The 56,928-nt window shown below is 71.8% G+C and carries 48 protein-coding genes and 2 pseudogenes (1 of these 50 only partly in view); 22 read left to right on the top strand and 28 right to left on the bottom strand.

Translation table 11 applies throughout. From position 1 onward, the window contains the following. Both panC and ACWD68_RS24190 read right to left on the bottom strand, forming a co-directional pair. Window positions 1-983, bottom strand: the 5' portion of a protein-coding gene (gene panC / locus ACWD68_RS24195) for a pantoate--beta-alanine ligase (RefSeq protein ID WP_451808522.1). It extends 10 nt beyond the left edge of the window; only the first 983 of its 993 coding nucleotides appear in the window; its start codon is at window positions 981-983; the stop codon falls past the left edge of the window. Next, window positions 980-1,918: a Rossmann-like and DUF2520 domain-containing protein gene (locus ACWD68_RS24190; protein ID WP_451808521.1), complete on the bottom strand. Its 939-nt coding sequence runs from the start codon at window positions 1,916-1,918 to the stop codon at window positions 980-982. Before ACWD68_RS24190 ends, panC begins: the two co-directional genes overlap by 4 nt. Before the next feature lie 219 nt (window positions 1,919-2,137). Between ACWD68_RS24190 and ACWD68_RS24185 the strand changes: the two genes are divergently transcribed. Continuing rightward, window positions 2,138-3,349, top strand: a complete 1,212-nt coding sequence (locus tag ACWD68_RS24185) for a threonine aldolase family protein (RefSeq protein WP_451808520.1) — start codon at window positions 2,138-2,140, stop codon at window positions 3,347-3,349. A 215-nt stretch (window positions 3,350-3,564) separates the two neighbouring features. Here the strand turns inward: ACWD68_RS24185 and ACWD68_RS24180 are convergent, their stop codons facing one another. Next, window positions 3,565-3,783: a hypothetical protein gene (locus ACWD68_RS24180; protein WP_451808519.1), complete on the bottom strand. Its 219-nt coding sequence runs from the start codon at window positions 3,781-3,783 to the stop codon at window positions 3,565-3,567. Between the two features lie 159 nt (window positions 3,784-3,942). Between ACWD68_RS24180 and ACWD68_RS24175 the strand changes: the two genes are divergently transcribed. After that, on the top strand, window positions 3,943-5,049 hold the full coding sequence (locus ACWD68_RS24175; protein ID WP_451808518.1) for a DUF5937 family protein: 1,107 nt from the start codon (window positions 3,943-3,945) through the stop codon (window positions 5,047-5,049). Between the two features lie 107 nt (window positions 5,050-5,156). On the opposite strand, the gene ACWD68_RS24170 is transcribed toward ACWD68_RS24175, so the two are convergent. From ACWD68_RS24170 to ACWD68_RS24160, 3 genes are all read right to left on the bottom strand, one after another. After that, on the bottom strand, window positions 5,157-5,789 hold the full coding sequence (locus ACWD68_RS24170; RefSeq protein WP_451808517.1) for an AAA family ATPase: 633 nt from the start codon (window positions 5,787-5,789) through the stop codon (window positions 5,157-5,159). Window positions 5,790-5,858: 69 nt separating this feature from the next. After that, a complete protein-coding gene (locus ACWD68_RS24165; protein WP_451808516.1) occupies window positions 5,859-6,530 on the bottom strand; it encodes a response regulator in 672 nt (223 codons plus the stop codon). A gap of 41 nt (window positions 6,531-6,571) precedes the next feature. Next, the gene (locus ACWD68_RS24160) at window positions 6,572-7,777 is read right to left on the bottom strand and encodes a sensor histidine kinase (RefSeq protein ID WP_451808515.1); all 1,206 of its coding nucleotides are present in this window, start codon (window positions 7,775-7,777) and stop codon (window positions 6,572-6,574) included. A 234-nt stretch (window positions 7,778-8,011) separates the two neighbouring features. Between ACWD68_RS24160 and ACWD68_RS24155 the strand changes: the two genes are divergently transcribed. Next, the gene (locus ACWD68_RS24155) at window positions 8,012-9,181 is read left to right on the top strand and encodes an SAM-dependent methyltransferase (RefSeq protein WP_451808514.1); all 1,170 of its coding nucleotides are present in this window, start codon (window positions 8,012-8,014) and stop codon (window positions 9,179-9,181) included. On the opposite strand, the gene ACWD68_RS24150 is transcribed toward ACWD68_RS24155, so the two are convergent. Continuing rightward, window positions 9,146-10,297, bottom strand: a complete 1,152-nt coding sequence (locus ACWD68_RS24150) for an NADH-quinone oxidoreductase subunit D (RefSeq protein WP_451808513.1) — start codon at window positions 10,295-10,297, stop codon at window positions 9,146-9,148. The genes ACWD68_RS24155 and ACWD68_RS24150 overlap by 36 nt on opposite strands. A gap of 31 nt (window positions 10,298-10,328) precedes the next feature. Here ACWD68_RS24150 and ACWD68_RS24145 point away from each other — a divergent pair, with 31 nt between their 5' ends. Together ACWD68_RS24145 and ACWD68_RS24140 are read left to right on the top strand one after the other, a co-directional pair. Beyond that, window positions 10,329-10,832 carry a PH domain-containing protein gene (locus tag ACWD68_RS24145; protein WP_451808512.1) on the top strand — a complete coding sequence of 168 codons (504 nt, stop codon included), beginning with the start codon at window positions 10,329-10,331 and terminating at the stop codon, window positions 10,830-10,832. A 101-nt stretch (window positions 10,833-10,933) separates the two neighbouring features. Next, window positions 10,934-12,256, top strand: a complete 1,323-nt coding sequence (locus tag ACWD68_RS24140) for a PH domain-containing protein (RefSeq protein ID WP_451808555.1) — start codon at window positions 10,934-10,936, stop codon at window positions 12,254-12,256. A 160-nt stretch (window positions 12,257-12,416) separates the two neighbouring features. On the opposite strand, the gene ACWD68_RS24135 is transcribed toward ACWD68_RS24140, so the two are convergent. Both ACWD68_RS24135 and ACWD68_RS24130 read right to left on the bottom strand, forming a co-directional pair. Further along, entirely contained in the window at window positions 12,417-14,132 is a 1,716-nt protein-coding gene (locus ACWD68_RS24135; protein ID WP_451808511.1) for a hypothetical protein, read from the bottom strand. 385 nt (window positions 14,133-14,517) lie between these two features. Further along, entirely contained in the window at window positions 14,518-15,648 is a 1,131-nt protein-coding gene (locus ACWD68_RS24130) for an alpha/beta hydrolase (RefSeq protein WP_451808510.1), read from the bottom strand. Between the two features lie 223 nt (window positions 15,649-15,871). Here ACWD68_RS24130 and ACWD68_RS24125 point away from each other — a divergent pair, with 223 nt between their 5' ends. The 6 genes from ACWD68_RS24125 (at window position 15,872) to ACWD68_RS24100 (ending at window position 21,042) form a co-directional block, all read left to right on the top strand. Continuing rightward, entirely contained in the window at window positions 15,872-17,677 is a 1,806-nt protein-coding gene (locus tag ACWD68_RS24125) for a phosphatidylglycerol lysyltransferase domain-containing protein (protein WP_451808509.1), read from the top strand. A 186-nt stretch (window positions 17,678-17,863) separates the two neighbouring features. Continuing rightward, window positions 17,864-18,775, top strand: a complete 912-nt coding sequence (gene folP / locus ACWD68_RS24120; RefSeq protein ID WP_451808508.1) for a dihydropteroate synthase — start codon at window positions 17,864-17,866, stop codon at window positions 18,773-18,775. Further along, the gene (locus ACWD68_RS24115; protein WP_451808507.1) at window positions 18,772-19,266 is read left to right on the top strand and encodes a nuclear transport factor 2 family protein; all 495 of its coding nucleotides are present in this window, start codon (window positions 18,772-18,774) and stop codon (window positions 19,264-19,266) included. Before folP ends, ACWD68_RS24115 begins: the two co-directional genes overlap by 4 nt. Window positions 19,267-19,512: 246 nt before the next feature. Further along, a complete protein-coding gene (gene folB / locus ACWD68_RS24110; protein ID WP_451808506.1) occupies window positions 19,513-19,872 on the top strand; it encodes a dihydroneopterin aldolase in 360 nt (119 codons plus the stop codon). Further along, window positions 19,869-20,477, top strand: coding sequence for a 2-amino-4-hydroxy-6-hydroxymethyldihydropteridine diphosphokinase (folK, locus tag ACWD68_RS24105; protein WP_451808505.1), 609 nt, complete (start codon window positions 19,869-19,871; stop codon window positions 20,475-20,477). The genes folB and folK overlap by 4 nt, the downstream gene beginning before the upstream one ends. Window positions 20,478-20,553: 76 nt before the next feature. Continuing rightward, complete coding sequence (locus ACWD68_RS24100) at window positions 20,554-21,042, top strand: DUF3180 domain-containing protein (RefSeq protein WP_451808504.1); 489 nt, start codon at window positions 20,554-20,556, stop codon at window positions 21,040-21,042. 92 nt (window positions 21,043-21,134) lie between these two features. Here the strand turns inward: ACWD68_RS24100 and folE are convergent, their stop codons facing one another. From folE to dacB, 6 genes are all read right to left on the bottom strand, one after another. Further along, entirely contained in the window at window positions 21,135-21,740 is a 606-nt protein-coding gene (gene folE / locus ACWD68_RS24095; protein ID WP_451808503.1) for a GTP cyclohydrolase I FolE, read from the bottom strand. 145 nt (window positions 21,741-21,885) lie between these two features. Next, complete coding sequence (gene ftsH, locus ACWD68_RS24090; RefSeq protein ID WP_451808502.1) at window positions 21,886-23,913, bottom strand: ATP-dependent zinc metalloprotease FtsH; 2,028 nt, start codon at window positions 23,911-23,913, stop codon at window positions 21,886-21,888. A gap of 199 nt (window positions 23,914-24,112) precedes the next feature. Then, window positions 24,113-24,673, bottom strand: coding sequence for a hypoxanthine phosphoribosyltransferase (hpt, locus tag ACWD68_RS24085; RefSeq protein ID WP_261704688.1), 561 nt, complete (start codon window positions 24,671-24,673; stop codon window positions 24,113-24,115). Window positions 24,674-24,839: 166 nt separating this feature from the next. Continuing rightward, window positions 24,840-26,003 (bottom strand): tRNA lysidine(34) synthetase TilS, encoded by a 1,164-nt coding sequence (tilS, locus tag ACWD68_RS24080; RefSeq protein WP_451808501.1) that lies wholly within the window; start codon window positions 26,001-26,003, stop codon window positions 24,840-24,842. A 192-nt stretch (window positions 26,004-26,195) separates the two neighbouring features. After that, entirely contained in the window at window positions 26,196-27,344 is a 1,149-nt protein-coding gene (locus ACWD68_RS24075) for a zinc-dependent metalloprotease (protein WP_451808500.1), read from the bottom strand. A gap of 125 nt (window positions 27,345-27,469) precedes the next feature. Beyond that, window positions 27,470-29,026: a D-alanyl-D-alanine carboxypeptidase/D-alanyl-D-alanine endopeptidase gene (gene dacB / locus ACWD68_RS24070; RefSeq protein ID WP_451808499.1), complete on the bottom strand. Its 1,557-nt coding sequence runs from the start codon at window positions 29,024-29,026 to the stop codon at window positions 27,470-27,472. Between the two features lie 79 nt (window positions 29,027-29,105). Between dacB and ACWD68_RS24065 the strand changes: the two genes are divergently transcribed. Both ACWD68_RS24065 and ACWD68_RS24060 read left to right on the top strand, forming a co-directional pair. Further along, window positions 29,106-29,597 (top strand): inorganic diphosphatase, encoded by a 492-nt coding sequence (locus ACWD68_RS24065; RefSeq protein WP_266761211.1) that lies wholly within the window; start codon window positions 29,106-29,108, stop codon window positions 29,595-29,597. 158 nt (window positions 29,598-29,755) lie between these two features. After that, window positions 29,756-31,414 carry a threonine/serine ThrE exporter family protein gene (locus ACWD68_RS24060; RefSeq protein WP_451808498.1) on the top strand — a complete coding sequence of 553 codons (1,659 nt, stop codon included), beginning with the start codon at window positions 29,756-29,758 and terminating at the stop codon, window positions 31,412-31,414. 55 nt (window positions 31,415-31,469) lie between these two features. On the opposite strand, the gene ACWD68_RS24055 is transcribed toward ACWD68_RS24060, so the two are convergent. Then, the gene (locus ACWD68_RS24055; protein ID WP_451808497.1) at window positions 31,470-32,597 is read right to left on the bottom strand and encodes a DedA family protein; all 1,128 of its coding nucleotides are present in this window, start codon (window positions 32,595-32,597) and stop codon (window positions 31,470-31,472) included. 140 nt (window positions 32,598-32,737) lie between these two features. Here ACWD68_RS24055 and ACWD68_RS24050 point away from each other — a divergent pair, with 140 nt between their 5' ends. Next, entirely contained in the window at window positions 32,738-33,103 is a 366-nt protein-coding gene (locus ACWD68_RS24050; protein WP_385694675.1) for a YbjQ family protein, read from the top strand. A gap of 176 nt (window positions 33,104-33,279) precedes the next feature. On the opposite strand, the pseudogene ACWD68_RS24045 reads toward ACWD68_RS24050, so the two are convergent. Continuing rightward, window positions 33,280-34,046 (bottom strand): annotated as a pseudogene (locus ACWD68_RS24045) (MerR family transcriptional regulator). 128 nt (window positions 34,047-34,174) lie between these two features. Between ACWD68_RS24045 and ACWD68_RS24040 the strand changes: the two are divergent. Continuing rightward, window positions 34,175-35,461, top strand: coding sequence for an ion channel protein (locus tag ACWD68_RS24040; RefSeq protein ID WP_451808496.1), 1,287 nt, complete (start codon window positions 34,175-34,177; stop codon window positions 35,459-35,461). A 68-nt stretch (window positions 35,462-35,529) separates the two neighbouring features. Further along, entirely contained in the window at window positions 35,530-36,936 is a 1,407-nt protein-coding gene (locus ACWD68_RS24035; protein WP_451808495.1) for a glutamate decarboxylase, read from the top strand. Window positions 36,937-37,022: 86 nt separating this feature from the next. Here ACWD68_RS24035 and ACWD68_RS24030 read toward each other — a convergent pair whose 3' ends face one another. From ACWD68_RS24030 to ACWD68_RS24005, 6 genes are all read right to left on the bottom strand, one after another. Beyond that, the gene (locus ACWD68_RS24030; RefSeq protein WP_451808554.1) at window positions 37,023-37,751 is read right to left on the bottom strand and encodes an ABC transporter permease; all 729 of its coding nucleotides are present in this window, start codon (window positions 37,749-37,751) and stop codon (window positions 37,023-37,025) included. Between the two features lie 104 nt (window positions 37,752-37,855). Continuing rightward, entirely contained in the window at window positions 37,856-38,809 is a 954-nt protein-coding gene (locus ACWD68_RS24025) for an ATP-binding cassette domain-containing protein (protein WP_451808494.1), read from the bottom strand. A 138-nt stretch (window positions 38,810-38,947) separates the two neighbouring features. Beyond that, window positions 38,948-39,589 (bottom strand): PadR family transcriptional regulator, encoded by a 642-nt coding sequence (locus ACWD68_RS24020; RefSeq protein WP_451808493.1) that lies wholly within the window; start codon window positions 39,587-39,589, stop codon window positions 38,948-38,950. 41 nt (window positions 39,590-39,630) lie between these two features. Beyond that, complete coding sequence (locus ACWD68_RS24015) at window positions 39,631-40,179, bottom strand: DinB family protein (RefSeq protein WP_266761193.1); 549 nt, start codon at window positions 40,177-40,179, stop codon at window positions 39,631-39,633. A gap of 125 nt (window positions 40,180-40,304) precedes the next feature. After that, the gene (locus tag ACWD68_RS24010; RefSeq protein ID WP_451808492.1) at window positions 40,305-41,765 is read right to left on the bottom strand and encodes an aldehyde dehydrogenase family protein; all 1,461 of its coding nucleotides are present in this window, start codon (window positions 41,763-41,765) and stop codon (window positions 40,305-40,307) included. 134 nt (window positions 41,766-41,899) lie between these two features. After that, the gene (locus ACWD68_RS24005; protein WP_266765787.1) at window positions 41,900-42,724 is read right to left on the bottom strand and encodes a helix-turn-helix domain-containing protein; all 825 of its coding nucleotides are present in this window, start codon (window positions 42,722-42,724) and stop codon (window positions 41,900-41,902) included. Window positions 42,725-43,062: 338 nt separating this feature from the next. Between ACWD68_RS24005 and ACWD68_RS24000 the strand changes: the two genes are divergently transcribed. Beyond that, window positions 43,063-43,581, top strand: a complete 519-nt coding sequence (locus ACWD68_RS24000; protein WP_451808491.1) for an ATP-binding protein — start codon at window positions 43,063-43,065, stop codon at window positions 43,579-43,581. Between the two features lie 167 nt (window positions 43,582-43,748). Here ACWD68_RS24000 and ACWD68_RS23995 read toward each other — a convergent pair whose 3' ends face one another. Then, window positions 43,749-44,033 carry a DUF397 domain-containing protein gene (locus ACWD68_RS23995; RefSeq protein WP_406365887.1) on the bottom strand — a complete coding sequence of 95 codons (285 nt, stop codon included), beginning with the start codon at window positions 44,031-44,033 and terminating at the stop codon, window positions 43,749-43,751. A 205-nt stretch (window positions 44,034-44,238) separates the two neighbouring features. After that, window positions 44,239-44,472 (bottom strand): annotated as a pseudogene (locus ACWD68_RS23990) (SRPBCC family protein); the annotation flags it as partial. 66 nt (window positions 44,473-44,538) lie between these two features. Here ACWD68_RS23990 and ACWD68_RS23985 point away from each other — a divergent pair. Both ACWD68_RS23985 and ACWD68_RS23980 read left to right on the top strand, forming a co-directional pair. After that, window positions 44,539-45,045, top strand: a complete 507-nt coding sequence (locus ACWD68_RS23985) for a hypothetical protein (protein ID WP_451808490.1) — start codon at window positions 44,539-44,541, stop codon at window positions 45,043-45,045. A gap of 272 nt (window positions 45,046-45,317) precedes the next feature. Further along, window positions 45,318-45,866, top strand: a complete 549-nt coding sequence (locus ACWD68_RS23980) for a DUF4232 domain-containing protein (protein WP_451808489.1) — start codon at window positions 45,318-45,320, stop codon at window positions 45,864-45,866. A gap of 25 nt (window positions 45,867-45,891) precedes the next feature. Here ACWD68_RS23980 and ACWD68_RS23975 read toward each other — a convergent pair whose 3' ends face one another. Next, window positions 45,892-47,019, bottom strand: a complete 1,128-nt coding sequence (locus tag ACWD68_RS23975) for a DUF2786 domain-containing protein (protein WP_451808488.1) — start codon at window positions 47,017-47,019, stop codon at window positions 45,892-45,894. A gap of 357 nt (window positions 47,020-47,376) precedes the next feature. Between ACWD68_RS23975 and ACWD68_RS23970 the strand changes: the two genes are divergently transcribed. The 3 genes from ACWD68_RS23970 (at window position 47,377) to ACWD68_RS23960 (ending at window position 52,393) form a co-directional block, all read left to right on the top strand. Further along, the gene (locus tag ACWD68_RS23970) at window positions 47,377-49,500 is read left to right on the top strand and encodes an FtsX-like permease family protein (protein WP_451808487.1); all 2,124 of its coding nucleotides are present in this window, start codon (window positions 47,377-47,379) and stop codon (window positions 49,498-49,500) included. 330 nt (window positions 49,501-49,830) lie between these two features. After that, window positions 49,831-50,571: a Clp protease N-terminal domain-containing protein gene (locus ACWD68_RS23965; protein WP_451808486.1), complete on the top strand. Its 741-nt coding sequence runs from the start codon at window positions 49,831-49,833 to the stop codon at window positions 50,569-50,571. Window positions 50,572-50,701: 130 nt separating this feature from the next. Continuing rightward, window positions 50,702-52,393 carry a bifunctional 3'-5' exonuclease/DNA polymerase gene (locus ACWD68_RS23960; protein ID WP_451808485.1) on the top strand — a complete coding sequence of 564 codons (1,692 nt, stop codon included), beginning with the start codon at window positions 50,702-50,704 and terminating at the stop codon, window positions 52,391-52,393. A 186-nt stretch (window positions 52,394-52,579) separates the two neighbouring features. Here ACWD68_RS23960 and ACWD68_RS23955 read toward each other — a convergent pair whose 3' ends face one another. Beyond that, entirely contained in the window at window positions 52,580-55,921 is a 3,342-nt protein-coding gene (locus ACWD68_RS23955; protein ID WP_451808484.1) for a BTAD domain-containing putative transcriptional regulator, read from the bottom strand. Window positions 55,922-56,260: 339 nt separating this feature from the next. Further along, on the bottom strand, window positions 56,261-56,928 hold a 668-nt coding region (locus ACWD68_RS23950; protein WP_451808483.1), incomplete at its 5' end, for a glycosyltransferase family 2 protein.

Below are 56,928 nucleotides of genomic sequence, written 5' to 3'. Positions count from 1 at the left end.
GCTCCGAAGGTGAGGGGGATGTTGTCGATCAGCCGGGTCGTCCCGACCCGGGCGGCGACGGCGAGGACCGCCTCGCCGGTGAAGTCGTCCGGGATCTCCGTGAAGTCGGAGGGGTCGACGAGCGCCAGATAGTCCAGGACCAGCGGCGGTCGCATCCGGACCGCCTCGTCGAGGACCAGCCGGGCGGCAGCGCGGACACCGGCGGGACCGCCGGGGACGGCCTTGGCGACGGCGTGCGCGTCGGCCGCGGCCCGGGACTCGCCGATGGCGCTGAGGGCTTCGGCACGCGCGCGCGTGGCGGGCACCTCGAGGGCCCGCGCGCGCAGCGCCTCCTGCGCGGCGTGCCGGTCGCGGCCCGCGAACAGGGCCTGCGAGAGGGCGAGCGCGGTGCGCCGCTCCTCGGCCGAGAGGAAGCGGTTGCGGCTGGAGAGGGCGAGCCCGTCCTCCTCGCGCACGGTGGGGACGCCGGTGATCTCGACCCCGAAGTTCAGGTCGCGCGCCATGCGCCGGATCAGGGCCAGCTGCTGGGCGTCCTTCTGGCCGAAGAGGGCCACGTCGGGCCGGGTGAGGTGCAGCAGCTTGCCGACGACAGTGAGCATGCCGTCGAAGTGGCCGGGCCGCACGGAGCCTTCCAGGCGCCCGCCCATCGGCCCCGCGGAGATCCGGACCTGGGGTTCGCCGCCGGGGTAGACCTCGTCGACGGAGGGGGCGAACACGACGTCCGCTCCCGCCTGTTCGGCGACCTTCAGGTCGGCGTCGAGAGTGCGCGGGTAGCGGTCGAGGTCCTCGCCCTGGCCGAACTGGAGGGGGTTCACGAAGACGGTCACGACCACTTCGCCTCCGTCGCCCGCGACCTCGCGGGCGGTGCGGATCAAGGTGGCGTGGCCCTCGTGGAGGGCGCCCATGGTCATCACGACGGCGCGGCGGCCCGCGCGGGTACGCGCGTGCAGTTCGTCGGCGGTGCGCAGCAGGACGGTGGTCATCGGGCGTCTCCCTCGGTCCCCTGGGTCCCGTCCGTCCCGTTGGCGAGTACCCCCAGGAGGTCCTCGGCCAGTTCCGGCTTGAGCAGTCCGTGGGCGAGCGCGCGGTCGGCGGTCGCCCGGGCCATCGCGAGGTAGCCCGCGACGGTCCCAGGGGCGTGCTCGCGCAGCTCGGCGATGTGCGCGGCGACCGTGCCCGCGTCTCCGCGCGCGACCGGTCCGGTCAGGGCGGCGTCGCCCGACCTGAGCGCGTTGTCCAGAGCGGCGCCGAGCAGCGGGCCCAGCATCCGGTCGGGGGCTTCCACGCCGGCGGTGCGCAGCAGTTCCATCGACTCGGCGACCAGGGTCACCAGGTGGTTGGCCCCGAGCGCGAGGGCCGCGTGGTAGAGCGGCCGGGACTCCTCGGCGATCCACTCGGGCTCGCCGCCCATCTCGATCACCAGGGCCTCGGCGGCCAGCCGCAGCTGTTCGGGCGCGGTGACCCCGAAAGAGCATCCGGCGAGCCGCTGGACGTCCACGGGGGTGCCCGTGAACGTCATCGCGGGGTGCAGCGCGAGCGGCAGCGCGCCCGCCCTGAGCGCCGGGTCGAGCACCCGCGTGCCGTACCGCCCGGAGGTGTGCACCAGCAGCTGGCCGGGCCGGACGGACCCCGTGTCGGCGAGCCCCTCGACGAGCGCGGGCAGGGCGTCGTCCGGGACGGTCAGCAGCACGAGGTCGGCACGCTCCAGGACCTGTGCCGGGGAAACCAGCGGCACGTCGGGCAGAAGCTGCGCGGCACGCCGCCTGGAGGCGTCGGAGACGCCGGAGACGGCCACCGGGCGATGTCCGGCGAGCTGGAGTGCCGCGGCGAGCGCGGGGCCGACACGGCCGGCGCCGACAACGCCGACGGTGAGCCGCGCGGGGCGGTCCTTGGGGTCTGGCTGGGGGAATGTACTCACTCGACGGCGGCCTTCCGTTCCAGTCCGCTCGGGGTACCGGACGATTTCTCGTCATGTTAACGCGATTGGTTCGAGGGCCGTTCGGCCATCCACAGGCTGTGGGTTTCCGCCGACCTCGGAGACCGGCCGTGCGCCGACCGCGTGAACGGGATTTCCGCAGGTCACCGGCGCGCGGAAATCGGGGTGACCGGCCGGGCGGGCTCGGGACATCATCCTGGGATGAGCGATACGGCGGCAGAGAGCGGTACGGAGCCTGCGGAGCGGGCCGGGGAGGAGACGGCGGAGCCGTCTCCCAAGGAACGATTCGAGCGGCGCGCCGCGGCCTGGAAGGCGGCGGAGCGCGTGCTGTGGCGGCCCAGCCACCAGCAGACGCTCCGCGAGCGCCTGACCTGGCTGAGCGAGGCCGCCGAGAGCGTGTGCGACCTCGACGAGCGGGTCGACATGTACGGCGACGGCCTCGTCGAGACCCTGGAGGAGCGGGTCGCCGAGCTGCTGGGCATGGAGGCGGCCGCGTTCTTCCCGACCGGCACCATGGCCCAGCAGGTCGCCCTGCGCTGCTGGGCGGGCCGCACCGGCGACGCGACCGTGGCCCTGCACGCCCTCAATCACCCCGAAGTCCATGAGCGGCAGGCCTTCAGCCAGGTCAGCGGCCTGCGCCCGGTGCATGTGACGGACGCGCCCCGGCTGCCGACCGCCGAGGAGGTACGGGACTTCCCCGAACCGTTCGGAGCGCTCCTGCTGGAGCTGCCCCTTCGCGACGCCGGTTTCGTCCTGCCGTCCTGGGAGGAGCTCACCGAGGTCGTGGAGGCCGCCCGGGAGCGCGACGCGGTGGTCCACTTCGACGGGGCCCGGCTGTGGGAGTGCACCCCGTACTTCGACCGCCCCCTGGAGGAGATCGCGGGCCTCGCGGACAGCGTGTACGTGTCCTTCTACAAGTCGCTCGGCGGCTTCGGCGGTGCGGCGATCGCGGGCCCCAGGACGCTCGTCGACGAGGCGAAGACCTGGCGGCACCGGTACGGCGGCATGATCATCCAGCAGTTCCCGACCATCCTGTCCGCGCTGATCGGACTGGAGCGGGAGCTGCCCCGGCTGCCCGAGTACGTCGCCCACGCGCGCGTGGTGGCCGGCGCCCTCCGCGAGGGCTTCACGGAGGCCGGTGTCCCCTGGGTCCGCGTCCATCCGGAGGAGCCGCACACCCACCAGTTCCAGATCTGGCTGCCGTACGACCCGGACGTCCTCGGGGACGCGGGGCTGCGGCAGACCGAGGAGACGAGGACGGGCCTCTTCGCCCAGGGCTGGGCCCGGGGCGGCCCCGGACTCGCGTACACCGAGATCACGGTGGCCGGGCCGGGCCTGGAGTGGACGGCGGACGACGTGAAGGCGGCGGTCCGGGCGTTCGTGGAGCGGCTGCCGGGCGAGAGCACCGAGTAGCCCGGCGGAGCGAGGCGGCGGCATGGTCGGCGTAGCGACGGCGGAGCACACCGGCCGGGGCGACCGGTCGCGCGACGGGTGGCGCGACCAGTGGCGACGGGTCCGCAGCGGGCCGCGCACTGGAGCCTCACCGGACCGGGGGCGGGGCCTCGGCGGACCGGGGGCGGGGCCTCGGCGGACCGGGGGCGGGGCCTCGGCGGGCCGGATGCGGGACCTCAGCGGGCCGGGTGCCGACGCGGTCCGTGCAGCCACCGGCCCAGAGCGCCGCGTATCCGGCCGTGGGCCGGATGCCCGGTCACGACGGCCCGGAACCGCCGGTAGTCGCGCAGCCCCCGCACGACCTCCCGGTCGTGGGTGCCGGGGGCCGGAGGGGCCGCTTCCCCGTGCTGAGAGGCCCGGTAGGTGTCCAGGAGGTACTGCTGGGTGATGCTCATGACGGATCGCCTCTCGGGACGAGGAATGGGATCCGAAGGCCCCGCGCGGACTGCCCCGGTGGTCCCACATTGCGCCTGATCACAACGGCTGTCGCCTCGATTGACGGCCGCGGTCAATCGACGGCGGGCGTTGTCGGTGGCGGGGTGCACCATGGGGGCATGAGCGTGCACATCGACATCAGCGGTCTGCGGCCGGAGCGGATCGCCGTCGTGCCGTCGCCGCTGGCCGAGCTGGGGATGGCGCTGCACGCGCTGGCGGAGCCGGGACACCACCCCGGGCTCCAGGGCTGGGTGACGGGCGTGACCGCCCGGCTCGACCCCCATCTCGCGGACCGGATGTGCGAGGCGGACTTCCTGTGGCGTACGACGTTCTCGGACCTGTTCCTGCCGTGTGCGGGCATCCCGGGCGTGGCCGCGCTGCCGGGGGCGACGCTCGCCGAGGACCTGGATCTGCTGGACAAGCTCACGGACGAGCAGTTCGTGGACGCGGCCCTGGAGTTCACCTGCGCGCTCGCCTACGGCACCGAGGGGCCGCACGCCCTCTCCGATCCGGAGGTGCAGCGGCGTGCCGTGGATCTGGCCGCCTCACGCGGGCCGCAGCAGACGCGGTTCACCGAGCGGCTGCTGGCGGACCCGCCGGGCGTGCGGGCCTGGCTGAGGCAGTTCCTGGAGGACTGCGACGAGGCCTTCTTCGCCGAGACCTGGTCCCGGCTGCGCCACCCGCTCGCCGCAGAGGCCCGTCACAAGACGGATCTGCTCCGGCACAAGGGCCTGCCCGAGGCGCTGGCCTCCGTCTCCTCCGCCCTGTCCCTCGACGAGACGGCGCGGCGCATCACCGTCGACAAGCTCACCGAGGGGCTCACGGTCACGGCGGACGGCGGCCTGCTCCTCGTCCCCACCAGCCTCGGCCGCCCGCACCTGATGGTGCTGCACCGGTACCGGTGGCAGCCGGTGCTGCACTACCCCGTCAGCTCCCCCGACCTCGCCACCCCGCCCTCGGTCGAGCAGCTCACCCTGCGGATGACCGCGCTGTCCCACCCGGTCCGGATGCGTATCTGCCGCCATCTGGCCAGGAGCGCGTACACGACCGGGGAGCTGGCCCAGGTGCACGGCATGACCGCACCGGAGATATCCCGGCACCTGGGTGTGCTCAAGAAGGCGGGCCTGATCACCACACGGCGCCGCGGGCGGTATGTGCTGCACCAGCTCGACGTCAGCGTGGTGGCCCGGCTGGGCAGCGATTTCCTTGAGGGCATCCTGCGCTGAGGGCTCCCGACGAGGTGCCGTCGGCTTCCGACGAGGTGCCCCGGGCTCCCAAGAGCTGCCGTGGTGGAGGTCGCTGACCCTGCGTGGTCCGGACGACACCCGCCGGTTCAGTCGAAGCGGATGTGGCGCGCGCTCGTCCACGCCCGCCGCAGGCGTCCGCGTACGGCCCCGTCGCGGTTCGGCGTGAGGGTCAGCCCCGCGAGGACGGCGATGCGGTCGGCGGTCTTGGCGACCGTCGTGTGGTCGGTCCACAAATGCTCGGCGAACTCCGGCTCGCGCAGCCGCTCCAGACAGTGGTCGAGCTGCCCCACGGCCCAGCTCTCGCGCCGCAGCGGGGCGTCCTTGCGGGCGACGTACCGCAGGAGCCGCCCGAAGCCGCGCTCGCGCAGCCGCCCCAGTACGGTCTCGCGCTGGGCCAGCAGCGTGAAGTGCCGTACGTCGTGGCCCAGTTCGCCCAGCCGTCCGACCGTCTCCGCGAAGTACCGGGGGTCCGTGACCGTCATCGGAGCGATGACCACGCCCCCGTGCTCGGCCAGCGCGAGGTCGAGCACCTCGACCACGCCCTGCCGCCAGGACACCAAGTCCTGGAAGTCGCCGCGGAGTTCGGGCGGAAGCATGCGGCGCAGACCGAAGCCGGCGTGTTCCGGATCGCAGATGACGCTGCCGGGCAGCCGTCGCTGGATCTCGTGTGCGGTCTGTGTCTTGCCGCCCCCGAAGGGGCCGTTGATCCACAGGAGCATGCGCAGACCCTAGTGGGCGCCGGTCACGCCCCGGTCACGCCCCCTCCGCCGGCCGCGCCTCGGAGCGCGTCAGCCGTGGCCGCCCGCCCGGACGATCCCCGTCTCGTAGGCGAGCACGACCACCTGGACCCGGTCACGCAGCCCCAGCTTGGTGAGAATGCGCCCGACGTGGGTCTTCACGGTGGCCTCGGAGAGGACGAGCCGGGCCGCGATCTCGCCGTTGGACAGTCCCTGCGCGACGAGGATCATGACCTCGCGCTCACGCTCGGTGAGCCGTTCCAGCCCCTTGTGCCGGGGCTCCTTGCCCGCGTTGGGCAGCAGCGGCGCGAAACGGTCGAGCAGGCGCCGGGTGGTGGACGGCGCGACCACGGCGTCGCCGCTGTGCACGGAACGGATGGCGGCGAGCAGCTCGCCCGGGGGCACGTCCTTGAGCATGAAGCCGGAGGCGCCCGCCTTCAGCCCGGAGAACGCGTACTCGTCGAGGTCGAAGGTGGTGAGGATCAGCACCTTCGGCGGGTTCGGGTCCGAACAGATGCGGCGGGTGGTCTCCACGCCGTCCAGCTTCGGCATGCGTACGTCCATCAGGACCACGTCGACCGCGGTGGCGCGCAGCACCTGGAGTGCCTCGACGCCGTCGCCCGCCTCGGCCACGACCTCCATGTCCGGCTGGGCGGCGAGCACCATCCGGAAGCCGGTGCGCAGCAGCACCTGGTCGTCGACGAGCATCACGCGGATCGCCATCGGGGTCCTTTCACTTCGTACGGATCACGTATGTACAGGTGTCAGTGGGCCGGTTTGAGCGGCAGCAGGGCGCTGATGCGGAAGCCTCCACCAGGCCGCGGCCCCGCGTCCAGCGTGCCGCCGACCATGCCGACGCGCTCACGCATGCCGATCAGGCCGTGGCCCTGCCCGTCGGCGCCGCCGTCCTCGTACAGCTCGTGGGGGGCGCCCTTGCCGTCGTCCTCGACGAGCAGCCCGAGGCCGTCGTCGAAGTAGACCAGACGGACGCTCGCACCCGCGTTCGGGCCCCCGTGCTTGCGGGTGTTGGTGAGCGCCTCCTGCACGATGCGGTACGCCGTGAGTTCCACGCCGCTGGGCAGGGGACGCGGGGTGCCCTCCACCTTGAAGTCGACGGGGAGGCCGGAGGTACGGCACTGCGCGATGAGGTCGTCGAGCTGCTCGACGTCGGGCTGCGGCACGTACTCGCCGCCCTCCTGGTGCTCGCCGGTGCGCAGGACCCCGAGCAGGCGGCGCATCTCGGCGAGGGCCTGCCGGCCGGTCCCCGAAATGGTCTCCAGGGCCTTCTTGGCCTGGTCCGGGGCGGTGTCCATGACGTACGCGGCGCCGTCGGCCTGGACCACCATCACCGAGACGTTGTGCGCGACGACGTCGTGCAGTTCGCGCGCGATCCGGGCACGCTCGGCGGCAACCGCGACCTTGGCCTGCGCCTCGCGCTCCTTCTCCAGGCGGGCGGCGCGCTCCTCCAGCTGCGCGAGGTAGGCGCGGCGGGTGCGGATCGAGTCGCCGAGCACCCAGGCGAGCGCGAACGGAACCGTCTGGAAGATCGCTATGAGGACGCCGCCCAGTCCGCCGGACTCGTTCGCGGGCCAGCGGAGCTGCGCGAGCGTGCCCGCGCACAGGCCGCCGATCAGCGCGAACCGGGAGGCCCAGCGGGCGCCGTCCGCGGCGACGGTGTAGATGATCACCAGCATCGCGAAGTCCGCGGTCAGCACCTCCACGTCGAGAACCAGCTGGAGGAAGCCCAGGGCCGCGGCAAGGATCAGCATCTTCTCCGGCATACGGCGGCGCAGCGCGACGACCAGGCACAGGAAGGAGGCGATCGTCAGGGACTCGGCGAACGACCCGTGGTGGTCCTCGGCCCCGTCGACAGTCGCGATGTTCACGCCGGTGACGCCGAGCAGGGCGACGGCCCAGAAGCTGTCGACCCATGTCGGGTACCTGCGGAGAAAGTCATAGAGGCGCTGCACGTAACCCAGAGTAGGGAAGCGTGCAGTGTGCAGGGGTCAGCCGGAGGATCGATCCGGGACCGCCCCTCGTACTCCCCAAGGTGGATGCCCACCGCTCCGCGGCGCTCGGGGACGGTCGTGCGGACCCCGCCGCGGACGCGGGTCCGGCCCGCGTGTCCCCCCGAAGATCCCCGCCGGCGAGGCACCGTCCGCACCCTGCGACCCGATCCGGACGACAGCCCCTAGCCTGGCCCGGTGAGACGTGAGGCGGCGGGCGAGTGGCGAGGGTGGCGCGAGGCGACGGAGGAGGCGCTGTACGGCCCCTCCGGCTTCTATCGCAGGCCCGAGGGGCCCGCCGGGCACTTCCGGACCTCGGTGCACGCGTCCCCGCTGTTCGCCGACGCCGTGGCGCGGCTGCTGTGCCGCGTCGACGCGGCGCTCGGCCGGCCGGACGCGCTGGCCTTCGTCGACATGGCTGCGGGCCGCGGCGAGCTGGTGACCGGCGTCCTCGCCGCCCTCCCGGCCGAGGTGGCCTCCCGCGCGCGCGGGTACGCGGTCGAGCGCGCCGACCGCCCGGCCGGCCTCGACGACCGGATCGCCTGGCTCACCGAGCCCCCGAAGGGGATCACCGGGCTGTTGTTCGCCAACGAGTGGCTGGACAACGTGCCCGTGGACGTCGCCGAGGCCGGCCCGGACGGAGTGCCGCGTCTCGTCCTCGTCCGCGGCGACGGGGCCGAACGCCTCGGGGAGGCCGTCACCGGGGCGGAGGCGGAGTGGCTGGAGCGCTGGTGGTGGCCCGGCGCGCGGCGCGCCCGCACGCCCGCACCGGGAGCGCGGCAGGTCCGCACGCCCCCACGAGAAGCTCCGTTTCCACAGGGAGCGCACGCGGCTGCCGGGGAGCCCCCCGCGCCCGCCGAAGGCGCCCGTGCCGAGATCGGGCTGCCCCGGGACATCGCCTGGGCCTCCGCCGTGTCCGCGCTCGACCGGGGTCTCGCCGTCGCCGTCGACTACGCGCACTTCGCGGGCGTACGGCCGCCCTTCGGGACGCTCACCGGTTTCCGGGAAGGACGCGAGACGGTTCCGGTGCCGGACGGGTCGTGCGACATCACCGCGCACGTGGCGCTCGACGCGTGCGCGCTGCCCGGGGGTCACGTGACGACCCAGCGGGCGGCGCTGCGTGAGCTGGGCGTGAGCGGCGCGCGCCCGTCGCTCACCCTGGCGTCCACGGACCCCTCCGCCTATGTGCGCGCCCTCGCGGGCGCCGGCGAGGCCGCGGAACTCACCGCGTCGGGCGGCCTGGGCGACTTCGGCTGGCTGCTCCAGCCCGTGGGCTTCCCGGACGCGCTCCCGGACGGCCCTGCCGACGAGAGCGCCCTCCTCCGCGGCGCCCTACTTGTCGATGTCCCCGACCACGAAGAACAGTGACCCCAGGATCGCCACCATGTCCGCGACCAGCGTCCCCGGCAGCAGTACGGCGAGCGCCTGGATGTTGTTGTACGAGGCGGAGCGCAGCTTCAGCCGGTACGGGGTCTTCTCGCCCTTGCTGACCAGGTAGTAGCCGTTGATGCCGAGGGGGTTCTCGGTCCAGGCGTACGTGTGCCCCTCGGGCGCCTTCAGGACCTTGGGCAGGCGCTGATTGATCGGCCCGGGCGGCAGCTCGGCGAGCCGGTCGAGGCACGCGTCCGCGAGATCCAGGGAGACGTGCGTCTGCTCCAGGAGGCACTCGAAGCGGGCCAGGCAGTCGCCCTCCTGGCGGGTGACGACCTTCAGGGTGTCCTGGAGCTCGCCGTAGGCGAGGTAGGGCTCGTCGCGGCGCAGGTCGAAGTCGACGCCGGAGGCACGCGCGATGGGGCCGCTCACGCCGTACGCGTGCACGGCCTCCGGCGCGAGGACGCCCACATCGCGCGTACGCCCCCGGAAGATCTCGTTGCCGAGCACCAGGTCGTCGTACACGCCCATGCGCGAGCGCAGCGCGGCGACGCAGGCACGCGCGCGTGCGGCCCATCCGGCCGGGAGGTCCTCCTTGAGGCCGCCGACGCGGTTGAACATGTAGTGCATGCGCCCGCCGGAGATCTCCTCCATGACGTGCTGGAGTTCCTCGCGCTCCGTGAAGGCGTAGAAGATCGGGGTGATCCCGCCCAGCTCCAGGGGATAGGAGCCGAGGAACATCAGGTGGTTGAGGACGCGGTTGAGCTCCGCGAGGAGCGTGCGCGTCCACACCGCGCGCGCGGGGACCTCCATGCCGAGCATCCGCTCCACGGCGAGGACGACGCCCAGCTCGTTCGAGAACGCGGACAGCCAGTCGTGGCGGTTGGCGAGCATGATGATCTGGCGGTAGTCGCGCGCCTCGAAGAGCCTCTCCGCGCCGCGGTGCATATAGCCGATGACCGGCTCCGCGTGCTGGATCCGCTCGCCGTCGAGCACGAGCCGCAGCCTCAGCACACCATGGGTCGAGGGGTGCTGGGGGCCGATGTTGAGCACCATGTCGGTGCTCTCGGCAGCGCCGCCGATACCGACCATGGTCTCCGTCGTGGGAGTCATGGGCACAGTCTCTCGTACGTACGCTTGCCCCATGGAGACGGGGAGCAAGCAGACCGCCGAGAACGCGATGCCGGAGCCGGTCTGGACCGGGCTGCCTCCGGGGCTGCTGCGGATGCGGCGGCTGCTGCTGGTGGTGTGGCTGGGACTCCTGACGATCGCCGTCGGGCTGCTCCTCGGCCTGTTCGCCGGTCCGGGCTGGGCGGCCTTCGCCCTGCTGCCGCTCGCCCTGATCGGATGGGGCTGGCCCATGCTCGGGCGCAACTGGCGCTCCTGGCGGTACGCGGAACGCGCGGACGACCTGCTGATCAGCCGGGGTGTGCTGTGGCGTGAGGAGACCGTGGTGCCGTACGGGCGCATGCAGCTGGTCGAGGTGACCTCCGGGCCCGTCGAACGGCACTTCGGGCTCGCCAGCGTGCAGCTGCACACGGCCGCCGCGGCGACCGACGCGTGCATCCCGGGCCTCGACCCGGCCGAGGCCGAGCGGCTGCGGGACCGGCTGACCGAACTGGGCGAGGCACGATCGGCGGGACTGTGAGCACGGCCTCCCCGGGCTCCTCGGACTCCCTGGGGAACACCCCTGCCGCCTCCCTGGAGAACACCCCTGCCGCGCCCCTCGGTCCGCCCGGTACGACGGCCCTGCCGGGCGACGACGGTTCCGTACGGGAGGAAAAGGCGCTGTCCGAGCGCCGGTTGCACCCCGTGACCCCGCTCCGGCGCGCCTGGGCGCCGGTCACGGTGATCGCCGGCTGGGCCGTCCACGACCCCAACCAGGCGCAGGAGCAACTGGCCAGACACACCACGACCGCGCTGCTCGTCGGACTCGCCGTGATCGTCCCGGGCGCCGCCCTCTACGGCTTTCTGAGCTGGTGGTTCACCCACTTCGCGGTGACCGACACCGAACTGCGCATCCGCACCGGCCTGTTGTTCCGCCGCACCGCGCACATCCGGCTCGAAAGGCTCCAGGCCGTCGACGTCACCCAGCCGCTGCTGGCCCGCGTCGCGGGCGTCGCCAAGCTCAAGCTCGATGTCGTCGGGGCGGACAAGAAGGACGAGCTGGCGTACCTGGGTGAGGGCGAGGCCCGGATGCTGCGCGCCGAACTCCTCGCCCGGGCCGCCGGTTTCGCGCCCGAGTCCGCCCACGAGGTCGGCGAGGCGCCGGTGCGGCGGCTGCTGCACGTCCCGCCCGGTGTCCTCGCCGTCTCCCTGGTGCTCACCGGCGCCACCTGGGGCTCCCTCGCCGCCGCTGTCGTCGTCCCCACGTTCCTGTGGCTCCTCACGCACAGCGTGTGGACGGTCCTCGCGACCGGACTGCCGCTGCTCGGCGCGGCGGGCGCGAGCAGCGTGGGACGGTTCGTCGGCGAGTACGACTGGACGGTGGGCGAGTCGCCCGACGGACTCCGCATCGACCACGGGCTCCTGGACCGCACGCACGAGACGGTGCCGCCCGGCCGCGTGCAGACCGTGCGGATCGTCGAACCCCTGCTGTGGCGGCGCCGCGGGTGGGTGCGCGTCGAACTGGACGTCGCCGGGTCCTCGAACTCGGTCCTCGTGCCCGTCGCTCCGCGCGAGGTCGCCGCGACCGTGATCGCCGCGGTGCTGCCCGGGGTGACCGTTCCGGTGTCCCTGGTCCGGCCGCCACGGCGGGCCGGCTGGTGCGTGCCGTTCTGGTGGCGCGGGTACGGACTCACCGTCACCGACACCGTCTTCGCGGCGCGCCACGGGCTGCTGCGGCGCAGCCTCTCCCTCGTCCCGCACGCGAAGGCGCAGAGCGTACGGCTGACGCAGGGGCCGTGGCAGCGCCTCAAGGGGCTCGCCGACGTCCACATCGACACCGGCGCCGACCAGACGGTCACGGCACGGCTGCGGGACGCCGCGGAGGCGGCGGAGCTCCTCCAGGCACAGGCGGACCGGTCCCGCACGGGGCGGCGGGAGGCCCGGCCGGACCGCTGGATGGCCTGAGGACGCACATGGCTGGACGGCCTGAGGACGCGCACGGCCGCGCGCCCATGAGCGGGCCGAGGCGGCGGACCGAAGGCCTGCGCCCGAAACGGAGTGAGGGCAGTGGCGTGATGCCACTGCCCTCACTCCGTCACGTCTGTCCGCCCGGGACACGGGCGGCTCAGGAAGCCGCGCTCCGCAGCCCCGTCAGGTCGATGTGCTCCGTCTCGTCGTGCGCGGTCAGGTCGATGACCTGGCGGCCGACTTCGCGGGAACCCTCGCTCGCGGGCTTGAACCCGGACTCGGCCTCGGCCTTGTGCAGGGCGAGCGCCTCCTGGCCGACCACGTCGGCCAGGTCCTCGTTCTGTACGGCTTCCATCGCGGCGGCGTCGGACGACTCCTTCTGCGTACCGAAGAAGTCGAACCCGCCCTCGACCGAGGGCCGTCGCACCGGCGCGGTGGGCGGCACGACGGCCACCGCCGTCGGCACGGTGAAGTGCCCGGACCGCTGGGCGGGCTTGGCGGAATGCGACGCCCTGGCCGGTTGCACCGCCTCGGCCTGGGCCGACCGGGCGGTTTCGGCGGCTGCGGCGGGCAGCGAAGGCTCGGCCTCGGCGGCCGCGCGCTGATGCTCGCCGGCCGCCTCGGGCTTCCCCTGCGCCCCACCCGCTTCCGCGACGGTGTCCGGGGGCGGACCCGCCTCGCCCGCCGAAGCACGCCTCGGGGGCTCACCGTTCACGGCCGCGTCCTTGGTCGCGGCCGCGTCCTTGGTCGCGACCGCACCCTTCCTCGCCGCCGCGTCCCTCTTCGCCGCCGCGTCCCTCTTCGCCGCCGCGTCCCTCTTGACGGCCGCGTCCAGCGCGGACTCGCCGCGCGCGGGCACATCGCTCAGGGGCTCGGCCGTCGCGGAGTCGGCGTCAGCATCGGAAACGGCATCGGAGTCCGGCTCCGGGTCCGAGTCCGAGTCGGGCAGCGCCAGGGCCACGGACCCCGGGGCCGTGTAGGCCTCGGCACCCTTCGCCTCCCGAGTGCCGCCGGCTATCCGGCTCAGCGCCGCACCGGCCCGCAGGAAGAGCGCCGACCCGGACGGAGAGAAGACCTCCGGAGACTCTTCGGCTTCGGCTTCGGCCTCCGCCTCGGCGCCGACCTCGGCCTCCGCCTTCGCGTCCGTGTCCGTGGAAGCCGTGTCGTCATCGGCCGTCGTGAAGGCCGCGATGGCGTCCGCTCCGCTCCCGGACACCGCGCCCTCGGAGTCACCCGACTCCTCGGACCCCTCGGACTCCTCCGGCTCCACGGACGCCTCGACGGCCTCGGGCGCGTCCGGCGAATCCACCGCGTCGGCGGAGCCCTCCGCGCCAGGGGATTCCGGCGTCTCCGAGGGATCCGGCGTCTCCTGCGCCTCCGGAGCCGTCCGAGCGGCCGGCAGGGCGCGCGTCGGCACCGCAGCCTCTATGGCGAGCTGCCTGCGGCCCTCCAGAGCGGTCGCCCGCTCCGTCTCCGCCGTCGCGTACCGCCGCAGCAGCGCCGCGTGTTCGTTGCGCAGGCCGGCCAGCTCGGTGCGCTTGGCGCGCAGCTTCTGCTCCAGCTTGACGCGCAGCTCCCGCGACTCGTCGAGGTCGGTCTCCAGTTCGGCGACACGCTCCTCATGGCGCCACTCGTCGCTCGCCCGCGCGCGCGTGAGGTCGGCGACGCGTTTACCCGCCGAGGTGTCCCAGCGGCGCATGACAACCGCACCGGCGACCGCCGTCGCCGCGGCACCCGCGGCCAGCACACGGAGCACGAACGCCTCCGTGAACAGCCAGGGCCCTACGGCGCAGACGAGCGACACGCCGGCGATCGCCGAAGGAGGCAGCACCCTGTGCAAGGGCGGGGAATGGCGGTGGCGTCCACGTGGCATGGCCAGAAACTTACCGCGCGTAGGCGAATCTTGGTGCCCCGCCCGGTAAAAACACAGTCACCCCGGAACGTTTGTCCCGTACCAGCCGTCGACAGGGCACACGTCTTGTCCCACAAGGCCCGTCACGACCCCCGGTCACTCCCGCTCCTCGATCAATTCCGCCGGCTCCGGACGGATCGCCGAATCGGAATCCTCGGGGCGCGGCATTGTCCCGAGGGGCGACATTTCTCCGTGCCCGGACGCCGAATTCGTCCGGCCCCCCGGCACGACACCACCCGCGACGCCGCCCACCCCCGCCCGGACCGCAACGGCCCGGCAGAACAGCGCAGGAGAGGCAGGTGAGGCGGGTGGCAGGTGAGGCAGGACAGGATCGGCAGGGCACGCGTCAGCGGTCGCTCAGCCGCCCGCTGATCCACTGGAGCGCCGCGGGGATCTCCCGCCGCCACGTGTTGAAGTTGTGACCGCCGCTGTCGAGGATGATCGACGAGATCCTGGTACGCCCGTTGGACTTCACGAGGTCTATGAAGTCCAGCGTTTCCTTGTAGTTGGATTCACCCGCCTTGCTGCTGCTGACGAGCAGTGAGGTGTCGGGTGCGGGCTTGTTCTTGAGATACCAGCGCAGGTCGGCGCTGTCGCGCAGTGCCTTGTCGCCGTGGAAGAGATCGCCCGTCGTCCGGTCGACCGCGGCCTTGTAATACGGCGACAGGCCCGCGCCGGCGGCGTACACCTCGGGGTGGTGGACGGCGAGCTTCAGCGCGCAGTACCCGCCCGTCGAGTCGCCGATGACGCCCCAGCTCCCGGGCTTCCGGCCCACCCTGTAGTGGGCCGATACGGCGTCGGGGAGGTCCTTGGCGAAGAAGGACTCGGTCTGCGGACCTCCGGGGACGTCCACGCACTCGGTGTCCCTCGGGGGCGCCACGGTCGGCCGCAGCATGACCAGGATCATCGGCTGGATCCTGCCGTCCTTGGCCAGCCGGTTCGCCGTCTGAGGGAAGTGCAGGGCCTTGATGAGCGCTTCAGCGGTGCCGGGATAGCCGGTCAGCACGGTAGTGGCCGGGAAGGTCCGGGTGCGGTACCGCGGCTGGAAGTACTCCGGCGGCAGATAGATGTACGCCGGTGTGGCGATATGGGTCGTACGGCCGATGATGTCGATCTTCTGGATCTGACCGCCGATCTGCGGCCGGGCCCCGCCCGAGACGCTCACCCGCCGGGTGTCCACCACACGGAGGGGACCGCCGCCCGGACCGCCCGCGCCGTTGTGGTCGACGACCACGCCCTCACCCCGCTCCCTGCCGAGGAGATCCGCCCAGCTGGCGTAGAACCCGAACGCCTGGTTGGCGCACAGCCCGACCGAGGCGAACAACGCCACCTGGGTGGCCAGCAGCAGGCCAACACGTCCGCCGACGGACCGCCAGGTGCGCCGGGCGAGCCGGGGCCACAACCACACCGTGCCGACGAACAGCAGCACGGCGAGCAGAACCGCCAGAACCAGCACCTTGTTGCTCGTGAGACCCATCGCCTGTTCCCGCCTGCGCTTTCCGTCCGGGCCCGTCCCGCTCTTCGCGAGTCCTTGCCCTGGACTTTCCTTGCCTTTTGAACCGGCTTTCCGGAGAGGAGTGAACCTGTCTCCCCAAGACACCGTCCTAGAGGGCGCAATGTCGCCGGATGCCGGATTGGCACCGGGTTCAAGGTCTCTCGCAGAACCACGGGATGCGATGTCTGTCAGGATAGATGGGGAATTGTCGGGCGAGGTTCCGGGCCGAACAGGCCGGACGCGGCGCATACTCCGCGGTCCGAGCCCCGAGGCCGTCCCCGCCCTGGTCGCCAGGGCCTGCTCACTCGTGGGTCTCCTGGACATCGCCGCGGGCGTGTTCCCGCGCTTCCGTCACAGCCGTATGCACGCCCTGGCCGAGGTGCTGCCCGGCTCGTTCGGCCCGTTCGCCGCGGCGCTCTCGCTCAGCGCCGGGGTGCTCCTGCTGCTGCTCGCCCATGGGCTGCGGCGCCGCAAACGGCGGGCGTGGCGCGCCGCGGTCGCGCTGCTCCCGGCAGGCGCCGTCGCGCAGTTCGCGTACCGCCACTCGGTGATCGGCGTCGTCATCTCGGCCGCGCTGCTCGCACCGCTGCTGCGCCACCGCGATGAGTTCACGGCCCTGCCCGATCCACGCAGCCGCTGGCGCGCGCTCGCCAACTTCGTTCTCATGGGCGCCGGTTCCCTGGCTCTCGGACTCGTCATCGTCAGCGTCCACGAGAACCGCATGATCGGCGACCCGAGCCTGGCCGACCGCATCAGCCACGTCCTGTACGGCCTGGTCGGCTTCGAAGGCCCCGTCGACTACGCCGGACCCACCTCCTGGACGGTCGCCTTCTCCCTGGGCGCCCTCGGCTGGCTGACCGCCGTCACCACCGTCTACTTCGCCTTCCGTCCCGAACACCCCGCCGCCCGCCTCACGGAGGACGACGAGACCCGGCTGCGCGTCCTTCTGGACAAGCACGGCGGCCGCGACTCCCTCGGCCACTTCGCGCTCCGCCGCGACAAGGCCGTCGTCTTCTCGCCCAGCGGCAAGGCCGCGGTGACCTACCGGGTCGTCTCCGGGGTGATGCTCGCCAGCGGCGACCCCATCGGCGACGTGGAGGCCTGGCCCGGTGCGATCGAACGCTTCATGGACGAGGCCAGGGCGCACTCCTGGACGCCCGCCGTCATGGGCTGCTCCGAGACGGGCGGCGAGGTGTGGACCCGCGAGACCGGCCTCGACGCCCTCGAACTGGGGGACGAGGCGGTGGTGGATGTCGCGGATTTCTCCCTCTGCGGACGCGCGATGCGAAACGTCCGCCAGATGGTGAAGCGCATCGAGCGGGCTGGTTACGAGACACGGGTACGGCGCATCCGTGACCTCGGAGAGGGAGAACTGGACCGGATACGGCGCGCCGCGGAGGACTGGCGCGGCACCGACACCGAACGCGGCTTCTCCATGGCGCTCGGCCGCATCGGCGACCCGTCCGACGGGAACTGCCTGGTCGCCACGGCGCACAAGACGGACGACCCGCCCGGCCCGTACGGCGACCTCAAGGCCGTCCTGCACTTCGTCCCGTGGGGCACGGACGGTGTGTCGCTCGACCTCATGCGGCGCGACCGCGCGGCCGACCCCGGCATGAACGAACTGCTCATCGTGGCGGCGCTCCAGGCGTCACCCCGCCTCGGCATCAACCGGATCTCGCTCAACTTCGCGATGTTCCGCGCGGCGCTCGCCCGCGGCGAGAAGATCGGCGCCGGGCCCGTGCTGCGCGCCTGGCGCGGACTGCTGGTCTTCCTGTCCCGCTGGTTCCAGATCGAGTCGCTGTACAAGTTCAACGCCAAGTTCCGCCCGCGCTGGGAGCCGCGCTTCGTCGTCTACGGCTCCTCCCGCGACCTCCCCCGCATCGGCTTCGCCGCCATGCAGGCGGAGGGCTTCGTGAACCTCGCCCTGCCGCGGGTGCTGCGCCGCCGCACACCGGCTCCGCGGCCGTGCTCGCACGCGGTGGCGGAGCGGGGGGTCAGAGCGGCGTAGCCGGCGTGCCGGGCGACGCCCCCGCCGAGGGGCCCGCTCGGACGGCCGGGACGGGTGGTGGGGCGGGAAACGGGCCGCGAAGCGGCCGAAGGCCCCAGCGGGCGGGCGACCCTCACCCGCGTACCGGGGACCGCTGAGACCGGCAGGGGGCGATTCCGCCCCTCGCAGGAGGCCTAGGCTGGACGTATGAGTATCGAGCGCGGGCGCGGCCGAGTCGCGGGACTGCCGACGTGGGACCGCTGCGCGGTCATGGGGGTCGTGAACGTCACCCCCGATTCCTTCTCCGACGGCGGCCACTGGTTCGACACGACGGCCGCGGTCAAGCACGGCCTGGAGCTCGTCGCCGAGGGCGCCGACCTCGTGGACGTGGGCGGCGAGTCCACCCGCCCCGGCGCCACCCGCGTCGACGAGGCGGAGGAGCTCAAGCGCGTCATCCCCGTCGTCCGCGGCCTCGCCTCCGAGGGCGTCACCGTCTCCGTGGACACCATGCGCGCCTCCGTCGCCGAGCAGTCCCTCGCCGCGGGCGCGGCCCTCGTCAACGACGTCAGCGGCGGCCTCGCGGACCCTGCGATGATCCCGGCCGTCGCGGCCGCGGGCGCCCCCTTCGTGGTCATGCACTGGCGCGGCTTCCTGGCGGGCGGGAACGTCCAGGGGGCGTACGCGGACGTGGTCTCCGAAGTCCTCGGCGAGCTGCACGCACGCGTGGAGGCCGTTCTGGCGGGCGGCATCGCCCCCGACCGCGTCGTCGTCGACCCCGGGCTCGGCTTCTCCAAGGACCCCGAGCACGACCTGGCCCTCCTGGCCCACCTCGACCGCCTCCGCGCCCTCGGCCACCCCCTGCTGGTCGCCGCCTCCCGCAAGCGTTTCCTCGGCCGCGTACTGGCCGGTCCCGAGGGCGCCCCGCCACCCGCGCGCGAGCGCGACGCCGCCACGGCCGCCGTCTCGGCGATCGCCGCCCAGCAGGGCGCCTGGGCGGTCCGCGTGCACGAGGTACGGGCCACCGCCGACGCCGTACGGGTCGCACGCGCCGTCGAGGGTGCCCGGACCGGCGGGGCATCGGGCTCCGCCGGCGGTCAGGCCGCAGAGGGAGCCCGGTGAGCACACCGCGTACCGACGTCGAGCAGGTCGAACTCGCCAACACCGCGTTCTACGAGGCACTGGAGCGGGGTGACTTCGAGGAACTGTCCTCGCTGTGGCTGGCCCCGCTGGACACGTCCGACGACGACTTCGAGGGCGAGGGCGCGGTCGTCTCCTGCGTCCACCCCGGCTGGCCCGTGCTCAACGGCCGCGGCGAAGTGCTCCGCTCGTACGCGCTGATCATGGCGAACACGGAGTACATCCAGTTCTTCCTCACCGACGTGCGCGTCTCCGTCTCCGGCGACACGGCCATGGTCACCTGCACCGAGAACATCCTCAGCGGCGGCCCGGCCCCCGACGACAGCGACGAGCTCGGCCCGCTCGTCGGCCAGCTGGTCGTCGCCACGAACGTGTTCCGCCGTACCGCCGACGGCTGGAAACTCTGGTCCCACCACGCCTCCCCCGTGCTGGCCGAATCCGGCGAGGAAGAGGACGAGGACACCGCCGGTTGAGTGGGGATACGGCCCGCAGGGACCAAAAGGTGGTTGGAATCACCAGCCCGGGGTAGGGGCGGCTACCAACCCGTGAGCCGCCGTGTTCCCCAGGGGAAACGCCCGGTGAAGCCTCGTTCCTTCGCCCGGGCGCCCGCCTCCGCGGGCGAACGTTGTCAGTGCCCGCAGGTAGATTCGTTCGAGGCCGGTGTGCCGACCGCATTCGGCGCATGACGGCCGTTACCGACGATTGCAGGAGTGATTCGCGTGGATCGTGTCGCGCTGCGCGGCCTCAAGGCCCGTGGGCACCATGGCGTCTTCCAGAAGGAACGCGAGGAGGGCCAGACCTTCATCGTGGATCTGACGCTGGGCCTGGACACCCGGCCGGCCGCGGCCGACGACGACCTGGCGAAGACCGTGCACTACGGCATCGTGGCGGAAGAGGTCGTCGCCGTCGTCGAGGGCGAGCCCGTCGATCTCATCGAGACGCTCGCCGAACGCATCGCCCAGACGTGTCTCAAGCACGACGGGGTCCTGGAGGTCGAGGTCTGCGTGCACAAACCGGACGCGCCGATCACGGTCCCGTTCGACGACGTGACCGTCACCATCATCCGGAGCCGGGTATGACCGCGTTCACCGAGGGTCAGAGCGACCCGACCGTACAGCCGGTGCCCGCCTCCGTGGTCGAGCAGGTGGACGCCGCGGACACGACCCTGTCCAACCCCAGGCGCGCGGTGATCTCCCTCGGTTCGAACCTGGGCAACCGCCTGGAGACGCTCCAGGGCGCCATCGACGCCCTGGAGGACACCCCCGGCGTCCGGGTCAAAGCGGTCTCCCCCGTCTACGAGACGGAGCCGTGGGGCGTCGAACCGGGCAGCCAGCCGTCGTACTTCAACGCGGTCGTGGTGCTCAGGACCACCCTCCCCCCGTCCTCGCTCCTGGAGCGGGCGCACGCGGTCGAGGAGGCCTTCCACCGCGTACGGGACGAGCGCTGGGGCCCGCGCACGATCGACGTGGACATCGTCGCGTACGCCGATGTCGTCTCCGACGACCCGGTGCTGACCCTCCCTCACCCGCGCGCCCACGAGCGGGCCTTCGTGCTCGCCCCCTGGCACGACGTGGATCCCGAGGCACAGCTCCCCGGCCGCGGTGCCGTCGCCCAGCTCCTCGCCGCGGTCACCCAGGACGGTGTCACGGCCCGCCCCGACCTGGAACTCCGGCTGCCCGAGTAGTCGTTAAGGTCAAGACGACCACACGCCGGCCGGCCCGACAGGGACCCGGCCACAGGCGGGCTACCGAAGGGGCAACGTGAAAGAGCTGCGCATCAGGACACTGGCCGCCGTGTTCGTGGTGGCCGGAGTGCTGTCCTGGGCGGGCGCCCGCCTGTGGAACGCGGTGGGCACGCTGCCCCGGGTCCCGCTGGCCGCCCCCATCGTCCTCGCCCTGATCGCGATCGTCCTTCTCGCGACGGCGCTCTCGCTGCGCGCCCGTCTCAAGGCGCAGCGCGAGCGCCGCCCCGGCGCCAAGGGCGTCGATCCGCTGATGGCCGCCCGCGCGGTCGTCTTCGGCCAGGCGAGCGCCCTGGTGGCCGCCCTGGTGGCGGGCATGTACGGCGGCGCGGGCGTCTTCCTCCTGGAATCCCTGGAGGTCCCCGCCCGCCGCGACCAGGCCATCTACGCCGGCCTCTCCGTCGTCGCCGGAATCGGCGTGATAGCGGCGGCCTTCTTCCTGGAGCGTGTCTGCAAGCTCCCGGAGGACGACGACGAGCACCACGGCGGCGCCGCTCCGGTGGCCTAGCCCCGAAGCAGGCGCGTCGACCCGTCCGCACCCGACCGGCGGCCCGTGTCCGGCGAGTGGACCGTGTGGGCCTGCCCGGCGTCCGTCCCCGGCTAGCGGGCCATGATGAGGCTCATCGCCTCGTTGCGCGTCGCGGCGTCCCGCAGTTGTCCGCGCACCGCCGACGTGATGGTCTTCGCGCCCGGCTTGCGGATGCCGCGCATGGACATGCACATGTGCTCGCACTCGACGACCACGATCACACCGCGCGGTTCCAGGATCTCCATCAGGGAGTCGGCGATCTGCGTCGTCAGCCGCTCCTGCACCTGGGGGCGCCGGGCGTAGACGTCGACCAGGCGGGCCAGTTTGGACAGGCCGGTGATCTTGCCGCTGGTGGCCGGGATGTAGCCCACGTGCGCGACACCCCTGAACGGCACCAGATGATGTTCGCAGGTACTGAAGACTTCGATGTCCTTCACCAGGACCATCTCGTCGTGTCCCAGGTCGAACGTCGTCGTCAGCACGTCCTCCGGCTGCTGCCACAGGCCCGCGAATATCTCCTTGTACGCCCGCGCCACCCGCCCCGGCGTCTCCCTCAGTCCCTCGCGGTCCGGGTCCTCGCCGACCGCGATCAGGAGCTCCCGTACGGCGTTCTCGGCACGCTTCTCGTCGAACTCACCGACAACTCCCTCGCCGTCCAGCGTCACGGGGTCGGTCATCTGGTCCTCGTTCCTGTGGATCCTGCGCGTGCCTCGACGCGTCCAAGATGTGCGGGCGCATGAAAATGCCGCGCCCCCCAGGCTAGAACCTGGGGGGCGCGGCATCCATTCCGGGCCTGGTGAGGCCGCCGGGAGCCGAACTATGTCAGCTCTCGGTACGGTCCTCCGGGGCCGCCTCCGTCGCCGGGACGGACTCCGTCGCGGTGGCGATGGCCGCCGTCGAGCCGTTCGCCCCGTTCGTCAGTGACAGCTCCTTGGGGGAGAGCACCGGCGGGCGGGTGGACGGCGTGCGACGGGAGGAGCCGGTCCACGCGGGACGGGCCGGGCGCTTCACGATGGGAGCGAAGACCTCGGCGATCTGCTCCTTGCTCAGCGTCTCCTTCTCCAGCAGCTGGAGCACGAGAGCGTCGAGGACGTCGCGGTTCTCGACCAGGATTTCCCAGGCCTCGTTGTGCGCGTTCTCGATGAGCTTCTTGACCTCTTCGTCGACGAGCGCGGCGACCTCTTCCGAGTAGTCGCGCGGGTGCGACATCTCCCGGCCCAGGAAGGGCTCGGTGTTGTCGCCGCCGAACTTGATCGCGCCGAGACGCTCGGTCATGCCGTACTGCGTGACCATCGCGCGAGCGGTGGTCGTGGCCTTCTCGATGTCGTTCGCGGCACCGGTGGTCGGGTCGTGGAAGACAAGCTCCTCGGCCGCGCGCCCGCCCAGCATGTATGCCAGCTGGTCGAGCATTTCGTTGCGGGTCGTGGAGTACCTGTCCTCGTCCGGCAGGACCATCGTGTAGCCGAGGGCACGGCCGCGCGAGAGGATCGTGATCTTGTGGACCGGGTCGGAGTTCGGGGAAGCCGCCGCGACGAGGGCGTGGCCGCCCTCGTGGTACGCGGTGATCTTCTTCTCCTTGTCCGACATGATCCGGGTCCGCTTCTGCGGGCCCGCGACCACACGGTCGATCGCCTCGTCCAGCATGTTGTTGTCGATCAGCTTCCCGTTGGCGCGCGCGGTGAGCAGCGCCGCCTCGTTCAGCACGTTCGACAGGTCGGCACCCGTGAAACCGGGGGTCCGACGCGCCACTGCGGACAGGTCGACGTCCGGAGCGACCGGCTTGCCCTTCTGGTGAACCTTGAGGATCTCCAGACGGCCCTGCATGTCCGGGCGGTCGACCGCGATCTGGCGGTCGAAGCGGCCGGGGCGCAGGAGGGCCGGGTCGAGGATGTCGGGCCGGTTGGTGGCGGCGATCAGGATGACGCCGCCCTTCACGTCGAAGCCGTCCATCTCGACGAGCAGCTGGTTGAGGGTCTGCTCGCGCTCGTCGTGACCGCCGCCGAGGCCGGCACCGCGATGGCGGCCGACCGCGTCGATCTCGTCGACGAAGACGATCGCCGGGGCGTTCGCCTTGGCCTGCTCGAACAGGTCACGGACCCGGGAGGCACCGACACCGACGAACATCTCGACGAAGTCGGAACCGGAGATGGAGTAGAAGGGAACGCCGGCCTCACCCGCGACAGCGCGTGCGAGCAGCGTCTTGCCCGTACCAGGAGGCCCGTAGAGCAGGACGCCCTTGGGGATCTTCGCTCCGACGGCCTGGAACTTCGCCGGCTCCTGGAGGAACTCCTTGATCTCGTGGAGCTCTTCGACAGCCTCGTCCGAGCCCGCGACGTCCGCGAACGTCGTCTTGGGGGTGTCCTTGGTGATGAGCTTCGCCTTGGACTTCCCGAAGTTCATGACCCGGGAGCCGCCACCCTGCATCTGATTCATCAGGAACAGGAAGACGACGACGATGAGGACGAAGGGAAGCAGAGACAGCAGGATGCCCACGAAGGGGTTCTGCTTGGACGGAGCGACGGTGTAGCCGTCCGGGATCTGCTTGTTCTCGTACTTGTTCTGGAGTGTGTTGGCCAGGGTCACGCCCTGGTCGCCGATGTAGCTCGCCTGGATCTTCGAGCTGTCGTCAACCTTCTCGCCGTCCTTCAGCGAGACCTTGATGACCTGCTCGTCGCCAGTGGTGATCTTGGCCGACTCGACCTGGTTGTCATTGATCGCCTTGACGACCTGGCCGGTGTCCACCGTCTTGTAGCCGCCGGACGAACCGACGACCTGCATCAACACGACCACGGCAAGGACGGCCAGCACGATCCACATGACCGGCCCACGGAAGTATCGCTTCACGTCCATCCATACGGAGCGGTGTCGCCCCGTCCCTCCTGCCATAGTGAGTTTGATAAAGACTGTTCTTCGGACGGTACCCCAGCATTGTCACCCGAAGCCGCAGGGGACTGCTGGCAATCCCCTCCATGCATGCTCCAACGGCGCGAACCCCGCTGGGGTTCCCGAACGTCCTACAAGGACTGAGCCGCCCTCAGAAAGGGGGCGCTCAGCCGCCGTAGACGTGAGGCGCGAGCGTACCGACGAACGGGAGGTTGCGGTACTTCTCGGCGTAGTCGAGGCCGTACCCGATGACGAACTCGTTCGGGATGTCGAAGCCGACCCACTCCACGTCGATCGCGACCTTGGCCGCGTCCGGCTTGCGCAGCAGCGTGCACACCTTGAGCGAGGCGGGCTCGCGGGAGCCGAGGTTGGAGATCAGCCAGGACAGGGTCAGCCCGGAGTCGATGATGTCCTCGACGATCAGGACGTGCTTGCCCTTGATGTCGGTGTCGAGGTCCTTGAGGATCCGCACCACGCCGGAGGACTGGGTGCCCGCGCCGTACGACGACACGGCCATCCAGTCCATGGTGACGGGGGTGGACAGCGCACGCGCGAGGTCCGCCATGACCATCACGGCGCCCTTGAGCACTCCGACGATCAGCAGGTCCTTGCCCGCGTACTCCGCGTCGATCTTCGCGGCCAGCTCAACCAGCTTCGCGTCGATCTCTTCCTTGGTGATGAGCACCGACTTGAGGTCGGTGCCCATGTCTTTCGCGTCCACCCGCATCACTTTCGGTCGTCCGTCCCACTTTTTTGGGCTCGTTCACCTACGGGGCGCCTCTGCAACTGGCGGTCCCCTTCGGCTCACCCGCGCACGGCCGCTCGGACCGCCCGCGACCCGAGTGAAGGGGTCCCGGGGAGCCGCGTGAGCGGCCCCGGTGCAGGGTCCGGTTTCAGCCTTGCCGAATCACCAGTCTGCCACCCTGGCGCTGAGCGACGACTTTGCCCGGGAGATTGATGGCCCCCTGACCGCGCCATCCGGTGATCAGCCGGTCGATTTCCTCGATGTGGCGGGCGAACAGCGAACCGGCCGGAGCGCCCGCCTCGATGGCCGCGCGGCGCAGGATCCGGCGGCGTACGGCGGGCGGCAGGGCGTAGAGCTTGGCGCACTCCAGGAGGCCGGCGGCGTCGCGCACGGACGCCTCCGCCTGGCTGGCCCACGCGTCGAGGGCGTCGGCATCGTCCCGGGAGAGCTGGGCCGTACGGGCGAGTGCCTCGACGACTCCCTTGCCGAGCGCCTTCTCCAGGGCGGGCAGGCCCTCGTGGCGGAGCCGGGAGCGGGTGTAGGCCGGATCGGCGTTGTGCGGGTCGTCCCAGACGGGCAGCGACTGGACCATGCACGCCTTGCGGGCGGTCTGCCGGTCCAGGTGCAGGAAGGGACGGCGGTAGCGGCCGTCGGCCCCCGAGACCGCGGCCATTCCGGACAGGGAGCGGATGCCGGAGCCGCGGGCGAGGCCCAGCAGGACCGTCTCTGCCTGATCGTCGCGGGTGTGGCCGAGGAGGACCGCGGTGGCGCCATGGCGCTCGGCGGCGGAGTCCAGGGCGGCGTACCGGGCGTCGCGGGCGGCGGCCTCGGGGCCTCCGTCGCGGCCGACGGTGACGGCGATGGACTCGGCCGGGGCGAGCCCCAGCTCGGTGAGGCGCAGCACGACTTCGTCGGCGCGCAGGTCGGAGCCGGGCTGCAGACCGTGGTCGACGGTGATGCCACCGGCGCGGATGCCGACTTTGGGGGCTTCGAAGGCGAGGGCGGAGGCGAGCGCCATGGAGTCGGCGCCGCCGGAGCACGCGACGAGCACGAGCGGCGCGGGGGGCGCCTCCCCGCCCGGTCGCGGCAGGGAGCTCGCGACAGGTTCGCCGTGCGGGGGCCTGGCGGGCGCGGGCATGCTGCGTCGTGTTCCGGGCGCGGGTACACGCTCCGCGTCGGGCGCGCAGGGGCGCGCGGCACCGCGTGCGGGCGTGCGCCGGGTGTCGGGGGTGGGCGGTTGCTCGGTGAGGATGTCGTGGAGTACGCGGCGGACCGCCAGGCGTATCGCCGCGACCGCAGGATGGGGACCCATGTCCGGTTCCCTTCATGAAGTTTTCGGGGGGTTAGCCCGGGATCGGTCACTCAGAGTGTGTCGATGGTGACAGAACCGGGGCGTTCCCCGAGCATTGCACGCCTACCCATGCCCCACGGTCCCTCGGACGGGTGATTGGAGGGGCGTTTGCCTGCCATCGGCCGGATTCGTTTCACGACCGTCCCGTAAGGTTCACGACTCCGCCTTGCGGTGCACCCGCGCGACCCAGTCCGCCGGTTTGGCGATCTCCGCCTTCGTCGGGAGCGTGTTCGGAGAGGTCCACACACGGTTGAAGCCGTCCATGCCGACCTCGTCGACGACCGCCCGTACGAACCGCTCGCCGTCCCTGTACTGCCGGAGTTTGGCGTCCAGGCCGAGCAGCTTGCGCAGGGCGAGGTCCAGGCGGGAGGCGCCCCTGGCGCGGCGCTGCTGGAATTTCTCGCGGATCTCGGCGACGGAGGGCACCACGGCGGGTCCGACGCCGTCCATCACGAAGTCGGCGTGGCCCTCGAGGAGGGACATGACGGCGGTGAGCCTGCCGAGGATCTCCCGCTGCGCGGGCGTCTGGACGATTTCCACAAGGGAACGGCCTCCGTCGTCCTCCTCGGTGTCCGGGCGGGAGCCGGCGAGCGACTGGGCGGCTTCCCGGATGCGTTCCAGGACGGTCATCGGGTCGACTTCGGTCTCCCCCAAGAAAGACTGGATTTCGCCCTCCAGGTGGTCGCGCAGCCAGGGCACGGCCGTGAACTGGGTGCGGTGCGTCTCTTCGTGGAGGCACACCCACAGGCGGAAGTCATGTGGCTGGACGTCGAGTTCGCGCTCCACGTGCACGATGTTCGGGGCGACCAGCAGGAGCCTGCCGCCGCCGTTGCCCGAGCCGGTGGGGCCTCCGGCGGGCAGGTCCCGGGTCGCGGGGGCGAACGTCTCGTACTGCCCGAGGACCCTCGACGACAGGAACGACAGCAGCATGCCCAGCTCGACACCGGTGACCTTGCCGCCGACTGCGCCGAGGACGGCTCCGCCCGGGGAGCCGCCGCGCCGTTCCTGCATCTTGTCCAGGAGGGGCTTGAGGATCTCCCGGAACCCGGCGACGTTCGCCCGGACCCAGCCGGGGCGGTCGACGACGAGGACGGGGGTGTCGTGCACGATGTCGTCACCCATACGGGTAAAGCCCCGGACGTGTTCCTCCGAGGCCTTGGCGTGCCGGCGCAGCTCCGCGACGATGGCGCGGGCCTCGTCACGGCTCACCTCGGGGCCCGGCCGTACGAGTCGGGTCGCGGTCGCCACCGCGAGATTCCAGTCGACCATCCCAGTAGATGCAGCACCACCGATGCTCGTCATGCGTCAACCGTACGTGAGCGGGTCCGGCTGCGGTGAGGGGTACGGCGCCGTATGCCCCCGGGCGAGGGGCCGATGGTGCTCCTGGTGCTCGCGGGTCGGGCGGGTCGCACTCTCCCGGCGTGCGGCTACCGGCAGCCGCACGCCGCCAGTGCCGTCGCCGTGTGGTCCAACGCCGCCCGCGCCTCCAGGGGGTTCGGGGGGTGGGCCTCGTCGGAGGTCAGGAAGGCGAAGGCCAGGAGCCGGCCGTCCTTGTCGACGACGGTGCCGGCGAGGGTGTTGACGCCGGTCAGTGTCCCGGTCTTGGCCCGGACGAGGCCGGTGGCGGTGGGGGCGTCGGCGTACCGGGTGCTGAGGGTGCCGGTGAAGCCGGCGACGGGCAGACCGGTGAGGACCGAGCGGAGTTCGGGGTGGGCCGGGTCGCCGGCCTTGGCCAGCAGGGCGGCGAGCAGGTCGGCGGAGAGCTTGTCGGCGCGGTTCAGACCGCTGCCGTCCGCGAACTGCGCGCCGGACAGCGGGAGTCCCAGCTTCTTCAGCTGGGCGCGGATCGCCTTCGCGTCGCCCGCGAAGCTGGGTTCCTCGCCGGTGGCGAGGGCGACCTGGCGGGCCAGTGCCTCCGCGATGTCGTTGTCGCTGTTGGTCAGCATCCGCTCGACCAGGGCGGACAGCGGCGGCGAGGAGACGGAGGCGAGGGCCTGCGAGCGGCTCGTCGCCTTCGAGGGGCCGGGCGATGTCGTCCTGATGCCGCGGTCGTGCAGCAGGTCCGCGAACTTCCGCGCGGCGTCCGCCGCCGGGTCCGGGGCACGCCCGGCCGTCCCGCTGGTCGTGTCGTCCTGGCGGCCCTCGTCGACCATCAGCGCGGTGACCTTCGCGATGTTCTCGTTGACGCCGATGGGGTGAAGGTCGGGGCCGGTGTACAGCGAGGTGTCGTAGGAGAGCGTCACGTGGTCCATGTGACGGGCCTTCAGGGCGGTGGCCGTCTTCTCGGCGAGGGTGCGCAGGTCCGCCCAGCCGTCGGCGGGCTTGCGGGCGGTCAGCGTCGGGTCGCCGCCGCCGACGAGCACGAGCTCCTTGGTGTCGGGCTCGAGGACCGTACGGGTCTGGATGCGGTGGTCGGGGCCGGGCGCCGTGAGGGCGGCGACGGCGGTGGCGATCTTCGTGGTGGACGCCGGTGTCTGGACCTCGTCGGCGCCCTTGCCGTAGAGCCGCTCGCCGGTCGCCACGTCGACCACGACGGCGGTGCGCAGCGAGCCGAGGACCGGATTGTCCAGGAGCGGGTCGAGGACGGCCGCGAGGGCCTTCTCGGCGGGCGCGGGCACGGCGCTCGCGGAACCGCCGAGTCCGGCCAGGACGGAGGCGGCACTGGGGGCGGGCCGGGGTGACGTTCGGGGCGTACCGGATTTACGTGCGTGATCTGTGCCACCCTCCGGCGCCCGCGATGCGGCCCAGTCGCGCTCGGCCGTACGCTGACCGGTGGAGTCCCAGGGACCGGCCGCGGTCACCGCCCCGGCCGCGAGGGCCAGGCCCACGGTGGCCGCGACGGCCGTGAGCTGCGGTGTCGTGAACCGAACGGCACGCGGCCGCATGGCTCGGGTGACCCGCGCCACATGCGGTTTCACCGTTCGCGCGACCCGCACCACATGCGGTCTCGCGGCCCGCCAAGCCCTCAGCTCTGGCACGACCACCAGCCCCTTTCGCGATCACCCACCTGCGTGAGGGACACTTAACCACCAGAACTATGTGCTGATCATGGAGGAGCCACCGGTGGAGTTCGACGTCACGATCGAGATTCCGAAGGGTTCACGGAACAAGTACGAGGTGGACCACGAGACCGGTCGGATCCGTCTGGACCGTCGACTCTTCACCTCGACCAGCTACCCGGCCGACTACGGCTTCGTCGAGAACACCCTCGGCGAGGACGGCGACCCGCTGGACGCCCTGGTCATCCTGGACGAGCCGACCTTCCCGGGTTGCCTCATCCAGTGCCGCACGATCGGCATGTTCCGTATGACGGACGAGGCCGGCGGCGACGACAAGCTGCTGTGCGTCCCGGCGCACGACCCGCGTGTGGAGCACCTGCGCGACATCCACCACGTGTCGGAGTTCGACCGCCTGGAGATCCAGCACTTCTTCGAGGTCTACAAGGACCTGGAGCCGGGCAAGTCCGTCGAGGGCGCCAACTGGGTCGGCCGCACCGAGGCCGAGGCCGAGATCGAGCGTTCCTACAAGCGCCTCAAGGATCAGGGCGGTCACTGACCTCCCCCCTCGGGTGGTCACTGACCTCCCCCGCTTCCGAACGGGCCGCGTGATCCCCATGGGGGTCGCGCGGCCCGTTCGTGTATCCGTACGCATACTGAGGCATACGGAAGGCAAGTAGGAGAACCACACAGACGCGAAAGGCGAGGCTGGAGTTGGTGGCGGACCCGGAAGCGGAAGACCGCAAGCCGCAGTCGGACGAGGCGAGGAGTGCTTTCAGCCCGCCCGCAGGTATGGCGGCGCCGGGACCGGCGGTGGCCGACGAGGAGTCGTCGACGACGTCGGAGTTCGCGCTCCCCCAAGGCCTCGACGCCCTGCAGCCGCCCGGGGCGGAGCAGGAGGGCTCGGCGTTCAGCACCCCGCGCACCTACAGCGCCAGGCAGGCGCCGCCCGCCTTCACACCGGCGACCGGAATACCCCTGGTCAGCCTGACCAAGGACGCGCCGTGGCAGGACCGGATGCGCACGATGCTGCGTATGCCGGTGACCGAGCGGCCCGCGCCCGAACCGGTGCACAAGGAGGACGAGTCGGGGCCCGCCGTCCCGCGCGTGCTCGACCTGACCCTGCGCATCGGCGAGCTGCTGCTCGCGGGCGGTGAGGGCGCCGAGGACGTGGAGACGGCGATGTTCGCCGTCTGCCGGTCCTACGGGCTGGACCGCTGCGAGCCGAACGTCACCTTCACCCTGCTGTCGATCTCGCATCAGCCGTCCCTGGTGGACGACCCGGTGACGGCGTCACGGACCGTGCGCCGCCGGGGCACCGACTACACGCGCCTGGGGGCCGTCTACCGGCTCGTCGACGATCTGAGCGACCCGGAGACCGCGATCTCCCTGGAGGAGGCCTACGGGCGCCTCGCGGAGATGCGGCGCAACCGTCACCCGTACCCCGGCTGGGTGCTGACCGCCTCCGGCGGATTGCTCGCCGGCGCGGCCTCCGTCCTCGTCGGCGGTGACGCGATCGTGTTCGTCGCCGCGGCGCTCGGCGCGATGCTCGGCGACCGGCTCGCGTGGCTGTGCGCGGGGCGCGGGCTGCCGGAGTTCTACCAGTTCACGGTGGCCGCGATGCCACCCGCCGCGATAGGGGTCGCGCTCACGCTGGCGCACGTCGATGTGAACGCCTCCGCGGTGATCACCGGTGGGCTCTTCGCGCTGCTGCCGGGGCGGGCGCTCGTCGCGGGGGTGCAGGACGGGCTGACCGGCTTCTACATCACCGCGTCCGCGCGGCTGCTCGAAGTCATGTACTTCTTCGTGGGGATCGTCTCCGGCGTCCTGCTGGTGCTCTATTTCGGCGTGAAGCTGGGCACGCAGCTCAACCCGGACGCGGCGCTGAGCCTCTCCGAGCGGCCGTTGCTCCAGATCGCCGCTTCCATGCTGCTGTCGCTCACCTTCGCGATCCTGCTCCAGCAGGAACGGTCGACGGTCCTCGCGGTGACCCTCAACGGCGGCGTGGCCTGGTCGGTGTACGGGGCGATGCACTACGCGGGCGGCATCTCGCCGGTGGCCTCCACGGCCGTCGCCGCGGGCCTGGTGGGTCTCTTCGGGCAGCTGCTCTCGCGCTACCGGTTCGCGTCCGCGCTGCCGTACACGACCGCAGCGATCGGGCCCCTGCTGCCCGGTTCGGCGACCTACTTCGGTCTGCTGTCGATCGCCCAGAACGAGGTCGACAAGGGCCTCGTGTCGCTCACCAAGGCGGCGGCCCTCGCCATGGCCATCGCGATCGGCGTGAACCTGGGTTCGGAGATCTCCCGGCTGTTCCTGCGCCTGCCGGGCGGCTCCGCCGGGGGGCGGCGGGCCGCCAAGCGGACACGCGGCTTCTGAGAACCGGACGCGCGAGGACCGGTCGTGGGAGGCAGGGACCCCGGAGGGCGGGACCTCAGTTCTGCGCGGGGCCCTGGCCGTAGGGGTACTGCTCCGAACCGTACTGCTGCTGCGGGTGGCCCTGGGGGTGCTGCTGGGGCGGGTAGGTCCGGCCCTGGTCGTAGCCCTGCTGGTAACCCTGGTCGTACTGCTGGTCGTAGCCGTAGCCCTGATCCGAGCCGTACGGCTGCTGGTACGGCTCCTGGTGCTGCTGCTGGTGCGGGTGGCCGTTGCCCTGGTGGTCGCCCTGATGGCCGTAGCCCTGGCCGTGCCCCTGGTTCCCGTACGACCCGTCGTGCCCCTGGTTCCCGTACGACTGGCCGTGCCCCTGGTTCCCGTACGACCCGTCGTGGCCCTGGTTCCCGTACGACTGGCCGTGTCCCTGGTAGCCGTACGACGAGTCCTGGCCCTCCTGGACCGGCGGCACGCGCAGCGGCCTGGTCGCGTCGTCCATGACGGGCGCGGCGGGGCGGGTGTGCGCGGCCGCGGGCTGGGCCGGGACGGACTCCTGGGGCGGGTTCTTCCTGGCCTGGGAACGGGCGCGCAGGAACTCGATGATGATCGGGACCACCGAGACGAGGACGATCAGGATCAGGATCGCCTCGATGTTCTTGTTCACGAAGTCGATCCCGCCGAGCCAGGAACCGAGCAGCGTGACGCCCGCGCCCCACAGCACGCCGCCGATGATGTTGAAGATGAGGAAGGGCCGGTACTTCATGCCGCTGACGCCGGCGATGATCGGCGTGAACGTGCGCACGATGGGCACGAAGCGGGCCAGCACCAGGGACTTGGGCCCGTACTTCTCGAAGAACTCGTGGGCCTTGACCACGTTCTCCTGCTTGAAGAGGCGGGAGTTCGGGCGGGTGAAGAGCGAGGGCCCGACCTTCTTGCCGAAGAGATAGCCCGCCTGATCGCCGAGGATCGCGGCGAGGCAGATCAGCGGGATCGCCGCCCACAGCGGGTAGTCCATGGTGCCCGCGGTGATCAGCAGACCGCAGGTGAACAGCAGCGAGTCGCCCGGCAGGAAGAAGCCGATGAGCAGGCCGGATTCGGCGAAGACGATGAGCAGCAGGCCCCAGATGCCGAAGTTGTCCAGGAGCGTGTTCGGATCCAGCCAGCTGGGACCGAGGGCAAGCGTCGTCACGGTTCCGGGCTCCTGAGGGGTGAAGGGAGGTGCGGCGGTCCTGTACGGCCGACCAAAGCTATCAACGCAATGGGTCCACGCCAGGTTCCACCCGTGACTCCAGGATGCACTGTGCGGCGACTCGGACAAAGCTGTGAGCCATGGGCATCGATGAATACGGCGGCGGCCAGGGTCCCCACTCGGACGTCCTGGTCGTGACGACGAACGACGTACCCGGCCATCGCGTCGAGCAGGTCATCGGCGAGGTCTTCGGCCTCACCGTGCGCTCGCGTCATCTGGGCAGCCAGATCGGCGCGGGTCTGAAGTCGATGATCGGCGGTGAGCTCAAGGGGCTCACCAAGACGCTGGTGGAGACCCGCAACCAGGCCATGGAGCGGCTCGTGGAGCAGGCACGCGCGCGGGGCGCCAACGGCGTGCTCATGTTCCGCTTCGACGTGTCGGAGGCGGCGGACGTGGGCACGGAGGTGTGCGCCTACGGCACGGCCGTGGTCCTGGTGAAGGAATAGCGCGTACCGGTAAGGGGCGTCCGCAATGGCGGGCGCCCCTTACCGTCGCCGACGGCACCCGCCCCGCGCGGGCGGCACGGTGGCGTGTGCCCTGCGTGAGCGGCACGGTGGCGTGTGCCTGCGTGGGCGGCGCTCGACCGGGCCGGCGCCCGTCGCCCTCACGGACGCCTTCCGGGTCAGGTTTCCCGGGGGTGCCGGGCGGCGTTGGCCGTGATCGCGTCTCTCAGGTGCTCGGCCAGTCCCGGCCGCATGGAGTCGTAGAACTCCTTGAACCGCTCGTCGGCGACGTACATGCCGCCGAGCCCCTGGTGGATCTCGTAGGTGCACGCGTAGAACCACCGGGTGATGTGCAGCCGGTGCTCCTCGGCCATGTCCATGGCCCGCTCGCCGTCCGGCAGCTCCCCGGCCTCCATCAGGGCGTCGTACCGCTCGCCCCAGGAGGCCACCTCGGCCTGCATGCGCTTCCAGTCGTCCTTGGTGTAGCGGGCGGCGCGGCGCTGCGACTCGGCGTACGTGTCCGTGCCGCCCCAGCGGCGCTCGGCCTCCTCCGCGTGCGCCTCCGGGTCCTTGTCCCCGAAGACCTCGAACTTCTCCTCGGGCGTGAGGTTGATGCCCATCGTGCGTGCCTCCATGGCGTGCTCCACGGCCGCGGCCATCTTCTGCAGCTTCTCGATCCGGGCGGTCAGCAGGTCGTGCTGGCGGCGCAGATGCGCGCGCGGGTCCGCTTCCGGGCGTCGAGCAGGGCGGCGACCTCGTCGAGCGGGAAGCCGAGCTCTCGGTAGAACAGGATCTGCTGCAGCCGGTCGAGGTCGGCGTCGTTGTAGCGCCGATGCCCCGCACGGCTGCGTTCGCCGGGCGCGAGGAGACCGATCTCGTCGTAGTGGTGCAGGGTGCGCACCGTGACGCCGGCGAACCCGGCGACCTGGCCCACTGAGTAGCTCACTTCCGCTCCTTCCTCGGTACGCCCCTCACGATGAGGCCTGACGCCACGTGAGGTGCAAGCCCGAACTCCGGGGTTCGGCGGAAGACGCTCGGGATGTTATGTCCGATTCGCGCGCTTAGGGTGAGCCCGTGACCCACGAAGCGGCTCCCCCGGGACCGGCCCCCGCCCGGGCGGCGTCCGCACGGACTCTGCTGCCGCTGTTCCTCCCGGCCGTGGTCGTCGGCGCGGTCGCGAGCCTCCTCTACGTAGGGGTGAGCAAGCTCGCCGACCAGCTCAAGGACGTGTTGTGGACGGACCTTCCCGACGCGCTCGGCATCGGCGGGTACTCCTCCCTGTGGATGATCGTCATGCTCACCAGCACCGGCATCCTGGTCGGTCTGGTGGTCTGGAAGGCGCCGGGGCACGCGGGACCCGACCCGGCGACCCTGGGGCTCCAGGCGGAGCCGATGGCACCGGTCGTCCTGCCCGGACTGCTGGTGGCGACCGCTCTGATGCTGGCGGGTGGTCCGAGCCTCGGCCCCGAGAACCCGATCATCGCCACCAACGTCGCGCTGGCGTTCTGGGCGGGCCGCAGGTTCGCGCCCGCGGCACCCGGCGTGCTGTGGGTGACCCTGGCCGAGGCGGGGACGATCGGCGCCCTGTTCGGTACGCCGGTCGCGGCGGCGCTGGTCATCTCCGAGGCGCTCGCCGGACGGCAGGTGAAGGGCCTGCTGTGGGACAACCTCTTCGCGCCACTGACGGCGGCGTCGGTGGGCTCGATGACCACGGCGCTGATCGGCCATCCGAGCTTCGACCTGGATCTGCCCCCGCTCGGTGATCCCGGCTGGACCGATGTGCTGTCCGCGCTGGTGATCGCCTCCGCCGCGGCGGTGCTCGGCATGGCCGCGGTCTACGCCTTCCCCTATGTCCACAAGCTCTTCTCGCTCCTGCGCCACCCGATGGCGGCGCTTCCCCTCGGCGGGCTCGTCCTTGGCCTGCTCGGCTGTCTGGGCGGCCCGCTGACGCTGTTCAAGGGCCTGGACCAGGTCGCCGAGATCGCCCGGAACCCGGACGGCTATTCGGCGGGCCGGTACGCGCTGATGGCCGTGGTGAAGCTGGCCGCGCTGGTCGTCGCGGCGTCCTGCGGGTTCCGGGGCGGCCGGATCTTCCCGGCCGTCTTCGTGGGCGCCGCGTTCGGCCTGTGCGCCCACGCGCTCGTGCCCTCGGTCCCGGCGTCGCTGGGCCTGGCCGCCGGAGTGCTGGGCACACTCCTCGCGATCACCCGGCAGGGCTGGGTGAGCCTGTTCACGGCCGCCGTTCTGGTGTCCTCGCCCTCGATCATCGCCCTGCTCTGCATCGCCTCGCTGCCGGCCTGGCTGCTGGTGACCGGACGGCCCCAGATGCAGCTGCACAAGGACGGAAGTCCGATCCGATGAACCACCGGGAAGCCCGCATCCGATGAACCAAGGGGACGACCCGTCCCGCTGAACGTTGGGAGAAGCCCATGCCGCTCCATCAGGGCCGCCAGACGCCCGATGAACGCCCCGTCTCCGTCAACCCGTTCTACGGGGAGGCCAACCCGGTCAGCGGCATGGTCGAGGCGCCGCCGAAGCACCGGCTCCCGGACGGCCCGCTGCCGCCCACGACGGCGCTCCAGCTCGTCCACGACGAGCTCATGCTGGACGGGAACTCCCGGCTGAACCTGGCCACCTTCGTCACCACCTGGATGGAACCGCAGGCCGGGATCCTGATGGCGGAGTGCCGGGACAAGAACATGATCGACAAGGACGAGTACCCCCGCACGGCCGAGCTGGAGCGGCGCTGTGTGGCGATGCTCGCCGACCTGTGGAACGCGCCGGATCCGTCCGCAGCTGTGGGCTGTTCGACGACCGGGTCGAGCGAGGCGTGCATGCTCGCCGGCATGGCGCTCAAGCGGCGCTGGACGCAGCGCAACGCGGACCGGTACCCGGGCGCGCGGCCCAACCTGATCATGGGCGTCAACGTCCAGGTGTGCTGGGAGAAGTTCTGCAACTTCTGGGAGGTCGAGGCCCGCCAGATCCCCATGGAGGGCGACCGGTTCCACCTCGACGCCCAGGCGGCGGCCGATCTGTGCGACGAGAACACCATCGGGGTGGTCGGCATCCTCGGCTCCACCTTCGACGGGTCGTACGAGCCAATCCAGGAGCTGTGCGCGGCACTGGACCGGCTCCAGGAGCGCACGGGCCTGGACATCCCGGTCCATGTCGACGGCGCGTCCGGGGCGATGATCGCGCCCTTCCTCGACCAGGACCTGGTCTGGGACTTCCGGCTCCCCAGGGTGTCGTCGATCAACACCTCGGGGCACAAGTACGGCCTGGTCTACCCGGGTGTCGGCTGGGCGCTGTGGCGGACGGCGGCCGAGCTGCCCGAGGAACTGGTCTTCCGGGTGAACTACCTGGGCGGCGACATGCCGACCTTCGCGCTCAACTTCTCGCGCCCCGGAGCGCAGGTCGTCGCCCAGTACTACACGTTCCTGCGGCTGGGCCGGGAGGGCTACCGGGCCGTGCAGCAGACCACCCGGGACGTGGCACGCGCGCTCGCCGAACGCATCGACTGTCTGGGCGACTTCCGGCTCATCACCCGGGGCGACGAGTTGCCGGTGTTCGCCTTCACGACGGCGCCCGAGGTGACCGCGTACGACGTCTTCGACGTGTCCCGGAGGATGCGCGAGAGCGGCTGGCTGCTGCCCGCGTACACGTTCCCCGAGAACCGCGAGGACCTGTCCGTGCTGCGCGTGGTGTGCCGCAACGGCTTCTCGTCGGACCTCGCCGACCTGTTCATCGAGGACCTGGGCCGGCTGCTGCCCGAACTGCGCCGCCAGCCGCACCCGATGACCCACGACAAGAGCGCGGCGACGGGTTTCCATCACTAGGGAGGTCGTTCGGGCCGCGGGCGGCGCTCCGGGAGAGGCGGGGAGCGCCCGCCCGGTCCGCGGCGCCGGGCGGGCGAGGTGTTCCGCTAGCGGCTCAGGCGGGCGAATCTCCGTACCGCCAGCGGGAAGAAGACCGCGAGCAGGGCGAGGGGCCAGAGAACCGCCGCCCCGATGTGGCCCGGCTCCCCGCCCGGTCCGCCGAACAGGTCGCGTACGGCCGTGGCCGTCCGGGACATCGGGTTCCACTCGACCACCGTGCCCAGCCAGCCGGGCATGGAGCCGGGGACGGCGAAGGCGTTGGACAGGAAGCCGACGGGCCAGACCAGGATCTGCACGGCCTGCACCATCTCCGGCCTCCCGGCCACCATCGCCAGGTGGATGCCGATCCACAGCATGGCGAAGCGGAAGAGCAGGAGCAGGCCCATCGCTCCGAGGAACGCGCCGGGCGTGCTGTGGGCGCGCCAGCCGATCGCGTACCCGACCCCGGTCAGCACGGCCAGGCCCACGGCCGACTGGAGCATGTCGGCGGCCGAACGGCCCACCAGAACCGCTCCGTTGGCCATCGGCATGGAGCGGAAGCGGTCGATGACGCCCTTGTTGAGGTCCTGGGTGACGGCCAGCATCGTGCCCTCCAGGCCGAAGGCCATGGTCAGGGCGAGCATCCCCGGCACCAGGTAGTCGACGTAGTCGCCCTCGACGCCCCGGCCGCCGCCGACCAGGTAGCCGAACATCAGGAGCAGCATCACCGGGAAGACCAGGCCGACCGCGGCCTGGACCGGTTGCCGTGCCCAGTGGGCGAGTTCGCGGCGGGTCATGGTCCAGCAGTCGGAGAGGAGACGGCCGTCCTCGCGCGGTCCCCGGGGTCCCCCGTGCCGCCAAGGTCCCCGGTTCTTCTCGCGGGTGGTGTCGTACGTCGTGCTCACACGGCCTCCTTCACTCGCTGCTCGTCCCCGGTGAGGCGCAGGAACACCTCGTCCAGCGTCGGACGCCGCAGCGCGATGTCCTCCGCCTCGATCCCGGCCTCCGCCAGGGCGCGGACGACCGCGGCCAGGGCCGCCATGCGATCGGTGACCGGGGCGCTCAGCAGTCGGCGGTCCGTGTCGACCGAGACGCCCTCCCCGGCGAACGGCAGCAGGGCCACGGCGGCGCCCAGCAGGCCCGCGTCCCGCAGCACCACGTCGATGCGGTCGCCGCCAGTCCGGGACTTCAGTTCGTCCGCCGTGCCGTCCGCGATGACGCGTCCGCGGTCGACGACCGAGATGCGGTCGGCGAGCTGGTCCGCCTCCTCCAGGTACTGCGTGGTGAGCAGCACCGTCGTGCCGCCGCCGACCAGGGAGCGCACCGCGGCCCACACCTCGGCCCGGCCGCGCGGGTCGAGCCCGGTCGTCGGCTCGTCCAGGAACAGCACCTCGGGGTCGGTGATGAGGGAGGCGGCCAGGTCCAGGCGGCGCCGCATGCCGCCGCTGTACGCGCGGACCGCCTTGCGGCCGGTGTCGGCGAGGCCGAAGCGCTCCAGGAGTTCGCCGGCCCGCACGCGCGCGCCGCGGGCGCCCAGGTGGTGGAGGCGCCCGAACATCTCCAGGTTCTGCCGGCCGCCGAGTTCCTCGTCGAGCGCCGCGTGCTGGCCGAGCAGGCCGATGCGCGACCGCACCCGGCGGGCCTCGCGCAGCACGTCGTGGCCTGCGACCTCCACCCGGCCGCCGTCCGGCCGCAGCAGGGTGGACAGGACCCGGACCAGGGTCGTCTTGCCGGCGCCGTTGGGGCCGAGCACCCCGTGCACCGTGCCGCGCCCGACCCGCAGGTCCAGTCCGTCCAGCGCGTGTCTGTCCCCGTACCGCTTGCGTACGCCTTCGACGACGATCGCCTCGGTCATCCCGCTCCTTTCGCTCCGGCCCGCCCCCGGCCCACTCTCCGGGAGGCAGTAATCAAACTTGACTACTTATCTGCCGCGGAGGGTATGCCCGGCCGTGCCATTAGTCAAACTTGATGAGTGAGGGGAGCCGCGAGCGGATCAGCGCGCGTCCTCGGGGTGCCGCTCCCCCGTGGCGTACGGGTTCTCCTCGCCCTCCCCGAGGACGCCGACGAACGGCTCGCCCTCGCCGGCGAAGGTGTACGCACCGCCCTCGACGCGGGCGATCAGACCGCGCGTCCACGCGGCGTCCGCGTCGGCGGTGTGGACCCAGAGGTTCATGATCTCGCCGATGTGGCCGAGCTGCGCGGGGCCGTCCTCGGGCACATAGTGCTCGGTGACGGCCGCCCGCCACTCCTCGATCCTGCGGATCCGCTCCTTCAGGAGGGCCACCGCCTCGTCCCTCGACAGGTCGACGATGAAGCCGATGCCCGCCGACTGGACGTCCATCTTCTGGTCGTAGGACGTCAGGGACTCGCGCAGCAGCGTCAGGAACTCCTCGGTGCCCTTGTCCGTGATCTCGTACTCGGTGCGCGGCGGTCCGCCGGCCGTGGACGGCGCGATCTCGTGGGCGTGCAGCAGTCCCTGCTTGGCCATCTGCTTGAGCGCGTGATAGATCGAGCCGGGCTTGGCGTTGGACCACTCGTGCGCGCCCCAGTACTCCAGGTCGTTGCGCACCTGATAGCCGTGGGCCCGCCCGTGCTGGCGGACCGCGCCGAGCACGAGGAGACGGATCGCTGACATCCGTCCAGCCTAGGGGGTGTCCGCGGGGCCCCGTCGTCCGGTCAGCTCCAGGATGTGCCCTGTTCCATCGCCACCAGCTCGAAGGCGGTCCTGCCGTCCAGGGACTCGCGGATGATGTCGGCGTGCCCGGCGTGACGGGCCGTCTCGCGGATCAGATGCAGGGCCAGCCAGCGCATCGAGACGCGGCCCTCCGGCGGGAACCAGGGGTCGTTCGGAAGCGCGAAGGTGTCGTCGAGACTCGGCACCGAGCGCAGGAACGCCTCCGTCTCGGCGGCGACCTTCTCCCAGTACGCGAGCTGGGAGGCGACCGTCTCGCCCTCGGTGAGGACGAAGCACTCGTGCCAGTTCGACTCGTCCCGCTTCACCGCGGGCTGCTCGCCCTTGGCCCGCGCGACCCAGCCCTGCTCGACCTCGGCGACATGCTTGAGCAGCCCGCCGAGCGAGAGTTCGCTGGCGCTCGGCCTGCTCGCCGCCTGCTCCTCGGTCAGCCCGAGCAGTGCCCTGCGGATGCCGCCGCGCTGCTCCTCCACGAAGGCGAGCAGCGCTCCGCGCTCGTCGCCCTGCTCCTCGGCTCGCACGTGCGTGACCATGACCGTCCGCCTCTCATCGGCTCCTCTTGCCTGACACCGATGACGCTACGGACCCTTGCGGTCAGCTTCTGTCCGCAAGGGTCCGGGCGCGAAGACGTGTCAGAAGAGCCGGACAGGAAGGCGCGTCAGAAGGGGAAGAAGCTCCGCCCGTGCTGCACCGAGATCCACTTCGTCGTGGTGAAGGCGTCGACCGTCGTCTCGCCGTTCAGGCGGCCGATGCCGGAGTGCTTCTCGCCGCCGAAGGGGACGAGGGGTTCGTCGTGGACGGTGCCGTCGTTGACGTGGAACATGCCGGTGTCGATCTGCTTGGCGAAGTTCACGCCGCGCTCGATGTCGGCCGTGTGGACGGCACCGGAGAGGCCGTACGGGGTGTCGTTGACGATCCGGACAGCCTCCTCCTCCCCGTCGAAGGGGACGAGGAAGACGACCGGGCCGAAGATCTCCTGCCGGAGCAGGCCCGAGTCGGCGGGGAGGCCGGTCAGGACGGAGGGCTCGACCAGGTTGTCGGTGGTCGAGCCGTGCAGCAGGGCGGTGGCGCCCTCGGCGATCGCCTGCTCGACGGCGCTTGAGAGCGCGTCCGCCTGCGAGGAGTTGATGACCGGGCCGATGACCGTCTGCGGGTCGCTCGGGTCGCCGGTCTTCAGCGTCCTGACCTTGGCGACGAACTTCTCGGTGAACTCGGCCTCGATCGACCGGTCCACCAGGACACGGTTCGCGGCCATGCAGACCTGGCCCTGGTGGACGTAACGGCTGAAGACCGCCGCGTCGACCGCGTAGTCGATGTCCGCGTCCTCCAGGACCACCAGGGCGCTGTTGCCGCCCAGTTCGAGCACCGAGCGCTTGAAGTTCGCGGCGCAGACCGTGGCCACGTGCCGGCCGACCTTGTCGGAGCCGGTGAAGGAGATGACCTTCGGGACCGGGTGCTCGATGAAGGCGTCGCCGATCTCGGCTATGTCGGTGATGACGACGTTGAGGAGGCCGCCGGGCAGGCCCGCGTCCTCGAAGATCTTCGCGACCAGCGAACCGCCGACGATCGGGGTGTTCTGGTGCGGCTTCAGGACCACGCCGTTGCCGAGCGCGAGGGCCGGGGCGACGGACTTGATCGACAGCAGGAAGGGGAAGTTGAAGGGGCTGATGACACCCACGACGCCGACCGGGACGCGGTAGAGGCGGTTCTCCTTGCCGTCGACCGGCGAGGGGATGATCTTTCCCTCGGGTCGCAGCGCCAGCTGGACCGACTCGCGCAGGAACTCCCGGACGAGGTGCAGCTCGAAGGCCGCCTTGAGGCGGGTGCCGCCGAGCTCGGCGATGATGACCTCGGTGATCTCCGCCTCGCGCTCGTCGATGATGGCGAGCGCCTTCTCGAAGACCGAACGCCGCGCGTACGCGTTCGTCGCGCCCCACTTCTTCTGGGCTCGCTCGGCGGCGCGGTAGGCGTCATCGACCTCTTCGACCGTGGCTATCGTGATCGACGCCAGCTTCTCGCCGTCGTACGGGTTGAAGTCGATGATGTCCCAGGAGCCCGTTCCCGGGCGCCACTCGCCGTCGATGTACTGCTGGGCCAGGTCGGTGAAGTAGGACGACATGTGCTCCCTCAATCCCTGTGCTGCCGAGGCAGTCCTGGCCCGGGTCAGCAGACATCCGATCACGGTCTGATCACACGTCATCGTACTTGTGTTTCAAGGGAGTTGAAGAAGGCCTGGGAAGTCTGTGGAGACTCTCAGGAGAGCTGGAGCAGCCCCCGCAGCAGATCGCGGCTCTCGGACGGCCCGGGGCTGTCCTGCTGCAGCTGCTTGAGCGCGCTCTCGTACTGGGTGACGTCCTCGCGCTTGTCCAGGTAGAGCGCGCTGGTGAGCTGCTCCAGATAGACGACGTCCGACAGGTCGGACTCCGGGAAGCTCAGGATGGTGAAGGAGCCGCTCTCACCGGAGTGCCCGCCGAAGCTGAACGGCATGACCTGAAGCCGTACGTTGGGCTGCTCCGAGACCTCGATCAGATGCTGGAGCTGTCCGCGCATCACCTCGCGGTCGCCGTACGGGCGGCGCAGCGCAGCCTCGTCGAGGACGATGTGGAACTCGGGGGCGTTCTCGGAGACGAGGTACTTCTGGCGCTCCAGGCGCAGGGCCACACGCCGGTCGACGTCGGCGGCGGAGGCACCCTTCATCCCGCGCCGGACGACCGCGTGGGCGTACGCCTCGGTCTGCAACAGGCCGTGCACGAACTGCACTTCGTACACCCGGATCAGGTGGGCCGCGCCTTCGAGGCCGACGTAGGTGGGGAACCAGCTGGGCAGGACGTCGGAGTAACTGTGCCACCAGCCCGCGACGTTGGCCTCTTTGGCGAGCGAGACCAGGGAGGTGCGCTCGGCCTCGTCGTTGATGCCGTAGAGCGTCAGCAGGTCCTCGACGTCGCGCGTCTTGAAGCTCACCCTTCCCAACTCCATGCGGCTGATCTTCGATTCGGAGGCGCGGATCGAGTAGCCGGCCGCTTCACGGGTGATGCCACGCGCCTCACGCAGGCGCCGCAGATGTGACCCCAGCAGCATGCGCCGCACCACCGAGCCGCTCGACTCACCAGCGCTCACGTTCGTCAGCCTCCCCAACCGTCTTCCAGACGCCGAAGTCTGCCACTAAAACACTTCAAGCAGTACTCGTTCGGTTACGGAAACGGAAAGTAGCCAAAGGAGCCGCACAGGAAAGGAGCAGTACGGCGTCAACAACTGGGAATAAGGTGACAGAAGAAATGAGTAAGAAGTAGGAGAGGAAGGTTCAATTCGGGCGCGTGCACGTGCATCTGCCCTTGCATCTGCTGTACGCATTCGGAACCATGGTCCCCGCGCCACCGCTGCATCGCAACGACCGCGAACACCCGGGAGTGCCTCGCATGGGGACGAATGGATCGACCATGCTCGAACCCTTACGGCAGGGACTTCCGCCTCTCGATCCCGCGGCCGTGTCCAGCGCCGCCTCGTGCGCCTTGCCCGCCCGCTACGAAGCGGTGCGCGAAGCCCGGCAGTTCACCCGCGGAACGCTGGACCAGTGGGAGATCGGCGACCGTTTCGACGACGTCTGTCTGGTGGTCTCCGAACTCGTCACCAACGCCCTGCGGCACGCGCTGCCCTCGGACACGCCCCGCAAGGACGATCAAGGGCCGCCCGTACGGCTGCACTTGATGCGGTGGACCTCGCGTCTGGTGTGCGCGGTGCGCGACCCCAGCCACGACAGTCCGGTCGCCGGCGACTCTGACGACTTCTCGGCGGAGTCGGGACGCGGTCTCTTCCTTGTCGACTCGTTCGCCGACAGCTGGGGCTGGCATCCGCTCGCCGGAACGCTCAGCGGCAAGGTCGTGTGGGCGCTGTTCCGGGTGGGACCGCAACCCCCGGCCGCGCTCCCCTCCGAATGACGAACCGCGGCGCCTTTCGGCGCCGCGGTTCTACGCGCGTTACTGAACGACAAGTGAGGATTGCCCTCGTTTGACGCCGATGTGCCCGCCGGCACTCCCACGGCCGGCACTCCTGCGGTCGGCGCTCCCTCGGCTGGTTCGCTCGAAACGGCCCGCGATCACGGCCGTCAGCCCGCGATCAGATGATCGAACTCGCCGTCCTTGATGCCCAGCAGCATCGCCTCGATCTCGGCACGCGTGTAGACGAGTGCGGGCCCCTCGGGGAACCGCGAGTTCCGCACGGCCACGTCACCGCCGGGCAGCCGCGCGAACTCCACGCAGGAACCCTGTGAGTTGCTGTGCCGGCTCTTCTGCCAGGCGACGCCGTTCAGCTCGGTCGCGGCCATGCCGTTGTACACGTCTTCAGCCATGCCGTCGTACACGTCATCCACGTCGAACACGTCGTGGTCCACAGGTCGCTCCCCGGTCGTGCAGTGGCTGAGGTGGCCATAGATGCAGTAGTCAACTGACTCGGATCATAGCTCTGTTCATGTGCAAATGCATGGGCAGATGCACGTGCACGCGGGGTGGTCCTGCGGTTACAGCTTTTACCGGCACTTGACTACCGGCTGTCGTTCTACCGACTACGGCCTGCAGCTCACCGGAGTGCGGAACGGACTACATTCGGTCCAGCGCATTCCCCGGAGATCGCGTCACATGCGATCTCCAGCCCCCGTGCGTGATCTTCCGCGCCATCATCTGTGCGGGATCGTCCGGATCGGATCCCTCGTGTACTAGAAAGAGACGCATACCGCGCCCTTCCTGTTCCAGTGTCCAAGTAATGGTCCACCCGGCGGGACGGGAGGCGTCCCCGTCCGCCCACCGGACGCTCGGCATCCGCTCCCTCTCATGGGTCCTCCTGATAGCTTGCTGCGACCGTCCGGGCGACCCGCATCCATCCCACCCTTGGGGGCTTCAGTGACTACGGCGACCTTCCCGTTCCGCCAGGCGCGCACCGCGGGAGCGGCCGTGGGTCTGGCCGCGGCGCTCATGCTGACCGGTTGCAGCAGCGGCGGCGACGACTCCGGGGACCCGTCCGCGAGCCCGAGCGCGTCCCCCACGGACGGCGCCGGTACGGGCGGTGGCTCCGGGAACACGTCCGCGGCGGGCGGCAAGCTCCAGGGCAGCTGGCTCACCACCGCGGGCGGCAAGGCCGTGGTCCTGATGATCAACGGCGGGCAGGCGGGCCTCTTCGCGACCGGCGGCACCATGTGCAGCGGCACCTCGTCCGAGGAGGCGAACATGCGGATGATCCGCCTCACCTGTACGGACGGCAGCAAGAAGCGTGCCGTCGGCATGGTCGACTCCGTCGGCGGTACGACCCTGAAGGTCACCTGGAAGGGTGACCTCGGCCAGGAGACGTACACCAAGAGCGAGGGCGGGGAACTGCCCAGCGGACTGCCCACCGCGAGCCTCGGCTCCTGACCCGGCCTGGCTCCCGATCCGGGCGCACCTACACGAGCGGGCCGCCCTCTCGGGCCCGGACGCCGACTCGGGCTCGGACTCGGACGATGGCCGGGCCCGAAAGAGCGATCCCCTTCGGCCCGGAGTCGGCTCATTCCGTCAGCGCGGGGAAGGCCTTAGGACAAAAACGGGCGATATCGGTCCGGGGCGGGTGAACGGCCAGGGGTGCGCAACCTAGGTGGACCCGCGTGCGTGATGATCCATGCACATCGTCACGACCCCCAGGGGAACCCATGCGCGCTCTGCCCATCGCCGTCACCGTCCTCGCGGCGGCCCTCGCCCTGACCTCCTGCGACGACGGCGGTTCCAGCGACTCCGGGAAATCCGGAGGCTCCTCCGCCCCCGCGAAGAAGGCCGCCGTCGCGGCCTGCGGGATCGGTGACACCGGCATCCAGGTCGGTCCCGCGAACGCCGCCACGGCCGCCGGGGACACGGGCAACATCCCGGTCACCCTCACGAACAAGGGCGCCCCCTGCACCCTGAAGGGCTTCCCCGGCCTCTCCGTACAGGCGGGCGGCACCTCCGCGGACATCGTCGCGGACGAGTCCGCGCAGCCGGCGCAGCTGACCCTCGCCAAGGGCGACACCGCGTCCTTCACCATCACCTACGTCCGGGGCGCGGACGGCGACGCGAAGACCCTCGCCGCGAAGACCCTGAAGATCGCCCTGCCCGGCGCCGACACCACCCAGGACTTCCCGTGGTCGTACGGCCCGGTCGCGGGCAAGGGATCGGCGAGCGAGCCGAACGCCTCCGTGACGGCGTTCCAGCACGCGGGCGACTGACGACGAACGAACGCCCTGCCGGGCTCTACGGGAGCGGGCGCCGGCCTCTGACCTGCGCCCGGTCCGCCGCCGCGGCACCCTCGTGCCATCCGGCCTCGTCGGTGACCCCTCGCATCCGGGTCGTCACGGTCTCGGGGAACATCCGGTCCAGGTGGTCCGCGACCGCCACGTCACGGGCCGCGAGCACCGGCAGCAACTCCCCCTCCGCAGCGGTCACCTGGCCCTCGGCGACCGACGCGAGCCGGTCGCCGATCCGGTGCGCGTAGGCGGCGAGGAACGACTGCCGGAAGGTCTTCGTGCGCTTGCGGCCGCCCGCCCGCTGCGCCGCCTCCGCCTTCGTCATCGCCGCCGTGGCCTGCACGAGGAGCGAGGTGTAGAGCAGCTCGACCGCCTCCAGATCGGGTTCGAAGCCGACCACGGTCGAGAAGCCGAGGGCCTCGTTCCACACGGCCCGGCAGCGGTTCGCGCCGGCCACCGCGTCCAGCAGCACCGCCTTGGCCGTCTCGTACGGCGGCTCGACGCCGATCCGGCAGGCGCCGGGCGCGTCCTTCGCGTGGGTCCGGGCGGCGAGCAGCGCCTCGTCGATGCTGTGCCGCGCCATCAGCTCCTGCGCCTTGGCGCTGAGCGCCTCCGCCTCCTCCGGGAACCCGGTCGCCTCCGCCTTCGCGAGCAGGGCGCGGATGCGGGTGAGCATGCGCGTCTCCTGGGGAGCGGCCGCCGTGGTCGCCGCCCGGGGCACGTCCAGCGGCTCGATGGCGGGCAGGCGCAGGAGCAGACGGTAGAGCTCCAGGACGGCGGTGGCGCGGGAGAAACGGTCGGTGCGGACGTCGTGGGGCTCGGCCTCCAGCTCGTCGAGCTGGGCCGCCCAGCGCGCACCCCGGGCCATGCGGTCCCCGTCCCGCTCCTCGAGGATCGAGGACGTCACCAGGCGTACGTGTACGTCGTCCAGGTCGCGCCGCACGATCCGTACGACGTCGGCGGGCTGCCAGCCGCGCCGCCAGGCCGCCGCGACGAACTCCGCACCGCGCCGGGCGAGTTCGGGGTCGGAAGCCGGATCGGCGGCGAGCAGGGAGGCGCCGGTGTCGAGGGCTGATGCGGAGTCGGCGTAGAGGGCGGCCCCGAAGGCGCGCTCCACGGTGCTGGACGTACTCATTCCCCGATCGTGTCACGGGCCGACCGGGCCCTGAGGTATGGCCTGCCCCACCCCCGGGACGCCCCCTGGTGGTCGTGCCCGGGCGGCCGGAGGACGGTTCGCTGGAGCCATGCCGAACACCGCCGCACCTCTCCCGTCCACCGCAGGCCTGCCCTCCTCCCCCCTCCAGCCCTCCGTACGTCTCCGGTCCTCCGTACGTCTCCGGTCCGCGAGCCGGGATCGCCGGGGCACCGCCCCGCCGGGCGATGTGAGCGCGGATCGCCCGGCCGGGGGGACCGGGAGGAACAAGGAGGCCGGGGAGAGCTGGGCGACCGGTGCGACCTGGACGACCGGGGAGACCGGGGCGGAGTGGGTGACGTGCTGAGCATCGCGTCGCTGCGGTCGCGCTGGCCGTCGCTTCTCGGGTGTCTTGTCGCCGTCACGCTCGGAGTGGCGGTGATGACGGCCATGGGGCTGGGCCTCGCCGCCGCGCTCGATCCGCCCGCGCGCCCGCCGACCCGTTTCGCGGCCTCGCCGGTCGTGGTGATGGGCCAGGACACTCTCACGATGGAGGTCCGTAGGGGGCCGGGTACCGCCCTGGTGTCGAAACCGCTGGCGCATCCACACCCTGTGGACAGCGCGCTGATCGCCGAACTCGGGACGCTGGGACGGGTCCGGACCGACGGCGCGGCCCGGGACGCGGTCGGCGTCGACGCTCCTGTCGCGGCCGTAAGGCGGCTCGTCGGCGACCGCGCCAGCGTGCTCACCGGCGACGAACGGCACCGGGCCGACCCCTCCGCCGCGCGGGACGCCGAGGCGCTCGTCGGAGTCGGCGCGCTGCTGGGCACGGCGGCCGGAGTGACGGCCTTCGTCTCGGTCTTCGTGACGGCGTCGACCTTCGCGTTCGTAGTGGGTTTGCGGCGAAGGGAGTTCGGGCTGCTGCGGCTGGTCGGCGCCCTGCCGGGGCAGGTCCGGCGGACCGTGTTCGGGGAGGCGCTCGCGGTGGGGCTCACGGCCTCGGCGGCGGGCTGCGTGCTGGGCGGCCGTGAAGCGCCCCTGCTCGTACGGTCGTTGGTGGACGGCGGGGTGGCGCCGCCCTGGTTCGCACTGCGGGACGGGACGTACTGGCCGTACGAAGTCGCCTTCTGCACAGGGGTGTCGGTGGCCCTTGCGGGGGCCTGGGCCTCCGCGCGGCGGGCGGGGCGGACCGGCCCTCTGGAGGCGCTGCGCGAGGCGTCGGTGGACACGGGCGTGATGCCGCGTTCCCGGCGGGTGACCGGGGTGGTCCTGCTGGCGGCCGGACTCGGGCTGACGGCCTGGACGCTGTACGCGGACCCGGCGGCGCTGCTGAAGCGCAAGACCTACGCGACGCAGCCGATGGTGCTGATCACGGCGGTGGCCGTGCTGGCGCCGATGCTGGTCGGTCCGGCCGTACGGCTGCTTCCGCTCCGGCGGCTCCCTCGCGCGTACGGGCTGCTGATCCGCGAGAACGCGGCGGCCTCCGTCCGGCGCACCGCCGCCGTGGCGGCTCCCGCCCTGGTGACGGTCGCGCTGGCCGGATCGCTGCTCGGCTCGGCGGCGACCGTGACGGGGGCGCGGGCGACGGAGGCACGGGAGCGGACGCGGGCTCAGTTCGTCGTCACCGGTGAGCATTTGAAGAAGGTGACGGTGCCCGGCGCGACAGTGTCCGGGACCGCGTCGACCGCCGTCTTCGTGCGCGAGGAAGGGACCGCGCTCATACGGTCGGACGCACGGGCGGTGAGCGACGTGGCGGCGTTCGTGTCGGTGACCCGGCTGCCGGTGGTCGCGGGCGACGTGCGCGATCTCGACGACCGCTCGATCGTCGTCGGCGAGGAGTGGGAACGCCACGAGGTGGGCTCCTGGGTCTCCGTCCGGCTCGGCGACGGGCGGCCCGCCCGGCTGCGGATCGCGGCCGTACTGGCGCGCGGCACCGGCGACAACGGGGCGTACGTGACGGCGGCCAACGCGCCGGGTGCGACCGTCGACCGCCTCGACGCGCGGGTGCTGCGCGGAGCCGACCCGGCGGAGGTCGCGAAGGCGCTGCGGCTCTCCGGCGGCACGGTGCGCACCGCCCCGGCCTGGCTGGCCGCGACCCACCCGCGCAGCGGCCCGCAGACCCGGCTCGGGTTCTTGGTGGTCCTGGGTATCGCCCTCGTCCACGCCGGGATCTCCCTCGCCGGCACCTGCCTGATGGCGACCTCCGCGCGGGGTGCGGAGCTCCGGTCCCTGCGCCGGGCGGGCGCCACCCGGGCTCAGGTGCTGGGCGTGGTCGCGGGCGAGGCGGCGGTCACGGTCTGCGTGGGCGCGGCACTCGGGGCCGCCGTCGCCGGAGTGAATCTCGCGGGACTGGCGGGAGCACTGGGGCGCTTGTCGGCACCGGTGGGCGTGGTGGTGCCCTGGGGACCGCTGTCCGGGTGCGTGGGGGTGTGCCTGGTGATCGGGGTGGGGGCTTCGGTGGCGGGGGCGTGGCGGCGGACGTGACGGAACGACCCCGTCGCCCGACGCGACCGCTCGGCCCAACGCGGCTCCTCGGCTCAGCGCAACTCCTCGCCCGACGCGACTGCTCGCCCGGCGCGACTGCTCGGCAAGGCCTGACTCCCGGGGCGGCGCAACGCCCCGAGGTCGACTCAGCCCTCCCCCGGTCGGCGGAACCCCGGGGTGAGGCGGCCTTCCCCGGTCGGCGCAACGCCCCCGCCCGACGCAACGCTTCCCCCGGCCTGCCCATGCGTCCCCCGACTCGCGGGCGCCGCCGCCCCGGTCGAGTGTCAACCTCGGGTTGACACTCCGAGCCTGTCAACCTACCGTTGACACATGACGACGAATCCACCCGGCAAGGCATCCGTGCGTCTCGACGACCTCATCGAGGCCATCAAGAAGACTCACAGCGACGCGCTCGACCAGCTCCAGGACGCGGTGATCGCGGCGGATCACCTGGGTGACGTGGCCGACCACCTGATCGGGCACTTCGTGGACCAGGCGCGGCGTTCGGGGGCGTCCTGGACGGACATCGGCAGGAGCATGGGAGTCACCCGGCAGGCCGCGCAGAAGCGGTTCGTACCTAAGGCGGAGGCGGACCTCGACCCCAGCCAGGGGTTCGGCCGCTACACCGAGCGGGCCCGCAAGGTGGTCATGGCCGCGCACAGCGAGTCCAAGGCCGCCGGCGGCACCGAGGGACTGCCCGCGCACCTCGTCCTCGGCCTGCTCAGCGAGCCCGACGCGCTCGCCGCCCGGGCGATCACCGCCCAGGGCGTCTCCCTGGACACCGTCCGCGAGGCGGCCACCGCGGCACTCCCGCCCGCCGCCGACGAGGTCCCCGAACTGGTCCCGTACGGCCCCGCCGCCAAGAAGGTCCTGGAACTCACCTTCCGCGAGGCCCTCCGCCTCGGCCACAACTACGTCGGCACCGAGCACATCCTGCTCGCCCTCCTGGAGTTCGAGAACGGCGAGGGCGTCCTCAGCTCCGCCGGCGTCGACAAGGCGGCGTCCGAGGCACACATCGGACGCATGCTCGAGGAGATCGTCAAGCAGAGGGCGGCGGAGGGGAACGGATAGCGGAGGGCAACGAACAACGGGAGGCGGCGGGGCCTGGTCCTCGTGTCCGCGGCGTCGGGCCGACGCGCCGCCCGCCGCGTCGCCGCGTCGCCGGACGGCATTGTCAGACCCCCCTGCGAGACTCGGAAGCATGACCGAGCGCTGGGCTCTCGCGCCGGCCGAGGACGGTGGCGCGGAGATCGCCGCCCTCGGCCCGGACGGGCTGCCCACGGGGCCGGTCCGCCGGGAGGCGGACCTCGCTGAGGCCGTGCGCACCCGGCCGGACGTGAGCCGGTGGGTGTGGCGGTCGACGGCCGATGTCTATCCGAGACTGCTCGCCACGGGGGTGCGAGTGGAGCGGTGTTACGACATGGAGGCCGCCGAGACCCTGCTGCTCGGACACGAGGGGCGGCTCGGCGAGCCCCGGTCGGCGGCCGCCGCGCTGGCGAGACTGCGCGGCGGCCCCGTGCCGCCGGATCCGCCGCAGCGTTCCGCCGAGCCCGGTTCGCAGTCCTCCCTCTTCGAACCGCGCCCGGTCCACGTACCGCTGGCGGATCTCCTCACGGTGTACGCCGACCAGCAGCGCCGCCACGGCACCACCGCGCACCCGGAGCGGATGCGGCTGCTCACGGCCTCCGAGTCCGCCGGGATGCTGGTCGCCGCCGAGATGAACCAGTCGGGGCTGCCGTGGAGCGGGGACGTCCACCGGGACGTGCTGCACGAACTGCTCGGCGAGCGGTACACCGGAGGCGGTGAGCCCCGGCGCCTCGCCGAGCTCACCGACGAGGTCTCCGCCGCCTTCGGCAGACGGGTCAGACCGGATCTGCCCGCCGACGTCGTCAAGGCGTTCGCGCAGGCCGGGATCAAGGTCAAGTCCACCCGGCGGTGGGAGATCGAGTCGATCGGCCATCCGGCCGTGAAGCCGCTGCTCGAATACAAGAAGCTGTACCGCATCTGGGTCGCCCACGGCTGGTCCTGGCTCCAGGACTGGGTGCGTGACGGCCGGTTCCGGCCCGAATACCTGCCGGGCGGGACGGTCACCGGACGCTGGGTGACGAACGGCGGCGGCGCCCTCCAGATCCCCAAGGTGATCCGTCGTGCCGTCGTCGCCGACCCCGGCTGGCGGCTGGTCGTCGCCGACGCCGACCAGATGGAGCCCCGCGTCCTCGCGGCCATCTCGCGCGACCCCGGCCTGATGGAGGTCGCGGGCCGCGAGAGCGACCTCTATCAGTCCGTGTCGGACCGGGCCTTCTCCGGCGACCGCGCTCAGGCCAAACTCGCCGTGCTCGGCGCCGTCTACGGCCAGACGTCCGGCGACGGGCTGAAGAACCTCGCGCTGCTCCGCCGCCGATTCCCCAAGGCCGTGGCCTACGTCGACGACGCGGCCCGCGCGGGCGAGGAGGGGCGCCTCGTGCGGACCTGGCTCGGGCGGACCTGCCCACCGGCGGCCGGGACGGGCGAGGACAGCGGGGAAGAGGCGGGCATCCCGCAGGACGCCCCCGTCGAGACCGCCGTCGACCAGGGCTGGGTGCCGGGTTACGCCTCTTCCAACTCCCGTGCCCGCGGACGGTTCGCGCGCAACTTCGTCGTGCAGGGCAGCGCCGCCGACTGGGCCCTGCTGGTCCTGGCGGCACTGCGCCGCACCTGCTCCCAGCTCGCCGCCGAGCTGGTCTTCTTCCAGCACGACGAGGTGATCGTGCACTGCCCCGAGGAGGAGGCCGAGACCGTGGTGGCCGCCATCCGCGACGCGGCCGAACTCGCGGGCCGCCTCACCTTCGGGGAGACGCCGGTCCGCTTCCCGTTCACGACGGCGGTGGTGCGCTGCTACGCGGACGCCAAGTAGCCCGCCCGCGCGGCCTCCTGCGTTCTCGGCCCCGGATTCCGTGCGGAACGGCGAAGACGGTGATGTCGGCGTCGGCGCCAGCGGTCGCGTCGGCGGCGCCAGCGGTCGCGTCGGTTCCAGCAGTGGCGTCGGCGACAGCGACGGTCTCGGCAGCGGCAAGTGCGCGGGGACCGAGGGTGGGCAGCGCTACGTCGCGAGCAGCTTCCGCAGTTCGCCCGCCACCGGGCTGTCCGTCTCCTCCAGCGCCTCCAGCGCCGACGCCCACTCCTGATACGCCGCTTCGGCGTCGCCCCGATCCCGCAACAGCAGCCCCCGCTGGTGACGGGCGAGGCCCCCGGTGTACCGGTCGGCGCGACGGTCGGCGCGGCACCGCAGGAGGTCGCATTCGCGCGCGGCCCGTTCCCAGTGGCCGACGCCACGCAGGGCGCGCACCAGGCCGAGCCGGGTCTGTGACTCGCCGTGCCAGTCGCCGTGGCCGCCCAGGATGCGCAGGCTCTCCTCGAAGTGCGGTACGGCGGCGGCGGGTTCGCCGAGCGTGAGGTGGGCGTAGCCGATGTTGCAGTGCGCGGAGTGCCGGATGATCACGTCCTGCACGGCGTCACCGATCGCGAGACTGCGCTTGTGGTGGTCGATGGCGGCCCGCGGATCGGTGTGCTCGTACAGGTTGCCGAGGTGGCTGTAGGTGATGGCCTCCATGTGCGGGTCGCTCAACTCCCTGGAGAACTGGAGGCTTTGGAGCAGGGCTTCACCGGACTCGGCGTAACGGCCGAGGCTTTCGAGCAGCATGCCCCGGTTGTTCAGCCCCCGCCGCATCCAGGACAGCACCCCGAGTCGGCGCCAGATCGCGAGCGCCTGGTCGTTCAGGGTCAGAGCCTCGCCCACACGGCCCGTCACGAAGTGCAGACCCCCGAGATCGCCGAGCGCGTACGCCTCGGCGGCCTCGTCGCCGAGCCGCCGAGCCGCTTCGAGGGCGGCCAGCTGGAGGACCTCCGATTCGGCCACGCGGCCACTGCGTTGGATGTAGGGGTTGAGCATGCGTGCGAGCAGGGGGACGTACGGCGAGGTCTGCGCGTACCGCTCCGCCAACGCGACCACGTTCGCCAGTTCCGTGTCGCACCAGGCGAAGGCCTCTCGCGCCGAACAGAACGGGGGCATGGCCGCGACGTCCGCCGCGTGCCCAGGCGGCTGCGAGGAGGTCGGCCGGCTGCGGTCCTCCCGGTCGAGACCGGGTTCGAGGATCACCTCCAGCGAACGGGCGGCGACACCGGCGTACCAGCGCAGGGCGCGCTCCGCGACGACCGCGTCGTGACCGGGGGGAACGGCGGCGACCACGTCGTGACCGGGGGGTACGGCGCTGCCGTTGCTGTCCGGGGCGGCCGTCCCGTCACCGCCGGAGGCGACGACACGGTCCCCGGGGACCCCGCCGACCCCGGCGACCCGAGCGCCTGCGCCCGCTGTCGCGACGACGCACTCCGCCGCGCCCGCGATCTCCCGGGCGAAATCCCGTACGAGGTCGTGGGGCGCGTAGCGGCCGTAGGCCGTCTCCTCCAGGAGGGCGACATCGACGAGGCGGTCGAGCGCGGCCTCGGCGCGGCGCTCGTCGGTGCCGGTGAGGCGGGCGACGAGGGCGGCTCCGTAGACGGGCAGGTCGAGCGCGCCGATCCGGCACAGGGCGAGCGCCGCGTCCCGGTCGGCCTCACGCTCGGAGGCGCGCAGTGCGTCGTGCGCTACGGCGAGCGAGCGGCGCACGCTCAGGTCGTCGTACTCCAGATGATGCAACCGTCCTTCCGTGGCGGCCAGTTGACCGGCCAGGACGTCCGGGGTGAGCGCGCGGCGGGCGGCCAGGCGGGCCGCGACGACACGGAGGGCGAGCGGCAGCCGGCCGGTGAGTTCGACGAGGGGGTGACCGCCGTCGAGTCCGTCCCGGCGGCCGGAGACCGCGCGGAGCAGTGCCGCGCTCTCCTCCTTCGTCAGCGGAGCGAGCGGGAATCGGTCGGCGCCGTCCAGGGCGGTGAGCGGCGAGCGGCTCGTCACGATCACCGCGCAGCCCGCGCCCGCCGGCAGCAGTGGCCGCACCTGCGCGGCGTGCCCCGCGTCGTCCAGCACCATGAGGGTGCGGGTGGGTGCGAGCATCGAACGGAGCAACGCCGCCGCCGCGTCCGGGTGTTCGGGAATGCGCCGGGGTTCCGCGCCCAGGTCGCGCAGGAGCGCGGCGAGCGCCTGACCGGCGGTGAGAGGGGTCATGCCGGGGGTGGCGCCGTGCAGGTTGACGTACAGCTGGCCGTCGGGGAAACGTTCCCTCAACCCGTGGGCGACGTGCAGCGCGAGCGCGCTCTTGCCGACGCCGGCCATCCCGCTGATCACCGCGACAGGGGGCATCCCGGCGATCGCCCCCGCGCTCTTCCCGTCGCCGGGCGCGCCTGCGGACACAGCCCTGCCGGACGCGGCCGTGGCGGACACAGCCCTGCCGGACGCGGTGCTGCCGGACGCGGTGCTGCCGCGCTCGCCGCCAGGATGCTCCGGACTCTCCGGGCTCTCCGGGTCCACCGGGCGGCCCGGGTCCAAGATCAGTCGCAGTTGATCGTGGACGTCCTCGCGGCCCGTGAAGTACGCCGGGGGCGGAGGGAGTTGAGCCGGGCGAGGAGCCACATCCGTGTCCAGGCCCCTATCCCCTTCCTGAGCCCCGTCCTCGAAACCGTCCGGGTGCCCGTCCTCGAAACCGTCCCGGCCCCCGCCCGCGTCACCGTCCCGGCCCCCGCCCGGACCCCGGTAGCTGTCCCGCAAGATCTCCAGGTGTGCCCTGCGCACGGCGGGTCCCGGCTCGATGCCGAGTTCCTCCACCAGGCGGGCCCGCAGGTCGCGGTGGACGGCGAGGGCCTCGGCCTGGCGTCCGGTGCGGTGCAGGACCAGCATCAGAAGCCGGTGGAAGGACTCGCGGAGCGGATGCTCGGCCGTGCGGGCGGCCAGCTCCGGTGCCAGCCGGTCGAGCCGGGAGGCCGTCGGGGCGAGGCACAGCTCAGCCTCGTACCGCCACTCCAGGACCAGCAGCCGGGCCTCCTCCAGACGCTGGACGAAGGCGTGTCCGCCGGTCTCGGGCGGCAGGCCGCTCAGCGGGGTGCCGCGCCACAGCGCGAGCGCGGCGGTGGACTCGCGCAGCGCCCGTTCCCAGTCCCGCTCGGCGTGCGCGTCGCGCGCGAAGGCGGCGTGCCGCTCGAAGACGCGGACGTCCAACTCGCCCTCACCGACCCGCAGGACGTACCCCGGCGGTACGGCGCGCAGCCGTTCCGGATCGTCGAGGAGACGGCGCAGCCGGGTCACATGGTTCTGCAGGGATGCCTGGGCGGAGGCGGGTGGTGCCCCGCCCCACAGCGCGTCCTTGAGCACGTCGACGGAGACGACCCGGCCCGGTTCGAGGAGCAGAGCGGCCAGCAGGGCGCGCATCTTGCCGCTGCCGATCGAGCCGACCCCGCCGTCGGCGTCGTACAGGACCGGCGGCCCCAGCAGCCCGAACCGCAGCCCGTTCCGCATCTCGCCGCCCCACTGCCTCTCCGCCCGGCGCTCCGGCCGCGCACCACGGCGGGTTCCCGCCTTCTCGAGACGATTTCCCGCCGACCGACTGATCGTTCCCGAAGGAACCGTTGGCCCCATGTTAGCGATCCGTTGGCGGGGACTGATGTGATCAATACATCGGATCTGGCCCGACGGTGCGCGCGTACTACGCGTAACTCGGGGGAGTGTCGCCGCCGTGGCCGGATCCGGGGACGTGAGAGGCCCCGTCGTCGAGGTGATCGACCGGGGCCTCCGTCCGTTCCAGGTCCTACAGGGCCGATGAGCCGGGTCCAGGACCCGGCCGGTCCCAGGACCTGCCTAGATGACCGGCGGGCGCCCGAGCCGGGTGAGCCGCCACACCGTCCGCCACCGCATCGGGCGTCGCTCTCCGCCGGACTGCCGCAGCCCCTCGGCGAATCCGCCGAACCAGGCCTTCAGCCCGCCGGCCGACCGCGTCCGCAGGAGCGTGAGCACGATCCAGATCCCCAGGTGCACCGGGATCAGCGCCAGGGGCAGCCTGCGGCGGGTGAGCCAGACCCGGTTGCGGGCGGTCACGCGGTAGTAGATGGCGTGCCGGGCGGGCGAGGTCTTGGGGTGCTGGAGGAGCAGTTCGGGCTCGTACAGCACGGTCCAGCCGGCGTCGATGGCCCGCCAGGCGAGGTCGGTCTCCTCGTGCGCGAAGAAGAACTCGGCGGGCCAGTCCCCGGTCTCGGTGAGCATCGGCATGGACAGCGCGTGACCACCGCCGAGGAAGCCGGTGACCGGACCGCCGCGCATCGGGTCCTTGGCCCCGACCCTGGGCACATGGCGGCGCTGGGTCTCACCGTGCTCGTCGGCGATGCGGAAGCCGACGATGCCGAGCCGCGGCCGGGCGGCGTACAGGTCGCGCACCTTGCGCAGCACGTCGGCGTCGACGAGCAGCCCGTCGTCGTGGCGCGGGAGGACGCCCTCCACCTCCCCCTCCTCTCGCAGCTTCTCTGCAGTGA

Source organism: Streptomyces sp. NPDC005141, assembly GCF_053599975.1.
This window is presented reverse-complemented; position numbering and strand designations above follow the sequence as displayed.

Excerpts from the sequence above, each read along its gene's own strand:
- ACWD68_RS24185 (WP_451808520.1), top strand. The coding sequence starts at position 2,138 with ATGAGCGATACGGCGGCAGAGAGCGGTACGGAGCCTGCGGAGCGGGCC.
- ACWD68_RS24180 (WP_451808519.1), bottom strand. The coding sequence starts at position 3,783 with ATGAGCATCACCCAGCAGTACCTCCTGGACACCTACCGGGCCTCTCAG.
- ACWD68_RS24175 (WP_451808518.1), top strand. The coding sequence starts at position 3,943 with ATGAGCGTGCACATCGACATCAGCGGTCTGCGGCCGGAGCGGATCGCC.
- ACWD68_RS24170 (WP_451808517.1), bottom strand. The coding sequence starts at position 5,789 with ATGCTCCTGTGGATCAACGGCCCCTTCGGGGGCGGCAAGACACAGACC.
- ACWD68_RS24165 (WP_451808516.1), bottom strand. The coding sequence starts at position 6,530 with ATGGCGATCCGCGTGATGCTCGTCGACGACCAGGTGCTGCTGCGCACC.
- ACWD68_RS24150 (WP_451808513.1), bottom strand. The coding sequence starts at position 10,297 with ATGACTCCCACGACGGAGACCATGGTCGGTATCGGCGGCGCTGCCGAG.
- ACWD68_RS24145 (WP_451808512.1), top strand. The coding sequence starts at position 10,329 with ATGGAGACGGGGAGCAAGCAGACCGCCGAGAACGCGATGCCGGAGCCG.
- ACWD68_RS24135 (WP_451808511.1), bottom strand. The coding sequence starts at position 14,132 with ATGCCACGTGGACGCCACCGCCATTCCCCGCCCTTGCACAGGGTGCTG.
- ACWD68_RS24130 (WP_451808510.1), bottom strand. The coding sequence starts at position 15,648 with ATGGGTCTCACGAGCAACAAGGTGCTGGTTCTGGCGGTTCTGCTCGCC.
- folP (WP_451808508.1), top strand. The coding sequence starts at position 17,864 with ATGAGTATCGAGCGCGGGCGCGGCCGAGTCGCGGGACTGCCGACGTGG.
- folK (WP_451808505.1), top strand. The coding sequence starts at position 19,869 with ATGACCGCGTTCACCGAGGGTCAGAGCGACCCGACCGTACAGCCGGTG.
- folE (WP_451808503.1), bottom strand. The coding sequence starts at position 21,740 with ATGACCGACCCCGTGACGCTGGACGGCGAGGGAGTTGTCGGTGAGTTC.
- ftsH (WP_451808502.1), bottom strand. The coding sequence starts at position 23,913 with ATGGACGTGAAGCGATACTTCCGTGGGCCGGTCATGTGGATCGTGCTG.
- hpt (WP_261704688.1), bottom strand. The coding sequence starts at position 24,673 with ATGCGGGTGGACGCGAAAGACATGGGCACCGACCTCAAGTCGGTGCTC.
- tilS (WP_451808501.1), bottom strand. The coding sequence starts at position 26,003 with ATGGGTCCCCATCCTGCGGTCGCGGCGATACGCCTGGCGGTCCGCCGC.
- ACWD68_RS24075 (WP_451808500.1), bottom strand. The coding sequence starts at position 27,344 with ATGACGAGCATCGGTGGTGCTGCATCTACTGGGATGGTCGACTGGAAT.
- ACWD68_RS24050 (WP_385694675.1), top strand. The coding sequence starts at position 32,738 with ATGGGCATCGATGAATACGGCGGCGGCCAGGGTCCCCACTCGGACGTC.
- ACWD68_RS24035 (WP_451808495.1), top strand. The coding sequence starts at position 35,530 with ATGCCGCTCCATCAGGGCCGCCAGACGCCCGATGAACGCCCCGTCTCC.
- ACWD68_RS24030 (WP_451808554.1), bottom strand. The coding sequence starts at position 37,751 with ATGACCCGCCGCGAACTCGCCCACTGGGCACGGCAACCGGTCCAGGCC.
- ACWD68_RS24025 (WP_451808494.1), bottom strand. The coding sequence starts at position 38,809 with ATGACCGAGGCGATCGTCGTCGAAGGCGTACGCAAGCGGTACGGGGAC.
- ACWD68_RS24020 (WP_451808493.1), bottom strand. The coding sequence starts at position 39,589 with ATGTCAGCGATCCGTCTCCTCGTGCTCGGCGCGGTCCGCCAGCACGGG.
- ACWD68_RS24015 (WP_266761193.1), bottom strand. The coding sequence starts at position 40,179 with ATGGTCACGCACGTGCGAGCCGAGGAGCAGGGCGACGAGCGCGGAGCG.
- ACWD68_RS24010 (WP_451808492.1), bottom strand. The coding sequence starts at position 41,765 with ATGTCGTCCTACTTCACCGACCTGGCCCAGCAGTACATCGACGGCGAG.
- ACWD68_RS24005 (WP_266765787.1), bottom strand. The coding sequence starts at position 42,724 with ATGCTGCTGGGGTCACATCTGCGGCGCCTGCGTGAGGCGCGTGGCATC.
- ACWD68_RS24000 (WP_451808491.1), top strand. The coding sequence starts at position 43,063 with ATGGGGACGAATGGATCGACCATGCTCGAACCCTTACGGCAGGGACTT.
- ACWD68_RS23980 (WP_451808489.1), top strand. The coding sequence starts at position 45,318 with ATGCGCGCTCTGCCCATCGCCGTCACCGTCCTCGCGGCGGCCCTCGCC.
- ACWD68_RS23975 (WP_451808488.1), bottom strand. The coding sequence starts at position 47,019 with ATGAGTACGTCCAGCACCGTGGAGCGCGCCTTCGGGGCCGCCCTCTAC.
- ACWD68_RS23965 (WP_451808486.1), top strand. The coding sequence starts at position 49,831 with ATGACGACGAATCCACCCGGCAAGGCATCCGTGCGTCTCGACGACCTC.
- ACWD68_RS23960 (WP_451808485.1), top strand. The coding sequence starts at position 50,702 with ATGACCGAGCGCTGGGCTCTCGCGCCGGCCGAGGACGGTGGCGCGGAG.
- ACWD68_RS23955 (WP_451808484.1), bottom strand. The coding sequence starts at position 55,921 with ATGCGGAACGGGCTGCGGTTCGGGCTGCTGGGGCCGCCGGTCCTGTAC.